A 57,671-nucleotide genomic window follows, 5' to 3' on the forward strand; every position below is an offset into this window, starting at 1 on the left:
TATTAACTTACTATCTCAAAATAAATTATTACTTAAATATTTACCAAAAAATACAGTTTTAACTCCACATCCTAAAGAGCTGGAAAGACTTGTTGGTACTTGGAAAAATGACTTTGAAAAACTTGAAAAAATCACAAAATTATCTCAAGATTATAATCTAATAATTGTATTAAAAGGAACGCACACAGTTGTAGTTAATGGGACATCAAAATACTTTAATTCAACTGGTAACCCTGCTTTGGCAACTGCAGGAAGTGGGGATGTTTTAACTGGGATAATTACAGGATTAATTGCTCAAGGTTACAAACCAGTTAATGCAGCTATTTTTGGAGTTTATTTACACGGTAAAACCGCTGATATAGCAATTCAAAATACAGCGCATGAAACTTTTACAGCATCTACAATTTTAGATTATTTACCGAAAGCAATTTTAGATTTATTTGAAGAAGAAGTTGAAAATCCTGAGGAATAATCTTAAACAAATATAAAGAGGTTGTATAAAATGTGAAATTTTATACAACCTCTTTATTATTAAAATATTTTTATCTTAAAGCCCTAACTCCTCAAATAATTCTCTAAGTTTTGGATTTGAAGGTCTATCAGCATCAGCATCTACAATATTTCCATTAGTATCTAATAAAATAAATCTTGGAATTGCATTTATTCCGTATTCAGTAATAAATTCAGATTCAAAATTATTATCTGCAAATAACTGAATTCCTTTTAAATCCATATCCTTCACCATAGTTCTCCAAGTTTCGTAAGCTTCTTGCTTATCTACAGATATACTAACAAACGCTATATTTTTATCATGAAAATCTTGTTCTAAAATCTTTAAGGCAGGAATTTCATCTTTACAAGGTTTACACCAGGTTGCCCAAATATCTAAGTAAACATATTTGCCCTTTAAATCTGATAATGAAGTCTTTCCTCCATTATAATTTTCATAATTATTAAAGACAGGAGATTGTTTTCCTTTTGCAAAACGCACTAAATTATCATGCATCTTTTCATAATTGGTTTCCAAATACTTAAAAAACATAGAATCGTTATTAGCATCCATTTCAACAATTAACGAATCTAAATTTGGAGCTTCTTCTTTATGTTTGTTAATTATAGCTTTTGCATTTAAAATTCTCTCATCGTAAGCAGGCTTATCTAACTCAAAATATGTTTTAGGGTTTGCATAATCACTCATAAAAAACAAGCGCTTATTTTCTAAAAAATTATTAGTTTCTGCTCCATTCCCTTCAAATTTTATTCCTTCATTAATTTTTTCACCTTTAAACTCTATAGTTAAATTATATCCATTTCTAAGAAAAACTGTTGCTCTATCATTTCCGTTTGAAATTAAATGTATTCCATCAGTAACTTTAAGAGTGTCAGAAAAACTTCCATCTTTATTTACAGTAATTTCTTTAGAAAAGCCATTACCTAAAATTTGTAATTTCTCAACAACTTCTGTTTTTAATTTCCCCTTAATGGTAACAAAATCATTAGATTCAGATTTACAAGAAACTATTATTAGGACTAAAAAAAGCCAAATTATTTTTTTCATTTGTTATTTAATTTTTTTATTAAATATTGTTTTCATCAAACATTTCAATTAATTTTTTTTCTGATGGTCTTGGAGCATTAGAACTAACAATATTTCCATTCGGATCAATTAAAATAAAACGTGGAATTCCTTTAATTAAATACCCTTTAACAAAATCAGATTCCCAATTTTTATCAGAAAACAATTGAATACCCTTTAATTCTTTTTCCGAAACCATTGCTTTCCATTTATCGTGATCTTTTTCAACATCTACTGAAATACTTACAAATTCAATATTTTTTCCATGGTATTTTGCTTCAACTTCTTTCAAAAATGGAATTTCAGCTTTACAAGGTCCACACCAAGTTGCCCAAACATCAACATAAACAAACTTCCCTTTTAAATCATCTAAAGAAGTAGTTCCTCCTTTAAAATTTTCATATCCTTCAAATTTTGGAGAAACCATACCTTTTGCTACAGTTTTTAACTTGTTATAGCTTTCAGTAATTTCTTTTTTATTTTCTTCATTTGTTGAAGCTGCCATAAATGCACTATAAAAATCTTCTAATTCATTAGTGTAAGTAATTCCATATTTGGAATTTACATATACCAATTTATTTTTAATAGTTTCATTTGTAATTTTAGCAGCTGTTTTAAGAAATGCAACATCTTCTGAAACAGACTCATTTTCAGCTAGTTTTGCAGCTTCTTTTTGGTAATGTGAATTCACTAAATTCTCATAAACTGATGAAGCCAAAAAATCTTCTTCATTATCATAAGTTATAGTTTCCAATTCATTTAAAAATCCTTCAGATACTTTAAAATCTTTCTTTTTAGCATAGTGCCCATGGTATAATTCATATTTATCAACCATACTTAGGTATGCATAATTAATATTTCTCTTTTCCTTTGCTTTAAAATCTTCTGAAACTCCTGAACTAGCATTCAATAACGCTTCAGATGAACTCTTAATTTCACTAATTTTAGTTTTATATGCATCTTCTTCTAATAAATAAATACCAATTCCTTCTCCCATTAATTCTGCTTCCTTTTTGCTTTTAGCGGCTAAATAGTTGTTTATTTCGGACCCTATACCAGAAAATGTTAGCGTATTCTCAAAATCATTTGCATCGTAATTAATTTCTATATTATCTCCCTTATTTAAATTAACAGAAGCTCTGTTTTTACCATCATAAATAATATATACACCTTCTTTAACAGTTAACGTATCAACAAAACTACCATCTTCTGCAACTTCAATAGTTTTTTTAATTGAACGATCTAAGCTATTAAATGTAAATTCACCAGCACTTATATTTGCTATTTTACCAGATAATATTGCATAGTCAATTGTAGTTTCTTGTTTACAAGATATTATTGTTAAAATGGCAATAAATAGTCCTATTTTTCTCATGATTTTAATTTATTTAAAATTTAATTTTTCAAAGATAAAACTAATTATTCAATTTATTTCCTATCATATTACTTTAACAAATTATTTGCATATATGAAATGGTTTATTCAATTTTACTATCCAAATAATATATATGAACAACATACATTATATAGATCAAAAAATATTAGATTTTGAAGTCTTAAACGATATAATTAATACGGATAAACAGTTAAAACTTTCCAAAATATCTATAGAGAATATAAATAACTGTCGCCTTTATTTAGACAAAAAAATTAAAAAAAATAATGATCCCATTTATGGTATAAATACAGGGTTTGGATCTTTATGTAATGTGAAAATTGATACTAATAATTTACGCGAATTACAAGAAAACTTAGTAATGAGCCACGCTTGCGGTACTGGTAGTGAAGTACCAAAAGAGATTGTTAAATTAATGCTTTTACTTAAAATTCAATCGTTAAGTTATGGACATTCAGGAGTGCAACTTGAAACGGTTGAGAGGTTAATTGAATTTTATAATAATAATATTATACCCGTTGTATTTACACAAGGTTCTCTTGGTGCATCTGGAGATTTAGCTCCTTTAGCACATTTATCTTTACCTCTAATTGGCGAAGGGGAAGTTTATTATAATAATGAAAAAATTTCAAGTTCAGAATTACTAAAAAAATTCAATTGGAAAAAAATTGAATTAAAATCTAAAGAAGGACTCGCTTTATTAAATGGAACTCAATTTATGAGTGCTTACGGAGTCCATTTAATTTTAAAATCGTATAAACTTTCTTATTTAGCAGATTTAATTGGAACACTTTCTTTAGAAGCATTTGATGGAAGAATTTCACCATTTAATGAATTAATTCATTTTATTAGACCTCATAATGGACAAATTAAAACTGCTGAAAGAATACAAGAATTTTTAGAAGAAAGTGAATTAATTTGCCAATATAAAGAACATGTTCAGGATCCATATTCATTTAGATGTATGCCACAGGTTCATGGTGCAAGTAAAGATGCTTTAGCATATTGTAAAAAAACCTTTTTAACAGAAATTAATTCTGTTACCGACAATCCAAATATTTTTATTGAAGCAGATAAAATTATTTCTGGAGGTAATTTTCACGGACAGCCTTTGGCTCTGGCATTCGATTTTTTAAGTATTGCAATGGCAGAATTGGGTAATATTTCTGAAAGAAGGACTTTTCAATTGGTTTCAGGGTTAAGAGGTTTACCTCCATTTTTAGTCAAAAATCCTGGTTTAAACAGTGGTTTTATGATTCCACAATACACAGCAGCAAGTATTGTTAGCCAAAATAAACAATTGGCAACTCCAGCTTCTGTAGATTCTATTGTATCCAGTAACGGACAAGAAGACCATGTAAGTATGGGTGCAAATGGTGCTACTAAAGCTAAACAAATTGTGGATAATATTGAAACTATTTTAGCAATTGAACTTTTAAATGCATCTCAAGCATTACATTTTAGAACTCCTTTAAAAACATCACCTTTTTTAGAATCGCTTTTAACAATGTATAGAAGTGAAGTTCCTTTTATTGAAAATGATAGAGTTTTAAGTTATGAAATTAATAAAACAGTTTCTTTTATAAGCACTTTAGATATTGATACTAAAGAATTATTTTAACTAAAAAAGAGGGGTTTAAACCCCTCTTTTTTAATTAAATTAACTCCTGAAATTTTATTTAGTTTTCCAAAAACTATTCGGTAATATTTTCCAAATCAAACATGAAAGCATAGGTTAAAGCGGTTCTTTTATATCGTTCAAAACGCCCTGAAGCTCCACCATGACCGGTATCCATATTACAATCCATAATTAATAAATTATCATCTGTTTTCAATTCTCTAAGTTTTGCAGTCCATTTTGCAGGTTCCCAATATTGTACCTGACTATCCCAGTATCCTGTTGTAACTAAAATATTTGGATAGTCCTTTGCTTCAACATTATCATAAGGAGAATATGATTTCATATAATCATAATATTCTTTATCCTTCGGATTTCCCCATTCATCAAATTCAAAAGTAGTTAACGGAATAGTTTCATCTAACATCGTTGAAACTACATCCACAAAAGGCACAGCAGCTACTACCCCATTCCATAATTCTGGTTTCATATTTAAAACGGCTCCCATTAATAACCCACCTGCACTTCCTCCGTATGCGTACATATGTTTACTACTTGTATAACCTTCTTTTACCAAAAATTCACCAACATTTATAAAGTCAGTAAATGTATTTTTCTTTTTTAATAATTTTCCGTCTTCATACCAATATCTTCCCATTTCCTGACCTCCTCTAATATGAGCAATTGCGTAAATAAATCCTCTATCTAACAAACTTAACCTTGTTGAACTAAAAGTTGGCTCAGAACTACTTCCATAAGAACCGTATGAATATAGTAATAATGGTGTATTTGCATTTTTTTCAATTCCTTTTTTATATACTAACGAAACAGGTATTTTTGTACCGTCATTTGCAGTTGCATATAAACGTTCTGAGATATAATTATTGGGAGAAAAATTTGGATCAATAACTTCTTCTTGCTTAAGAAGTTCTTGTTTTTTCGTTTCCATATTTATTTCAAAAGTGCTACTTGGTGTAGTTAATGATGAATAACGATATCGTAAAACATCAGTATTAAAATCTAAATTTGATGTTGGATTTGCTAAATAAGCTGGATCATTAAATTCGAGATAATATTCGTCTCCATCCCATTTTTTAATTCTAATTGCTGTTAATCCATTTATTCTTTCGGTAATTACTAAATGATTCTGAAAAATATCAAATCCTTCAAATAAAACAGCGTCTCTATGCGGAATAACATCTACCCAATTTTCTTTAGTTGTTTTTGAAATTGGCGTTTTTACTAATTTAAAATTCTTTGCATTTAAATTTGTTCGTATATAAAAATTATCGCCAAAATGATCCACATAATATAATAAACCCTTTTCTCTAGGCTGAATTATTGTCCAATTACCATTAGGATTGTCAGCATCTATATAACTATATTCTGTGGAAAGCGTGTGATAGCTGACCGTCATTATATACTTTTTAGATTTTGATTTAAAAACACCACAACTAAATGTATCATCTTTTTCTTCAAAAACTAATACATCTTCAGACTGATCAGTACCTAAAATATGTTTGTAAACTTTATCTGTTCTTAATGTAACAGGATCTTTTTTAGTATAAAAAACAGTTTTATTATCATTTGCCCAAATAGCTCCGCCGCTAGTATTAGAAAGAACATCTGACATTAATTTTCCTGTTTTTAAATTTTTAAAATAAATAGAATATCTACGTCTTGAAACTGTATCTATTCCATACGCTAATAACGAGTTATCAGGACTTACTGAACGCCCGCCAATTCCATAATATGAAAAACCTTTTGCCATTTCTGGGCCATTTAGTAAAACTTCTTCTACATCTTCATCTATTTTTTTTCTACAATAAAGTGCATAATCACCACCTTCTTCAAATCTTGAATAATAAGAATATCCATTATCATTTACAGGAACCGATTGATCATCTTTTTTAATTCTACCTACAATTTCGTTGTATAAATTTTCCTGAAAGGCTTCTGTATGTTTCATTGCATCTTTCAAATACGAATTCTCAGCATTTAAATAATTTAACACATCGCTTGTTTGATCATCAGGAGTTTCAGATTTTTTTTGCTCATCACTTAAGCGCATCCAAAAATAATTATCAACTCTTGTATCACCATGAATTGTTAAATCTTCAGGTATAATTTTAGCAACTGGTGCTTTTGCTTGAATTGTTACTGATTTTTCCTCATTGGATTTACACCCTGTTAAAAACAGTAAAACTGCTAAAAGAAAATATAATGTATTTTTCATAATTTATTATGGGTTGGTATGTTAATTAATTTTACTCTTTAACTAAAGTAATAAAAAATATTGAAGGATCTATTCATAATAAATTAAACTGTGTTTATAAAAAATAAAAAAGCGGAAGATTTAACTTCCGCTTTAATTCAAACAATTATAATGATATTTCCTTTTCTACTTATATCCCAAATCTTCTTTTACTATTCCAAGCTAAACTTTTTGTGTTTTTAAAATCAACCGTTGTTGATCTTCTTTTTGATTCTTGATTTTTTACTTTTTTGATAATTTTCATATCAGTATTTTTTTAGTTATTAGTTATGGTGCAAATATACGACAAGTAAAATATACAACAAGCTATATATTGCATATTTATCATTTTTTTAACCTTTTTTGAATTTATTATTGAAATTTAAACAGCGAAAACGTTTTATATTTATTTATTATGCAATTTATTGGTTATTAAAATAATAAATTAGCTATTTTTTTGAAGCATCTAATTTTATTTTACCTGATAAAATATCAAAATACATTTTAAAATCAGATAGTAAACTCCATAAAGGGTATTTAAAAGTTGCTGGTTTATTTTTTTCAAAATAGAAGTGACCAACCCAAGCAAAACCATAACCAGCAATTGGAACAAATATCCAAAGTATAGGTTTATTATGGTAAATTGCAGTTATTGCCAATGCAAAAACAAATGTTGTTCCAATAACATGCAACAATCTACAAGTTTTATTACTGTGTTGCTTTAAATAAAACGGATAAAACTCTTTAAAAGATTTAATTCTTTCTTCCATATTTTACTTTTAAAAATTTCAATTTACAAATAATTATCTATTTTAGTTTTACAATCTAAAATTACAATTTAATAAAATTCATAAAAAAATAGCAAAAATTGATTTCTGAAAAAGCTGTTTGATTTTTTTCAAACAGCTTTTTAAACCTTTGAGCTTTTAATTACTAATAAACCTTATAATTTAAACCAAACATTAAGTTTCCCTTTGGCATTGGAATTAAATTGGTTTCAGTATAATTAGCATTAAATATATTGTTTGCAGCTAAAGAAAGTTGCAAACTACTATTAATTACCGCTAAAAATTTTACATCTAATACATTATAACTTATTCCATCTGTTCTTTCAACATATCTGTATGATATATTCTGCCCAAATATTGAATTGAATTTTGAATCGAAACCTGCAGTAAATTGATGTTTTATACTGTTTAATGAATAACGTGTGTATTGCACATTGTTATCTCTAATATCGTCCTCAATAAAACTATATCCAATTTTTAAGGATTGATTGTAGTTTACTAAATTAAAAATATAATTAATTTCAGTCTCAATACCTTGAGATACTACTTCACTAAAGTTTCGTGTTTGCCATTTATCAGCTTCATTCTCCTTTGTCCAGTCAATTAAATCATCCGATTTTCTATTAAATAAGGCAATATCTAATTTAAATTTACCTGTATTGTATTTAAAACCTATTTCTTCAGACAAAGCAGATTCTGGTTGTAAATCCGGGTTTCCTAATGTTGTTGGCCCTACATAAAATAAATCAGTAAACGTTGGTACTCTATACGTATAACCTATATTTCCATACAATTTAAATTCATCAGAAATTCGGTATCCAACATCTAAACCAGGAAATGCTTTTGAGTCAAAATCTGAATAATGACTTATAGCCAAACCTGGTGTAATGTCAAGTTTTTCATTTAATAATTCGAATCTGTGCTCTAAAAATCCCGTTAAAACTGTTCTGTTATGATTTCCTAAATTGGTACTTACCAAAAATACACGAGCAAGATCAAGCCCAACTCCTGTTTTACCTAATTTTGAATTAAATACAACATTTGTTTCCATACCAACTTTGTTTGAAATGTGCATATTCCGGTAATAAGAAGGATTATTTCTAATAAATAAATACATATCCTGATTTCTTCTCCAATACATTCTTGGTTTAACCAAAATTTTATCTGAGCCATATTCAGTACCTAAAGCAACCAAGCTAGTCTGAGTTTCTTCATACTGATCAATATTAGAAGGACTTGCATAAAAACCGTTTGCACCAAATTTACGTTGTGTAAAAGACGTTGTTAAGTTGTAGTTTTTAAAATTTGACTTTAAAAATGTAGAAATATTTTCAAAATCTGTATTGTATCTATATCCATCAGACTCCTGATAATTTACTGAAGCCAAAATACCACCTTCATTAAATTTTTGACTTAAAGAAACTACCCCTTTAATATTGCTGTATGAACCATAATTTAATTGTGTATTTAGTGCATTTTCCACTACGTTTTTAGTAACAATATTAATTGCTCCAGAAAATGCATTTTGTCCGTAAATACGAGCAGCCGGCCCCTTAATTATTTCTATTCTTTCAATATTTTCTAATGAAATAATTGCATTCATATTATGATGTCCTGTTTGCACATCATCCATTTTAACTCCATCAATTAATACAAGCGATTGGTCAAAATTCCCACCTCTTATGTATAAATCAGACTGCATTCCGTCAGTTCCTCTTCTTCTAATATCAATACCTGATACGTTTTGAAGTAAATCTGCTAAATTACTTGCAGGATTTTTCAAAATGTCATCAGCTGTTAAAATGGTTATTGTTCTAGATGTTTTTGAAAAAGGAAGTGTAATTCTGTTAGATGAAATAGAGACTTCCTTTAACTTAATAGTATCCTTTTGTGCGTATATTGAAGCACAAGTAAATAATAAAACATATAATATTCTAATTGAAATTTTCATAAATATTGATTTAAAAACGCAGCAAAAGTAGTAACTTTCCGGACGATTTATACAGTCCAGTTTTAAAATGATAGATAGTCCGGTTAATACTCTTTTTAAACAGCTAATTAATTTAGATAAGTCTAAATCACAACCACTATATTTACAGGCCTCAGGACAAATTATAAATGCAATACAGCGCAGCTATTTAACCAAAGGAACTGTTTTACCAGGAACCCGTATATTAAGTCAATTATTAAAAGTTCATAGAAATACTGCTGTTGCAATCTACGAAGAGTTAGCCTCACAAGGTTGGGTTGAAATTATACCAAATAAAGGCACATTTGTTTTAGAACCAGAGCACAAAAAAGCAAAAATAAAAGCAACTTCTCAAAAAATAAATGAAGCATATACATATGCAAAAACAACAGGTTTCCCTTTTCAAAAGTCATTTCATTTAGCTTCAACTGTTCAGTTTACAAATGCTAAATATTCTATTAATGATGGCAAACCAGATTTACGCTTGCATCCTGTGCATCAATTCACAAGGTGGTACAGTGCTACAATGAAACGAAAAACGTTAATAAATAAATGGAACAGATCAGACAATTTTTCCAACTCTTTATTTCAAACTCAATTATGTAATTACTTAAATGCAACTCGAGGTTTTCATATTAGTCCAAATAATTTAATAAATACACGTAGTACGGAAATGAGTTTATACTTAGTATCTCAACTCTTAATAAAACAAAATGATGTTGTATTGGTTGGACATTTAAGTAACTATGCATCTAATATGATTTTTCAACAAACAGGTGCAAGTATAAAAACAATTCCAGCAGATAATAAAGGTATAGATATTGAATATATAAAAAAGCACTTTGTAAAAGGTAGTGTTAGATGTATCTATATATGCGCCCATAGAGATTATCCAACAGTAGTAACATTAAGTGCGGAACGTCGCTTAAAGTTACTGAAACTTGCTAAAGAGTATCAATTTGCTATTATTGAAGATGATTATGATTACGATTTTCAGTTTGAAGGTTCAGCAATGTTACCTATGGCAAGTTCAGATGCAAACGGTATGGTTATTTATCTAGGAAAACTGGGGCAATCCTTATTTCCAAGTTTTCAAACGGGATTTGTAATAGCTCCGGAAAATTTGATCTCGGAAGCTAAGAATTATTTAGAATTACTAGATAAACAAGGCGATTTAATACAAGAACAAATGCTATCAGAATTAATTAATGAAGGTGAAATTTACCGGCTTACAAAAAAGAATATTGTAATATATAAAAAAAGACGAGATGTTTTATGCAATCTTTTATCTAAATATTTTTTAGATATCGCACAATGGGAAATTCCTTCAGGAGGATTAGCCATTTGGTTGCAGTTTAATCCTAAAATATCGTTACTGAAACTAGCTAAAGAAGCCGAAAAAAACGATTTATTACTACCAAAAACAATTCTTTATCAGAATAAAAACACTTGTGCTATTCGTTTTGGTTTTGGGCATTTAAATGAAAAAGAAATAGAACCTGTTATTCAAAAATTAAAAAAGGCCTATGATGAAGTAATTCTAAAATAAAAAATCCCGAACATTTGTTCGGGATTTTTAAGTTTTTATGCTTCTCCAGTTGGTCCAAAATTCATTGGAATTGGAGGTTGTTCATAATCCTTAATTTCTCCATGACTTTTCTCAAACCTATTCACATTATCCGCTAAAGCTTTCACCAAACGTTTTGCGTGTTGAGGAGTTAAAATTATCCTTGATTTAACTTTAGCCTTTGGTTGCCCTGGCATAACGCTAACAAAATCAACTATAAACTCTGAAACTGAGTGGTTGATTATTGCTAAGTTAGAATAAGTTCCTTCCGCAATTTTATCATCCAATTCAATATTAATTTGCCCCTCTTTTTTAGGTTTTTGATCGCTCATAATTAAAAACTTGAATCCATTTCTTCTTTAGAACCAACAATAATATTATCGTAAATTCTCATACCTGTACCTGCAGGAATTCTTTTACCTACAATCACATTCTCTTTCAATCCTTCTAAATCATCAACTTTTCCACTTACAGCAGCTTCATTTAAAACTTTAGTAGTTTCCTGGAAGGATGCTGCAGAAATAAATGATTTAGTTTGTAAAGAGGCTCTTGTAATACCTTGTAATATTTGTTCAGCTGTAGCTGGATTTGCATCTCTAGCTTCAACTAAAGCTTTATCTTCTCTACGTAATACAGAATTTTCATCTCTTAACTGACGCGGTGTAACAATTTGACCTAATTTTAAAACTGTTGAATCTCCAGCATTTTCAATAACTTTCATTCCATAAATTTCGTCATTCTCTTCAATAAAGTCATTTTTATGCACTAATTGATTCTCTAAGAATAAGGTATCTCCAGAATCAATAATTTTAACTTTACGCATCATTTGTCGAACAACAACTTCAAAATGTTTATCGTTAATTTTTACACCTTGCAACCTATATACTTCTTGAATTTCATTTACTAAATACTCTTGAACTGCAGATGGCCCTTCAATATTTAATATATCATTTGGTGTAACGGCACCTTCAGAAAGTGGCATACCAGCTTTAATAAAGTCATTCTCCTGAACTAAGATTTGGTTAGAAAGTTTAATTAAATACTTTTTAACTTCACCTAATTTAGATTCTACTATTATTTCACGATTACCACGCTTAATTTTCCCAAAAGAAACAACACCATCAATTTCAGAAACAACAGCTGGATTAGAAGGATTACGTGCTTCAAACAATTCAGTAACACGTGGTAAACCTCCAGTAATATCTCCAGATCTTCCAGATTTACGAGGAATTTTTACAATAATCATTCCTGATTGTATTTTATCTCCATCTTCAACAATTAAATGGGCTCCAACTGGTAAATTGTAAGATCTGATAACATTATCGTTATCATCTTTCAATAATAAAGTTGGAATTGTTTTTTTGTTTTTAGATTCGATAATTACTTTCTCTTGGAAACCAGTTTGTTCATCAATTTCAACAAGATAATTTATACCTCTTTCAATACTTTCAAACTGAATAGTTCCTGCAAATTCTGAAACAATAACTCCATTAAATGGATCCCATTTACAAATAAGCTCACCTTTTTTAAGTTTCTGACCATCGGCAACATAAACAGTTGAACCATAAGGGATGTTATTAGTACTTAAAATTAATCCAGATTTTTCATCAATTACTTTAATTTCTGAAGTTCTAGAAATTACAATATCAATATCTGCACCATCGGAGTCTTTTCCTGCAACTGTTCTTAAATCATCAATTACTGCTTTACCAGCAAATTTAGTTGTTAACGTATTATTTTCAGAAATATTTCCTGCAACACCACCAACGTGGAATGTTCTTAATGTTAACTGTGTACCTGGCTCACCAATTGATTGTGCTGCCACAACACCAACTGCCTCACCAATTTGAACCATTTTATTTGTAGATAAACTACGTCCATAACATTGTGAGCAAATACCTTTTTTAGCTTCACATGTTAATGCAGAGCGTACTTCAACACTATCAACAGCAGAATTTTCTATCTTTTTAGCAATTTCGTGTGAAATTTCTTCACCTGAATGCACTAACAATTCTTCCGTAATTGGATCTATCACATCATGTAAACTTACACGACCTTCTATTCTTTCACTTAAAGTTTCAACAATTTCATCATTCTTTTTAAGTGGTTGAACATTTAATCCTCTTAAAGTTCCACAATCAACTTCATTAATAATTACATCTTGTGAAACATCAACCAAACGACGTGTTAAATATCCTGCATCGGCAGTTTTTAATGCCGTATCTGCTAAACCTTTACGAGCACCGTGTGTTGAGATAAAATACTCTAAAATTGATAAACCTTCTTTAAAGTTAGAAAGAATTGGATTTTCAATAATTTCACCACCACCTGCAGTAGATTTTTTAGGTTTTGCCATTAATCCACGCATACCTGTTAACTGACGAATTTGTTCTTTTGAACCCCTTGCACCAGAATCAAGCATCATAAATACAGAGTTAAATCCTTGTTGGTCTTCACGTAAACGTTTCATTGAAAGTTCTGTTAAACGGTTGTTTGTAGAACCCCAAATATCAATTACCTGATTGTAACGCTCTTTATTTGTTAACATACCCATATTATAGTTTACCATAATATTGTCAACTTGAGCATTTGCTTCGGCAATCATTGTATGTTTTTCTGGTGGAATAATAATATCACCTAAACTAAATGATAAACCTCCTTGAAAGGCAAATCTATACCCCATTCCTTTCATATCATCTAAGAATTTTCCAGTAGTTGGAACATCGGTTACTTTTAATATTTCACCAATAATATCTCTTAATGATTTTTTGTTTAAAACTTCATTTACATAACCAGCAGCTTCAGGAACAACTTCATTAAATAAAACTCTACCAACGGTAGTTTCTATAATTTGATTTACAAGTTTTCCTTCTTCATTAAAGTCTTTGGTTCTAACTTTAATACTCGCATTTAAGTCAACTGCCTTTTCATTAAAAGCAATAGTAACTTCTTCAGGAGAATAGAAAGTTAACCCTTCTCCTTTAATTGGGTGTTCAGGAGTAGACTTACGTTCTTTTGTCATATAATATAAACCAAGTACCATATCCTGAGATGGGACAGTTATTGGAGCTCCATTTGCTGGATTTAATATATTATGTGATGCTAACATTAATAACTGACACTCTAATATAGCCTCAGGTCCTAATGGTAAATGAACCGCCATTTGATCCCCATCAAAATCGGCGTTGAATGCCGTACATACTAATGGATGTAATTGAATTGCTTTTCCTTCAATTAATTTTGGCTGAAAAGCTTGGATTCCCAAACGGTGTAAAGTAGGGGCACGGTTTAACATTACAGGATGTCCTTTTAAAACATTCTCTAAGATATCCCATACAACTGGTTCCCTTTTATCAATAATTTTCTTTGCAGATTTTACTGTTTTTACAATACCTCTTTCTATTAATTTTCTAATAACAAAAGGTTTGTATAATTCAGCTGCCATATCCTTTGGCAATCCACATTCGTATAATTTTAATTCTGGGCCAACAACAATTACAGAACGTGCAGAATAGTCAACACGTTTACCTAATAAGTTTTGACGGAAACGTCCTTGTTTACCTTTTAATGAATCAGATAGCGATTTTAACGGTCTATTAGATTCTGTTTTTACTGCTGAAGATTTACGTGTGTTATCAAATAATGAGTCTACAGATTCCTGTAACATACGTTTTTCATTACGTAAAATAACTTCTGGAGCTTTAATTTCAACCAATCTTTTTAAACGATTGTTACGGATAATTACTCTTCTGTATAAATCATTTAAATCTGAAGTTGCAAATCTACCACCATCTAATGGAACTAATGGACGCAATTCTGGTGGAGTCACCGGAATTACTTTCATTATCATCCATTCTGGACGGTTTTCTCTATTTTTATTAGCATCTCTAAAAGATTCAACAACGTTTAATCTTTTTAATGCTTCTGTTTTACGTTGTTTAGATGTTTCAGTATTTGCTTTATGACGTAATTCATAAGATAATTCATCTAAATCAATACGATTAAATAAATCAATTAAACAAGCAGCACCCATTTTAGCAATAAACTTTTCAGGGTCATTATCATCTAAATATTGGTTTTCAACAGGGAATGATTCAAGAATATCTAAATACTCTTCTTCAGTTAAGAAATCCATTTTTTGCAATGGCTCTCCATCTGAATTCTTTGCCCCAGCTGGTTGTATTACTACATATCGCTCGTAGTAAATAATCATATCTAACTTTTTAGATGGTAACCCTAAAAGGTATCCCATTTTGTTAGGCAATGATTTAAAGTACCATATATGAGCAACAGGCACTACTAAATTAATATGACCTACTCTATCTCTACGAACTTTCTTTTCAGTAACTTCTACACCACATCGGTCACATACTATTCCTTTATATCTAATTCTCTTGTATTTACCACAAGCACATTCATAATCTTTTATAGGGCCAAAAATACGCTCACAAAACAATCCATCTCTTTCAGGTTTATGAGTTCGGTAATTTATAGTTTCTGGCTTTAATACTTCTCCGTTTGATTTCTCAAGAATTGCTTCTGGAGATGATAAACCAATTGAAATTTTATTAAATTTTTTTACAGTGTATTTATCGTTTTTTCTTGCCATGATAATATTGATGGATTCGAATTTTAAAAATGTAAAAATATGAATAGTTAGAAGGCAAAACCTTCTAACTATTTTTTGTTATTATTCCTCTAATCTAACGTCTAATCCAAGGCCTCTAAGCTCGTGCATTAATACATTAAATGATTCTGGTAATCCTGGCTCTGGCATAGCATCACCTTTAACAATAGCCTCATATGTCTTAGCTCTACCTAAAACATCATCAGATTTTACTGTTAAGATTTCGCGTAGCGTACTTGATGCTCCATAAGCTTCAAGTGCCCAAACCTCCATTTCACCAAAACGTTGACCTCCAAATTGTGCTTTACCTCCTAATGGTTGTTGCGTAATTAAAGAGTATGGTCCAATTGAACGTGCATGCATTTTATCATCAATCATATGACCTAACTTAATCATATAAATAACTCCAACTGTTGCTGGTTGATCAAAGCGTTGTCCTGTACCTCCATCATATAAATAAGTATGTCCATATTGAGGTACACCTGCATCAGAAGTAATCTGATTTATTTGATCGATAGTTGCACCATCAAAAATTGGTGTAGCATATTTAGTATCTAATTTTTGACCAGCCCATCCAAGAACTGTTTCATAAATTTGTCCAATATTCATACGTGAAGGCACACCTAATGGGTTTAATACAATATCAACTGGTGTTCCATCTTCCAAGAAAGGCATATCTTCTTGACGAACAATACGAGCAACAATACCTTTGTTACCGTGACGCCCTGCCATTTTATCCCCTACTTTTAACTTACGCTTTTTAGCAATGTAAATTTTTGCAAGTTTTAAAATTCCTGCTGGCAATTCATCTCCAACCGAAACCGTAAATTTCTCACGTCTTAAAGAACCTTGTAAATCATTTACTTTAATCTTGTAATTATGAATTAACTCATTTACAAGCATATTTATATGACTATCTGTAGTCCAAACTCCTTTTGTTAAATAAACAAAATCCGGAACTGCATTTAACATTTTTAATGTAAACTTTTTACCCTTTTGAAGTATTTCTTCACCTAAATCGTTTAAAACACCTTGAGATGTTTTACCACTAATTAAAGTAAATAATTTTTCAATAAGTACAGATCTTAAATCTTCAAGTTTTGCTGTATATTTACTCTCTAAGTTAGCAATACTTATTTTATCTTGTGCTCGCTTAGATTTATCTTTAACTGCACGTTCAAATAATTTTTTATCAATTACAACTCCTCTTAATGAAGGTGAAGCTTTTAATGATGCATCTTTAACATCTCCAGCTTTATCACCAAAAATTGCTCTTAATAATTTTTCTTCAGGTGTTGGGTCAGATTCTCCTTTAGGTGTAATTTTACCAATTAAAATATCTCCAGGTTTCACTTCAGCACCAATACGAATCATTCCATTTTCATCTAAATCTTTAGTAGCTTCTTCCGAAACATTTGGAATATCATTAGTCAACTCTTCAGCACCAAGTTTAGTATCTCTAACATCCATTGAATATTCATCAATATGGATGGAAGTAAAAATATCTTCTTTTACAACTTTTTCAGAAATTACAATTGCATCCTCAAAGTTATACCCTTTCCAAGGCATAAAGGCAACCTTCATATTTCTACCAAGAGCTAATTCTCCTTTTTGTGTTGCATATCCTTCGCAAAGTACCTGTCCCTCTTCAACTCTATCTCCCTTTTGAACAATTGGTTTTAAGTTTATAGAAGTTCCTTGGTTTGTTTTTCTAAATTTAATTAAATTGTAAGATTTACTATCTCCATCAAAACTTACCATACGATCTTCATCAGTCTTATCGTATTTAATTTCAATGGTATTAGCATCTACATATTCAACAACTCCTGCTCCTTCAGCATTCATTAAAATACGTGAATCTTTTGCAACTCTTCGCTCTAATCCAGTACCAACTATAGGTGATTCTGGTTTTAATAATGGAACTGCCTGACGCATCATGTTTGATCCCATCAATGCACGGTTCGCATCATCATGTTCTAAGAACGGTATTAACGATGCAGAAATTGATGCAATTTGGTTTGGAGCAACATCCATATAGTTAACATTTGTTGGCTCAACAACAGGATAATCAGCTTCCTCACGAACAATTACTTTATCTGCAATAAATCTACCAGCATCATCTAAAGGAAGGTTAGACTGTGCAAACTTCATTCCTTCTTCTTCTTCTGCACTTAAATATCTAGGTTCTTCAGTAATATTAACATTACCATCTATTACTTCTCGATATGGTGTTTCTATAAACCCTAAGTTATTCACTTTTGCAAAAACTGCTAAAGATGAAATTAAACCAATGTTTGGTCCCTCAGGAGTTTCAATAGGACATAAACGTCCATAATGTGTATAATGAACATCACGCACCTCAAATCCAGCTCTTTCTCTTGATAAACCTCCAGGTCCTAATGCTGATAATCTACGTTTGTGAGTAATCTCAGCTAAAGGATTTGTTTGATCCATAAATTGAGATAACTGATTTGTTCCAAAAAATGAATTAATTACAGATGATAAAGTTTTTGCATTAATTAAATCAATTGGTGTAAATACTTCATTATCACGAACATTCATACGCTCACGAATAGTACGAGCCATCCTAGATAAACCAACACCAAATTGACTTGCTAATTGCTCACCAACTGTACGCACACGACGGTTAGATAAGTGGTCAATATCATCAACTTCAGCTTTAGAATTTACTAATTTTATCAAGTTTTTGATAATAGTAATAATATCTACTTTAGTTAAAACTTTTTGATTAATGTCTTCATTTAATCCAAGTTTTTTATTCATTCTATAACGTCCTACTTCACCTAAGTTATAACGTTGTTCTGAGAAGAATAATTTATCAATAATACCTTTCGCAGTTTCAAAATCTGGCGGTTCAGCATTACGTAATTGTCTATAAATATGTTCAACAGCTTCTTTTTCAGAGTTTGTTGGATCTTTTTGCAATGTATTGTGAATAATAGCATAATCGGCCATTTCATTATCTTCTTTATGAAGTAAAATGGTTTTAGTTCCTGATTCAACTATTTCTTCAATTTGTTCTTTTTCTAAAATTGTATCTCTATCCAACACAATTTCATTTCTTTCAATAGAAACAACTTCACCAGTATCTTCATCAACAAAGTCCTCAAACCAAGTTTTTAATACACGTGCAGCTAATTTTCTACCTAATACTTTTTTAAGTCCACTTTTAGAAACTTTTACTTCTTCTGCAAGGTCAAAAATTTCAAGAATGTCTTTATCTCTTTCGTAACCAATTGCTCTAAACAATGTTGTTACAGGTAATTTTTTCTTTCTATCAATATAAGCATACATTACTTGATTGATATCTGTTGCAAACTCTATCCAAGAACCTTTAAAAGGAATTACTCTTGCTGAATATAATTTTGTTCCGTTTGCGTGGAATGACTGTCCAAAGAATACTCCTGGAGAACGGTGTAATTGTGAAACTACAACTCTTTCTGCTCCATTAATAACGAAAGTACCACTATTAGTCATATATGGAATTGTACCAAGATAAACATCTTGTACAATAGTTTCGAAATCTTCGTGTTCAGGATCTGTACAGTACAGTTTTAAACGTGCTTTTAATGGCACACAATATGTTAAACCTCTTTCAATACATTCTTGAATTGAATATCTTGGAGGGTCTACAAAGTAGTCTATAAACTCTAACACAAATTGGTTACGAGTATCTGTAATTGGGAAGTTATCAAGGAAGGTTTTGTACAACCCTTCGGTACTTCGTTCGTCAGCTTTAGTTTTTAATTGGAAAAAATCTTGAAACGATTTAACCTGAATATCTAAAAAATCTGGATATTCAGTTACCAATTTAGCTGATGCAAAGTTTATTCTTTCGGTGAAATTTTTTGATGCCAATGGACAAAAACTTTAAGTTAAAAAACTATTAAAAATATAAGAACGAATATATACGCAAAATGGTTTAGGTCTTAGGGTAACCCCAGACCTAAACCTTAAATTGTTTTAGCTGTTGAATGCTTATTTAAGCTCAACCTCTGCTCCAGCCTCTTCTAATGAAGCTTTTAATGCTTCAGCTTCGTCTTTAGAAACACCTTCTTTTACAGGTGCTGGTGCGCTATCAACTACACCTTTAGCTTCTTTTAATCCTAAACCAGTTAATTCTTTAACCAATTTTACAACTGCTAATTTAGAACCTCCTGCTGCTTTTAAAATTACGTCAAACTCAGTTTGAGCTTCTTCTGCTGCTTCTCCACCTGCTGCTGGACCTGCAACTGCAACTGCTGCTGCAGCTGGCTCAATACCGTATTCATCTTTTAAAATATTAGCTAACTCATTTACTTCTTTCACTGTTAAGTTAACAAGTTGTTCTGCGAAATCTTTCAAATCTGCCATTTCTCTTTGTTTAATTTTTATTATTTAGTTTATTAGTGCGCTTATTCTTTTTCTGATAATGTTGTAAGAATTCCTGATAATTTATTACCTCCAGATTGTAATGCTGAAATAACATTTTTAGCTGGTGATTGTAATAAAGTAATAATATCTCCAATAAGCTCTTCTTTAGATTTAATATTTACTAAAGCATCAAGTTGATCATCACCAACATAAATAGCTTCTTCAATATAAGCTCCTTTTAAAACAGGCTTCTTAGATTTTTTACGAAATTCTTTAATTAATTTTGCTGGAGCATTACCTGTTTCTGAAATCATTAAAGAAGTATTTCCTTTCAATGATTCTGGTAAATCTCCAAAATCTTTATCAGATTTAGCCATTGCTTTTGAAAGCAATGTATTTTTAACAACTGCAAGTTTAATATTTGCTTTAAAACATGCTCTACGTAAGTTAGATGTATCCAAGGCGTTTAAACCTGAAATATCTGCTAAATAGATTATGTTACTTTCAGTTAACTTAGTTGTTAAAGCCTCTATTACTTGTGATTTTTCTTCTCTCGTCATAATTTCTAAGTTTTAACTATTAACTGATTTAGTATCAATACTAACACTTGGACTCATTGTACTTGATAAGTAAATACTTTTAACATATGTACCTTTTGCTGCTGTAGGCTTTAATTTAATTAAAGTTTGAATTAATTCTCCTGCATTTTCAGCAATTTTATCGGCTGTAAATGAAGCCTTACCAATAGCTGCATGTACAATACCTGTTTTATCAACTTTAAAGTCAATTTTACCAGCTTTAACCTCTGTTACAGCTTTTGCAACATCCATAGTTACTGTACCTGTTTTTGGGTTTGGCATTAAACCTCTAGGTCCTAATATACGACCTAATGGACCTAATTTACCCATAACGCTAGGCATAGTAATAATTACATCTACATCAGTCCAACCATCTTTAATTTTTTGAAGGTATTCATCTAAACCAACATAATCAGCACCTGCTTCTTTAGCGTCTGCTTCTTTATCTGGAGTAACCAATGCTAAAACTTTAACATCTTTTCCAGTTCCATGTGGTAATGTAACTACCCCTCTAACCATTTGATTAGCTTTACGAGGATCTACTCCTAATCTAACAGCTAAGTCAATAGATGCATCAAAATTCACATTAGTAATTTCCTTTACTAAGGCAGAAGCATCTTTCAATGAATAAGATTGAGTATTATCAATCTTAGCTTGAGCTTCTTTTTGCTTTTTAGCTAATTTTGCCATTTTTTAACTGTTTTATTGTTTTACAGGAGCTTCTCCCTTTACTCTAATTCCCATCGAACGCGCAGTACCTGCCATCATTAACATTGCTGATTCAACTGTAAATGCGTTTAAATCTACCATTTTATCTTCAGCAATAGTTCTTAATTGATCCCAAGTTACTGTAGCTACTTTACTACGATTAGGTTCTGAAGAACCTTTTTTCACTTTAGCTGCTTCAAGTATTTGAATAGCTGCTGGTGGAGTTTTTACAACAAAATCAAAAGATTTATCTTTGTATACAGTAATTGCAACAGGTAAAACTTTTCCTTGCTTATCTTGAGTTCTAGCATTAAACTGCTTACAGAACTCCATAATATTAACCCCGGCAGCACCCAAAGCAGGTCCAACTGGTGGTGACGGATTTGCCGCACCTCCACGAACTTGTAATTTTACTACTTTACTAACTTCTTTTGCCATTTTTTAATCTTAAATTAGATTTTACATAATTTTTGGAAGCAATATGTAACATCATATTATTTTAACGTAACAGTTATGAAATTTTTTCAACCTGCATATAACTTAATTCTAACGGTGTTTTTCTACCGAAAATTTTCACCATAACCTCAAGCTTACGTTTTTCTTCATTTATTTTTTCAATAGTACCATCAAAACCATTAAATGGACCATCAATAACTTTTACTGTTTCACCAATTACATAAGGTATTGTAAAATTATCGTTTTGAACAGATAATTCATCAACCTTACCAAGCATTCGGTTAATTTCAGATTTTCTCATTGGTACAGGATCTCCTCCTTTAACTTCACCTAAAAATCCAATAACTCCAGTAATTGATTTAATTATGTGTGGAAGCTCACCACTTAAGTTAGCCTCAATCATAACATAACCCGGAAAATAAACACGTTCTTTATGTATTTTTTTTCCATTACGTACTTGAATTACTTTTTCTGTAGGTACAATTACTCTATCAACATAATCAGTCATCCCTAAACGAGCAATTTCATTTTCAATATAAGTTTTCACTTTATTTTCTTGCCCACCTATAGCTCTAACTACATACCATTTTTTTACAGAATCAGCCATACTAACTTTTACTAATTAAAATAATTTAAAATACTCAGTTAAACCAGTTTGGAAGAATTTATCTACAAGAAATACTGCCAATGCAAATAAAACTGTAAATATCGCAACAACTACTGTTGATTTTTGAGCTTCAACCCAAGAAATCCATGAAACTTTATTACGTAACTCTTCAAATGAGTCTTTTATATATTTAACTAAATTCATTTCTTTAAATTTTGCACGGGTGGAGAGGCTCGAACTCCCGACACCTGGTTTTGGAGACCAGTGCTCTACCAACTGAGCTACACCCGTAAATATAAGGTGCTCCTCTAATTAGAAGCACCTTTATTTATATATTTTGGTGTATTTACTAGTCTAACATTTCTGTTACCTGACCTGCACCTACTGTTCTACCACCTTCACGAATTGCAAAACGTAAACCAACGTTTAACGCAATAGCTTGATGTAATTCAACATTAATTGTTAAGTTATCACCTGGCATAACCATTTCAACTCCATCAGGTAAATTAATAGTACCTGTAACATCTGTTGTTCTTACATAGAACTGTGGACGGTAGTTATTATGGAATGGTGTGTGACGACCACCTTCTTCTTTTTTAAGGATATATACCTCAGCTTTAAATTTAGCGTGTGGAGTTACTGAACCTGGTTTACAGATTACCATACCTCTTTTAATATCTTCTTTTGCAATACCTCTTAATAAAATACCTACGTTATCTCCAGCTTCACCTCTATCTAATATCTTACGGAACATTTCAACTCCAGTAATAGTAGAAGTTAATTTTTCAGCACCCATACCAATAATATCAACAGCATCACCTGTATTAGCTACACCAGTTTCAATACGACCTGTTGCAACAGTTCCACGACCTGTAATTGAGAATACATCTTCAATTGGCATTAAGAAATCTTTATCAACATCACGCTTAGGTAACTCAATCCAAGTATCAACAGCATCCATTAATTCCATAATTTTCTCCATCCATTTTGGATCTTTGTTCAATCCTCCTAATGCAGAACCTTGAATAACAGGAGTGTTATCACCATCATATTCGTAGAATGATAATAAATCTCTAATTTCCATCTCTACTAATTCTAATAGTTCTTCATCATCAACCATATCCACTTTATTCATGAATACAACTAATCTAGGAATACCTACCTGACGACCTAATAAGATATGCTCTCTAGTTTGAGGCATTGGTCCATCTGTTGCAGCAACAACTATGATTGCACCATCCATTTGAGCAGCACCAGTTACCATGTTTTTTACGTAATCCGCGTGACCTGGACAGTCAACGTGAGCGTAGTGACGATTAGCAGTTTGATACTCTACGTGAGCAGTATTAATTGTAATACCTCTCTCTTTCTCCTCAGGAGCGTTATCAATCTGATCAAAGTCTTTAATTTCAGAAAGTCCTTTCTCTGCTAATACAACAGTAATAGCAGCTGTTAAGGTTGTTTTACCGTGATCAACGTGTCCAATAGTACCAATGTTTAAATGCGGTTTTGAACGATCGAAAGTTTCTTTAGCCATAATTATTAATTTTTAAATCTTAGTTATATATAGTGTTAAATTCAATTCATTTATTGAGCCAATGACGGGAATTGAACCCGTGACCTCTTCCTTACCAAGGAAACGCTCTACCCCTGAGCTACACCGGCCAAAAAAATAGAGCGAGAGACCGGGCTCGAACCGGCGACAGTCAGCTTGGAAGGCTGAAGCTCTACCAACTGAGCTACTCTCGCAATAATTTTTTCCAAATCATCATTGGGTATTATTATTAATTCCAATTTTTTGTGGTGAGAGGAGGATTCGAACCTCCGAAGCTTGCGCAGCAGATTTACAGTCTGCCCTCGTTGGCCACTTGAGTATCTCACCGTTATTATTATTTTTTCAAAGACCTGAGCCGATGGAGGGACTCGAACCCACGACCTGCTGATTACAAATCAGCTGCTCTAGCCAGCTGAGCTACATCGGCATTTTACTCCATAAAAGAAGCCCGTTATTTCTAACGGACTGCAAATGTATTAAAGTTTTAATTTTAAACAAAACTTTTTTAAACTATTTTTAATAAATTATTTAGCTCTAACTTTTTCTTTTTTTTGCGTAAGCTTTCTTTTTAAAGAATCTACTGCTAACATAGCACCTTCCTCAAAAGTTTTGCATTGCTTTTTTACCACAAAATCACTCCCGGGAATGTTTAATTTTATATCAACTGTCTTATTTTCTTTTTCTCTTGTTTGCTGTACTTTTAAAAACACTTCAGAATCAACTATTTTATCATAATATTTTTCTAAACCATTTACTTTTTTTTCAATAAATTCAATAAGACCTTTGTCCGCATTAAAATTAACAGATTGTACGTATACTTTCATAAAATTATTTTTTTTGGCTCCTTGGGTGAGCTTGATTATACACTTCTTTTAATTTACCCAAACTACTATGGGTATAAACTTGTGTTGACGCTAAACTAGAATGCCCAAGCAATTCTTTAACTGAGTTTAAATCAGCACCCTCATTAAGTAAATGTGTAGCAAAAGAATGCCTAATTACATGTGGACTCTTTTTAACTTTCGATGACACACTACTAAAATAATTATTTATTACTCGATACACAAGTGTATCATAGATTTTTTTACCTTTTTTTGTAAGAAACAAATTAGTTTCTTTAGTTTGAATTTCTTCTCTAAACTTAAGATAATTTTTCAATGAGTTTTGCACTGTTTTTATTAACGGAATATAGCGCTCTTTATTTCTCTTTCCTAAAACTTTAACAGTTTCATTATTAAAATCAATATTTTCAATTTTAATTTGAATTAACTCGCTTCTTCGGATTCCAGTAGAATAAAATAATTCCACAATTAATTTATTACGAACTGCTTCAAAATCAGCCACCTCATCTTTCAAACTAAGAACATCTTTTATTTCCTTTTCCGAAAAAGGGACTTGTACTTTTTTTGAAACTTTTAAAACTTGATGCTTTACTAACGGACTTACTTCTATTTGTTTTGTTTTTTGAAGAAACTTATAAAATGATTTTAAGGAGGATATTTTTCTGTTTATTGTTCTGTTGGATACTTTCAAATTAACCAGCTCAACAATCCAACTTCTAATTTGAGAATAATTAATTTGTATTAAATCCTCACTTTCATATTCTGATAAACAAAAAGATTTAAAATCAGTCAAATCTTTTTTATAAGCTATAATGGTATGCTTTGAATATTTTTTTTCAATTAAAAGATAACTTAAAAAGGAATTTACAGGCATAAAAAAACCGTTAGAAAACAAACATACAAATTGTAAATTGTTTTTACTAACGGTTTTTATTTTTTGGTTAAAAATTAACCTTGCTCTTCTGTAGTTCTTAATCTTTGAACATATTGAGCTTTTATGTTTTGCGCACGTTTAACAACCGATGGTTTATTGAATTGCTTACGATTACGTAAATTTTTCATTGTTTTTGTACGATCAAATTTTCTTTTATAACGTTTTAACGCTCTATCGATATTTTCTCCGTCTTTAACTGGTATGATTAACATATTTTAGCACCTCCTTTCAAGTCGTTCTCTTTTAAATTTTGGATTGCAAAGATACAAACATTTTAAATACAGACAATATAAATTATATAATTTATTTAAGTTAATGGTTTATATTCTTTTTTGTCAATCACAATTTTAGAAATAATCTCCCTTAAAATTTCAGAAGTCCCTCCACCAATTGGACCTAATCGGCTATCTCTAAACAACCTTGCCATTGGATAATCTTCCATATAACCATAACCTCCTAAAAGTTGCAAACATTCATAAATGACTTCATCTGCAATTTTAGTAGACATTAATTTAGACATGCTAGCTTCTTTTACCACATATTGCCCTTTATCTAACCTATTAATAATTGAATAATTAAATTCTTTACACATTTCAATTTCACTTGCCATATCTGCTACTTTATGACGCAAGGCCTGAAATTTATTAATAGTTTTTCCAAAAGCTTTTCTTTCAGACATATATTGAAGGGCATATTCTAAAGCAAATTCCGCCCTAGCATGAGCATTTACCCCCATTATAACTCGCTCTAATGCAAAATGCTGCATAATATACGGAAACCCTTTACCTTCATCTCCCATTAAATTTCCAGCGGGAATTATAACATTATCAAAAGCAATTTCAGCTGTATCTGAAGCCTTCCATCCTAATTTTTCTAAGTTAGTTGCAGATATTCCGGGAGTTTCACGATCAACTACAAAAATACTCATTCCTTTATTTCCTAATTCGGGTGCTGTTTTAGCTGCAACCACTAAATAATCGGAATAAACTCCATTTGTAATAAATGTTTTTGAACCATTCAACACATAAGTATCACCTTTTTTTGTAGCAATAGTTCTCATTCCTGCAACGTCAGATCCTCCAAATGGTTCAGATATACACAAACAGCCTACTTTTTCACCATTTATACTTGGTACTAAGTATTTTTCTTTAATGGCTTTACTTCCTTCTTTTTCCAGATGTGTCATTGCTAAATAGGTATGCGCCCACATTGCAGCTGCAAATCCTCCAGAATTAACTTTTTGCATTTCTTCTAAAAAAATGACAGTGTAAAAAAGATCTAAATTTAGCCCTCCAAATTCTTCTGGATAATTCAATCCAAAATATCCCATTTCACCAAATTTCTTAAATATATTTTTATCTACGAAACCATCTTTTTCCCATTTATCTATAAATGGAACTACTTCTTTTTGTAAAAAATCTCGAAAACTTTGTCGAAATGCCTTGTGCTCTTCAGTAAAATACATACTATTCATTCCAGGCTAACTGTTATTGTTTATTGAAAATTTATTCAGCCACCAAATATAAGGTTATTCTCTCGAATTTTTCTATTGGAAAACCATCTATTTTTTTCAATTCTTCTATAGATTGAATTTCAGCTACTTCATCTCTATAATTAAATATTTTCTTGGTAAGTTCATAATCTAAATAAACTATTGACAGCACCTCTTTAAAAGTTGCCTCATTTATATTTATTTTCTTAATTGTAGGTACTTTAATAACTTTGAAATGTTTTAAAATTTCATCAGCAATTTCCTTATCTAAATAATAAACTTCATAAAGTTGTGAATCAGCTGAAAAACCTTGTAGTTTATCTCTATAATTAAGAATTCTTTTTGCTGTTTTTTCACCTACTCCTTTTATAAAGATTAAATCATTTGCTTTAATAAAATTTAGATCTTTTATTTCAACAGGGTGTTTCTTTTGGTTTTTAGAAATATTTTTAGGCTTCCTATTTTTTGAAGTAACCCAATCTGGAAATTTGAAATTTGGACTAATTAAATCCAATAAACTATCGTTTACTTTTGTAATATTTTGAAATTCTTCTTTTGAATTTACAAAATTACCTTTTGCTCTAAATTTCAACAACCTATCAATTTCATCAACTGACATTCCAAGTTGATACCCTTTAAAATCTGTAATATAATTTGGATTGAATGGAAACTTTTTTGGCTTACTATTTTCTAATTCAACCATTTTTAAAGAATCCATCTCTTTTTGAAAAAGGGCTATTTCATTTTGATATATTGTATTTATATCTTTTGATGAAAAATCAACAAAAAAGAAAACAATTTGTAGTAAAACAATAATTAAAAGCAAAAAGAAAATCCCATTTCGTTGCCGTTTATTGTAACTGAAATGGGATTTAAATATGTTCATTAATATTTTTATTTAATAAATGTTAACTTTATTTGAAGTGCTTTTAAATATTTAACCAACTCTTTTCTAACAATTGGGAATAAAAATAACAATCCAATCATATTTGGAAATACCAATGCCAAAATCATCGCATCTGAAAAATCAAACACAGCTTTCATAGATGCCGCTGCACCTATCACAATGAAAGCAATAAATAATAATTTATAAGTAATGTCTGCAAGTTTACTTCTTCCAAATAAAAATTTCCAAGACTGTAATCCATAATAAGACCAAGAAATCATTGTTGAAATTGCAAATAACACAACTGCCAATGTTAATACATAAGGAAACCAAGGAATTACAGCTTCAAAAGCCATAGAGGTTAAATTAACACCTCCAACTGCAACACCATCAATTATTACACTTCCTGATCCATCACCACCATAAACAAATAAGCCGTCACTATTGTAAAAAATAATAACTAAGGCTGTCATTGTACAAATTACTACTGTATCAATAAATGGTTCTAATAAAGAAACAATACCTTCAGAAGCAGGGTATCTGGTTTTTACAGCCGAGTGTGCAATTGCTGCAGAACCTGCTCCTGCTTCATTAGAAAAGACGGCACGTCTAAAACCTGTTATTAATACTCCAAAGAAACCTCCTAACCCAGCACTTGGACTAAAAGCTTCTCTAATAATTAGGGCAATAGCATCATCAATATAACTCCAGTGAGCAACCATAACTATTAGGCAGGCAATTATATAAATTACAGCCATAAATGGCACAATTTTTTCTGTTACTGAAGCAATCCTTTTAATCCCTCCAATAATTACAAAACCTACAATTATTGCTATTCCAACACCAATTAAAGTTCCTGTATAACCTCCTTGCATTCCCATCATTACTGCCAATTGCTCAGCCGCTTGATTAGATTGTACAGCGTTTCCTCCACCAAATGAGGCGCCGACACATAAAATTGCAAAAAGAACAGCTAAAACTTTACCGAATTTTTTAAATCCTCTTTCAGCCATACCTTTTGAAAGGTAATACATTGGTCCGCCATAAACGGTTCCATCTTCACCAACATCTCTATATTTTACACCTAATGTACATTCTACAAACTTTGTAGACATACTTAATAAACCAGCAACAATCATCCAAAATGTGGCTCCAGGACCGCCAATTGAAATTGCTAAAGCAACACCAGCAATATTCCCTAAACCTACTGTACCAGAAACCGCGGTAGCCAAAGCTTGAAAATGACTAACTTCACCTTCTTTACTTTCATCTCTAATTGTATCAACTAAATCCCCATCTACAATGTTTAATTCTGCTTTTTCTACTCCATGACCTTCAACTTCGTCATATTTACCACGTACAACATTTATTGCCAGTCCAAACCTTCTCAGGTTAATTAAGCGGAAATAAATTGTAAAAAATATAGCACCTATAACTAATAAAAAAACTACTAAAGGAACTCCTGTACCCGGAACAATCCAAAAAACAATTCCCTCCCATTTAGCTGTAATTGGTTCAAACCAATCATTAATTCTTTCATCTAATCCTTTTTTTGCTGATTCTTGTCCAAATGTTATAATTGGAACAATTAATACTAATAATAAAAGAAGTTTATTCTTCATAATTTGTTGGTTAATTTTAAAAGTGGTTGCAATATGGCAAAAAAATGATGTTACTACAAGTTTTTAACAGTTAAAAAGAAAATCTATTATTAATCTAAATAATAATGTAAGAATTAGTCAAACAATTTTAAAAGATTTCTCTGAGTTTTAAAATCTGTTCTTTGTTTCCTAATACAATTAAATGAGTGTTTTTTTCGAGTTTAGTTTCAGAGTCTGGATTAATAATATACTCATTATCTTTTGTTTTAAACCCAATTACATTACAGCCTGTTTTTTTACGTAAATCCAAATCTAATATCGTTTTTAACATGTATTCAGAAGGCAGTTCATCTACTGAAATTTCTTCTAAATTAGCTTCAACATCCCCTGCAATAGTCAGTCTATCAACAAATTCCACTAAATCTGGCGTAACAACCAAAGAAGCCATATGGGCTCCTCCTAATTTATCGGGCATTATCACATTTGTAGCTCCAGCAAATTTTAACTTTCCGTAAGAGGATTCATTTGAAGCCCTACTTATTATGGTAAAATCTTTATTAAATTGACGTGCAGATAAAACCACAAATAAATTATCGGCATCCGAAGGTAAAGCTGTAATTAAACTTTTAGCTTTATCAAGCCCTAATTTTGCTAAATCTTCATCATTAGTTGCATCTCCATCAATAAACAAAATATTGTCTTTTTCCAATTCAGCAATTTCATCCATTCTTTTTTCAATTACTACACAAGGCTGATTAAATTGAATTAATTTAGCAACAGCTTGTTTCCCATTTCTACCATAGCCACAAACTACGGTATGGTTTCTTAATTTATCGATTTTTTGTTGCACTTTTTTTCTTTTTAAAATTTTGAAAAAACTTCCGTTTGCAAAATATTCTGTTAAAGCTTTTACAGAATAAGCGTATGTTGTTATACTTAAAAATATTAAAAAAATTGTAAATAACTTTTCGTTTTGATTTAACTTATGAAGCGTGCCAAAACCAACTGTTGACATTGTAATTACAGTCATATACAATGCGTCAATAAATGTTTCTTCCGACACATACATAAATCCACCAACTCCTATAACCATTACTAATGTAAGTAATAAAAAGGCAAAATATAATTTAGACTTTATTACCATAAATTATAAATCAAAAACTGAACTTCTTTTTGTATATATTAAATCTTTTAAACGTAATAAAAAAGCCAACGTTAAGTATATTCCAAATGAAAATCCTAAAGTTACAAACGAAATATAAATAAAAAATAAACGCACATTTGATACGTTCATTCCTAATCGATCAGCAAATCTAGATGAAACTGCAAAACCGTGTTTTTCAAAAAAATGTCTTATGTTATCAATCCACTTCAAAAGCTAAATATTTTAACGCAATATACTAATTTTCAAAATAAGATATAACCGATTATCTAATTTATAGTTTCATTTTTTTAACTTTGCAACTTTCCAAAAAATACAATGGCTAAAGACGAAGAATATATTGAAGTATTAGGTGCACGTGTTCATAATTTAAAAAATATTGACGTACGTATTCCAAGAGAAAAACTAGTTGTAATTACTGGTTTAAGCGGTAGTGGTAAATCTTCTTTAGCTTTTGATACAATTTATGCTGAAGGACAAAGACGCTATATTGAGACTTTTTCGGCATATGCCAGGCAGTTTTTAGGTGGATTGGAAAGACCTGATGTTGATAAAATTGATGGACTGTCTCCTGTAATTTCAATAGAGCAAAAAACCACAAATAAAAGTCCGCGCTCTACGGTTGGAACTATTACTGAAATTTACGATTTTTTACGATTACTATTTGCCAGAGCTGCTGATGCTTATTCATACAATACCAACAAAAAAATGGTAAGCTATAGCGATGATCAAATAAAAGAATTGATTTTAAAGGAATTCGATGAAAAAAAAATAGCAATATTAGCTCCTGTAATAAAATCTAGAAAAGGACATTATAGAGAACTTTTTGAACAAATTGCCAAACAAGGTTTTGTAAAAGTACGTGTGGACGGCGAAATTAAAGATATTGAAAAGGGAATGCGCCTTGACCGGTACAAAATGCATGATATTGAAATTGTTATTGACCGTTTATTGATAAACAAATCTTCTGAAAAAAGGTTAGAAGAAACCATTACAACTGCATTATACTCAGGTGAAAATGTGCTAATGGTTTTAGAACACAACACAAATATTCCACGCTATTTTAGTCGTGAATTAATGTGCCCAGAAACTGGAATTTCATATCCAAATCCTGAACCAAATACATTTTCATTTAATTCTCCTAAAGGAGCTTGTTCAACTTGTAATGGTCTTGGGAGAATTCAAAAAGTAAATATTCAAAAAATAATTCCTAATAATTCAATATCTATAAAAAAAGGCGGAATTGCTCCAATTGGAGAACAAAAAAGCAGTTGGATCTTTAAACAATTGCAATTAATTGCTGAACGATACAATTTTCAGTTAACGGATCCTATTTCTAAAATTCCAAAAGAAGCTTTAGAAATTATTTTAAACGGTGGAAAAGAAAAGTTTGAAATTGCTTCTAAAACAATGGGAATTACCAGAAATTATGAAATTGATTTTGAGGGAATTATTAACTTTATTGAAAACCAATACAAAGCTAGTGATTCAACTTCAATAAAACGTTGGGCTAAAGAATTTATGGATGAAATGGATTGCGAAACTTGTAACGCAAATCGTCTAAAAAAAGAAGCACTCTATTTCAAAATAAATAAAAAAAATATTTCAGAATTAGCACAACTCGATATTTCAGAACTTGCAAATTGGTTTTCAAAAATTGAAGAAAAACTAACTAAAAAACAACTAAAAATTGCTTCAGAAATATTAAAGGAAATAAGAACCCGCATTCAATTTTTACTAGATGTTGGATTAGATTATTTAACCCTCGACCGAAGTTCCAAATCGCTTTCAGGTGGTGAAGCACAACGGATTAGATTGGCCACCCAAATTGGCTCACAATTAGTAGGTGTATTATATATTTTAGATGAACCAAGCATAGGATTACACCAAAGAGATAATGAAAAACTTATAAAATCACTTATAAATTTAAGAGATGTTGGTAATTCGGTAATTGTAGTTGAACATGATAAAGATATGATTGAACATGCCGATTTTGTACTAGATATTGGTCCGGGTGCTGGTGTACATGGTGGAGAAATTGTAAGTGAGGGATCTTTTAAGGAACTGAAACAACACAATACCTTAACAGCAGATTATTTAAATGGCAAAAAAGAAATTTTAATTCCTAAAAAAAGAAGAAAAGGGAATGGTAAAAAAATTACCTTAACAGGTGCCACTGGAAATAATCTAAAAAACATTACCGTAGATTTTCCTTTAGGTAAATTAATTTGTGTTACCGGTGTATCTGGAAGTGGAAAATCTACTTTAATAAATGAAACATTGTACCCAATTTTAAATCAGCATATTTATAGAGGCGTTAAAAAACCGATGCCTTATAAAACAATAAAAGGATTAGAAAATATTGATAAAGTTATTGATATCGATCAATCACCAATTGGTAGAACTCCTCGCTCGAACCCAGCAACATATACGGGTGTTTTTAGTGAAATAAGAAATTTATATGCAAAAACTAGTGAAGCATCCATTAGAGGCTATAAACCCGGAAGGTTTTCATTTAATGTAAAAGGTGGAAGGTGTGAAACTTGTCAAGGTGGTGGTGTTAGAGTAATTGAAATGAACTTTTTACCAGATGTAAATGTTGAATGTGAAACTTGCCAAGGAAAACGCTTTAACAGAGAAACACTAGAAATTAGATATAAAGGAAAATCTATTTCAGATGTGTTAAACATGACCATTGAAGAAGCTGTTGTATTTTTTGAAAACATTCCAAAAATTTATCGAAAACTTAAAACAATAAACAATGTTGGTTTAGGCTACATAACATTAGGTCAACAATCCACAACCCTTTCTGGTGGTGAAGCACAACGTATAAAATTAGCTGCAGAATTATCTAAAAGAGATACCGGAAACACTTTTTACATTTTAGATGAACCTACTACAGGGCTTCATTTTGAAGATATTCGTGTACTTATGGAAGTGCTAAATAAATTAACAAATAAAGGAAATACTATACTTGTTATTGAGCATAATATGGATGTAATAAAATTAGCAGATCACGTTATTGATATAGGTATGGAAGGTGGAAAAAATGGAGGTGAATTAATTTGTTTTGGCACCCCAGAAGAAATTTCATCTGATAAAAAAAGTTATACGGCCAAATTCTTAAAAAAAGAATTACATTAGTCGCCAAACTTTTTTAAAAACGTAAAATTTAATTATTTAAAAAAGATATTTAGAAATATGACTCCTAACGAAGACAGAAAAATAAGGGAAAAATTTCAACAAAAAACTTGGAACGAAATTAAAACTAACGACTCCTGGGCTATTTTTAAAATTATGGCTGAGTTTGTTGAAGGATTTGAGCGTTTAAGTAAAATTGGACCTTGTGTAAGTATTTTTGGTTCAGCAAGAACTAAAGAAGACCAAGCCTATTATAAATTAGCCGAAAACATAGCATATGAATTAACTAAAAGCGGCTACGGTGTTGTAACTGGTGGTGGACCTGGAATTATGGAAGCTGGTAACAGAGGTGCTAATCGTGGCAAAGGAACTTCTGTAGGATTAAATATAGAGTTGCCTTTTGAACAACATGACAATCCATATATTGATTCTGATAAAAGCCTTGATTTCGATTACTTTTTTGTACGTAAAGTAATGTTTGTAAAATATTCACAAGGATTTGTTGTAATGCCTGGTGGGTTTGGAACAATGGATGAATTGTTTGAAGCAATTACTCTAATTCAAACTAAAAAAATAGGGAAATTCCCAATTATTTTAGTGGGTACAAAATTTTGGTCTGGTTTATTTGACTGGATAAAGAATACTTTATTAGAAGAAGGTAATATTAGCCCAAAAGATTTAGACTTAATATCACTAGTAGATACAGAAGACGAAGTATTAGAAGTAATTGATACCTTCTACAAAAAATACAGCTTAAGCCCTAATTTCTAAATTAAATTACCCTTGAAAAAGTATTCATTTTTTCTTATTTTACTTTTGTGTGTTTGTTTTAACCAAATTTTTGCTCAAACAAATAACATAAAAATTTATGCTGCTTTAAATACAGAAACAAATGAAATTAAAATTCAACAGGAAATTTATTTTTATAATAAATCGGACAGTATTTTAAATGAAGTTTATTTTCACAATTGGCCAAATGCATATAAGGATAAACAAACTCCATTAGCAAATCGTTTTATTGAAAATTACTCAAAAACATTCCATTTTGCAAGTGAAAAACAAAGAGGTCACACCAAAATAAATGGAATTTCTGTTGATTTTGATACCGCAAATTTTGAAATTACCGAAGAAAATCCAGATTTTTTAAAAGTTAATTTAAATCAACCCTTAAAACCAAAAGATTCTGTAAAAATCTCTGCAACATATTTGGTTAAAATTCCAAAAGACAAATTTACCAGTTATGGAGAAAATAATGAAATTTATAATTTACGATATTGGTATTTAACACCTGCCATTTTTGATACAGAATGGAAACTTTATAACAACTTAGATTTAGACGACCTATATATTGATTATACAGATTACACTATAAGCTTCAAAGTACCTAAGGACTATAATTTGAATACCAATTTAACTGCTTTCTCTTTTGTAAAAGATTCCATTAAAAGTTACGGTTTAACAGGCAAAAAAAGATTTGATGTTGAATTAAACATTACAAAATTAAACGACTTTACTGAATATACATTTGATGACAAAATTATAAGTACAAATATTATTTCAGATAATTTGGATAATGATATAAAATCAAGCATTTTAAGGCGTGAATTTTATTTTATACAAAAATTTTTAGGTAAATATCCACATGATAAAATTCTATTAAATCAAATTGAGTATGATAAAAATCCTGTATACGGTTTTAATCAATTACCATCATTTTTAGCGGCATATAACAATGCTTTTGAATGGGATATAAAACTTTTTAAAGTACTTTCAAAAAAATATATTGATGAAATTTTTCTTTTCAACAAAAGAGAAGATTATTGGTTAGCAAATGGGCTACATACCTATTTAATGCTTAAATATGTAGAAAAATATTATCCTGAAGTTAAAGCTATTGGAAATATTTCTAAACTTTGGGGAATTAGAAATTTTAGCATTTCAAAATTAAATTTTAATGATAAGTACCATTTTGTATATCAATTTGCTGCAAGAAAAAATCTTGATCAGGCTTTAACAACTCAGGCGGATTCATTATCTAATTTTAATAGAAAAATTGCTAATAATTATAAAGCAGGATTAGGATTAAAATATTTGGAAAATTATTTAGATGATTGTTCAATACCTTCAAATATTTTTAAATTTTCCTATGCAAACTCTGGGAAAAAAGTAAAAAGTGATCAATTTTTAGATTTATTAAAATCAGAAACTAAAAAAGATTTATCTTGGTTTGAAAAGGATTATTTAACCACAAATAAAAAAATTGATTATACAATTAAGAATATTATCAAAAAAAGTGATTCGGTACAAATTAGTATTGAAAACAAAAGAAATTTTACAGCTCCAATTCAACTATATGGCATAAAAGACAAAGAAATAAAGTTTAAAAAATGGCTTACAGGAATAGATTCTATAACAACAATTACAATTCCTCAAAGTGGATTCGATAAACTTTCATTAAATTATGAGTCGCAATTGCCTGAGTATAACTTAAGAAATAATTGGAAAGATCTTGATAACAAAATTTTTAACAGACCACTTCAATTAAAATTTTTTAAAGATATTGAAGACACCTATTACAACCAACTATTTTACACACCAGTTTACCGATTTAACTATTATGATGGATTGGTTTTAGGAATGGCATTCTCTAATAAAACGTTATTATCTAAAAATATTAACTATAAAATAACCCCTTCATATAGTACAAAAAGTAATACCCTATCTGGTTCAGCTTCATTTCAATACGAATACCTTCCAGAAAACAAAAAAATAAACAGGTTTGCAGTTGGGATTTCTGGCAGTAATTATCATTATGCCCCAGGCTTATCTTATACCGCCATTAACCCATTTGCATTACTACAATTTAATAGAAAAAGTTTAAGAGATGTTAGTAGTAAAGCACTATTTACTTCTTTCACATTAGTTGACAGAGAAAAGTCTCCAACCCAAACCCAACATGTTGAAACTAATAAATACAATGTTTTTAATTTGGCTTATGGATATTCTAAACCAGCTATTTTAGATGACGTAAGATTATCAACAGCACTGCAAGTTTCAAATAAATTTAGTAAACTCTCATTTACAGCTCAATACAGAAAATTAACTGATGCAAACCGACAGTTTGATTTTAGGTTTTTTGCTGGTGCATTTTTAAACAATAACACCGAAACAGACTACTTTAGTTTTGCTTTGGACAGACCAACAGATTACTTATTTCAATATGACTATTTTGGACGCTCTGAAACCTCAGGTATTTTCAGCCAACAAATTATTATAAATGAAGGTGGGTTTAAATCCAAATTACCTGTTTCGTATGCAAACCAATGGTTATCTACATTTAATGCTAGCGTTGGAATTTGGAGGTGGTTTGAAGTTTATAATGATGTTGGATTTGTGAAAAACAAAAATCAAAGTGTTTATTTTGCTTATGAAAACGGTATAAGACTTAACTTTATTCAAGATATTTTAGAAGTTTATTTTCCTTTTTATTCAAATTTAGGTTGGGAAGTTACTGCACCTCAATACAGTTCAAAAATACGGTTTGTATTGGTTATAAAGCCTAAACGTATTTACAACTTTGTAAAAAGAGGTTTTTATTAAAATAAATATATTTTTACTTTAATTAAATTATATTCAACAACTCCTTACTATTTTTTAATTTTGTTAAACATTTCTCAAATCATTTAAGCCATTTTTAAATATCACTTAAAAATAGTACCTTTGCAAAACTAAAAAAACTCAAAAGTATGCAGCTAGAATCATCTTCAACAAGCAAAGAGCAACTTTCATTTCTACAGTTTAAAAAGGAAGTTTTACACGATTACAAAATTGCTGTAATAAGTAGAGAATGCAGTTTGCTTGGCAGAAGAGAAGTATTAACTGGCAAAGCAAAGTTTGGTATTTTTGGTGATGGAAAAGAAGTTCCTCAGTTAGCAATGGCAAAGGCCTTTAAAAAAGGTGATTTTAGATCTGGTTATTACAGGGATCAAACTTTTATGATGGCTATAGGAGAATTAACTCCTCAACAATTTTTTGCCGGTTTATATGCACATCCAAGTTTAAAAGACGATCCAATGTCTGGTGGACGCCAAATGGGAGGTCATTTTTTAACACACAGTTTAGATGAAAATGGGGACTTTAAAAACTTATCCGAGCAATACAATTCAACTAGTGATATTTCACCTACAGCTGGACAAATGCCACGTATGTTAGGTGTGGCTTATGCATCAAAACTATTTAGAAATGTTCCGGAGGTTAAAAATCCAAAATTTTCAAATAACGGAAACGAAATTTCTTGGGGAACAATTGGTAATGCAAGTACTTCAGAAGGCATATTTTTTGAAACTATAAACGCTGCAGGAGTTTTACAAGTACCAATTATAATTAGTGTTTGGGATGATGATTATGGAATCTCAGTACCTGCTAAATTTCAAACTACAAAAGAAAATATTTCAGAAATTCTAAAAGGATTTCAAAGAGATGAAAACGCAGAAGGTTATGAAATTTTTGTAGTTAAAGGTTGGGATTATCCTCAGCTTATAGAAGTTTATAACAAAGCTTCAAAAATAGCTAGAGAGGAACATGTACCTATATTAATTCATGTAAAAGATTTAACACAACCTCAGGGCCATTCTACTTCAGGATCACATGAGCGGTATAAATCTAAAGAACGATTAGTTTGGGAAAAACAACATGATTGTATAGCTAAAATGCGAGATTGGATTTTTGAATTTGAACTACAAGATGAAAATAATAATATCTTAAAATTTGTTGATTCAGAGTCTGAACTTATTCAAATTGAAAAAGATGCCAAAAAACTAGTTTCACAAGCTAAAAGAGAAGCTTGGAATGCTTTTTTAACTCCAATAAAAGAACAAAAAAACAGGTTATTAAGCATTTTAGAAAAACTTGCAGATAAAAGTAATAACAAAGTTTTTATTAATAAACTGAATGCTGAACTTTCAAACATTTCAGAACCATCAAGAAAAGACCTTTTATCAACAGCCCGAAAAGTTATAGTATATGTTCGTAACGAAAATTCAATTGAGAAAACACAACTTCAAAATTGGATAACTAACTATTTAAATTCTGAACAACCAAAATTCAGTTCGCACTTATATAGTCAAACAAACAAAAAAGTTTCTCATGTAAAAGAAATTTTACCAACTTATAATGATAATGCAGAATTAGTTGACGGTAGAATAATAATTAAAGATAATTTTGATACCATTTTTTCAAAAAATAATAATGTATTTATTTTTGGTGAAGATTCTGGAAATATAGGAGATGTAAATCAAGGCTTAGTAGGACTTCAGGAAAAATATGGTAAATTAAGAGTTTCAGATACAGGAATTAGAGAAGCTACAATAGTTGGCCAAGGTATAGGAATGGCATTAAGAGGTTTACGCCCAATTGCCGAAATTCAATATTTAGATTATTTATTATATGCTTTGCAAATATTAAGTGATGACTTAGCATCGCTTCATTACAGAACAGTTGGAACCCAAAAAGCCCCATTAATAATAAGAACAAGAGGACATAGATTAGAAGGTATTTGGCATTCCGGATCACCTATGGGAGCTATTGTTCATTTGTTACGTGGAATAAATATTTTAGTTCCAAGAAATATGACAAAAGCAGCTGGCTTTTATAATACACTTTTAGAATGTGATGAACCAGCACTTATTGTTGAAAATTTAAATGGTTATCGTTTAAAAGAAAAACTTCCTACTAATTTAGGTGAATTTAAAACCCCTATTGGTGTAGTTGAAACTATTAAGGAAGGTAAAGATATTACAGTTGTTTCTTATGGCGCTACATTAAAAATTGTTGAAGATGTTGTAAAAGATCTGAATCAGGTTGATATTGATATTGAAATTATTGATGCGCAAAGTTTACTTCCTTTTGATGTTAACCAAGATGTTGTTAAGAGTGTTCAAAAAACAAACAGACTTATAATTATTGATGAAGATGTACCTGGAGGAGCTTCTGCATATTTACTGAATGAAATTTTAGAAAAGCAAAATGCTTACCAATACTTAGATAGTAAACCTATAACTTTAACTGCAAAACCACATAGACCTGCATATGGCACAGATGGTGATTATTTTTCAAAACCAAATGCCGAAGATATTTTTGAAACTATTTATAATTTAATGCAAGAGGTGAATCCGTTAAAGTATAAAAAATTATACTAGGTAACATTTATTACAATCATACAAAACTTCAATAAAAACACCTTCTTAGGTGTTTTTTTTATTTAAAAAGATAAAAATAATATGACAATTATCATTAAATTGATATATATCATACTTTTTACAATAAAATACCCATAACTTTGAGAATAATAGAATTAGAAGTTAATTATCACTCAAAATATTATTAAAATGGCAAAAGTTAAAGGAGCAATTGTAGTTGACACCGAAGCGTGTAAAGGTTGCGAAGTTTGCATACCTGTTTGTCCTGAAGATGTAATTAGTATGACTTCAAAAGTAAATAGAAAAGGCTACCACTATGCTTTTATGCATAATCCTGAAGCTTGCACTGGCTGTACTAACTGTGCAATTGTTTGTCCAGATAGGGCAATATCTGTTTATCGTGTAAAAGTTACAGCATAACAAAAAAATCAACAAATATGTCAGAATTAAAATTAATGAAGGGAAACGAGGCATTGGCTGAAGCTGCTATTAGAGCAGGAGTTGATGCTTATTTTGGTTACCCTATTACACCACAATCAGAAGTTATTGAATATTTAATGACTGAACGTCCTGAACAAAGAACAGGTATGGTTGTGCTTCAAGCTGAAAGTGAGATTGCAGCTATTAATATGGTGTATGGAGCCGCAAGTACTGGTAAAAAAGTAATGACTTCTTCATCTAGCCCTGGAATTTCATTAAAATTAGAAGGTATTTCTTATTTAGCAGGCGCAGAATTACCTGCAGTTATAGTTAATGTTGTTAGAGGTGGCCCTGGGTTAGGAACAATTCAACCTTCCCAAGCCGATTATTTTCAATCCGTAAAAGGCGGAGGTCATGGAGATTATAAATTATACGTATTAGCACCTGCTTCAGTGCAAGAAATGTCTGACTTTGTAGAAAACGCTTTCGATATTGCCTTTAAATATCGTGCTCCGGTTTTAATTCTTTCAGACGGACTAATTGGTCAAATGATGGAAAAAGTAAATTTAAAAGGCCAACAAAAACGTTTAACAGATGAAGAAGTAATAAAAAGACATGATAGTTGGGCTGTTACCGGTAAAACTAACAGAGAAAGAAATATTATTACATCGCTAGATTTACAATCAGAAAAAATGGAGGCCAGAGTTCGTAGGTTAATGAAAAAATACGAACAAATGGAAAAAGAAGATTTGCGTTACGAAGAATTTCAAACTGAAGATGCAGAATATTTATTTGTAGCCTATGGATCAAGTGCAAGAATTGCCCAAAAAGCAGTACAATTAGCAAGAGCAAAGGGAATAAAAGCTGGTTTATTAAGACCAATTACATTGTTCCCGTATCCAAAAAAAGTTTTATTTGACTTAGCCGATCAGGTAAAAGGAATTTTAAGTGTTGAATTAAATGCAGGGCAAATGGTAGAAGATGTACGCCTTTCAGTTGAACACAAAGTTCCTGTAGAACATTTTGGAAGAACTGGAGGTATTATTCACACTCCTGAAGAAGTATTAGAAGCTTTAGAACAAAAAATTATAAACTAATGAACGTATTAGACATTATAAAACCCGAAAATCAAGTATTTTGTAAATCAAAATTAATGACAGATGCTACGCTGTCCTATTGCCCGGGTTGTGGACATGGTACCGCACACAATTTAACCATGGAAGTTGTTGATGAAATGGGAATTTCTGAAAATACCATTGGAGTTGCTCCGGTTGGTTGTTCAGTTTTGGCTTATGATTTTATGAATATTGATATTACACAAGCTGCTCATGGAAGGGCTCCTGCAGTTGCAACTGCTATTGCAAGAACTTGGCCAGAAAAATATGTATTCACCTATCAAGGTGATGGGGATTTGGCAGCTATTGGAACAGCAGAAACTATTCATGCATGTAACAGAGGTGAAAATATTGTAATAATTTTTGTAAATAATGGAATTTATGGAATGACTGGTGGCCAAATGGCACCAACTACTTTAGAAGGAATGCGTTCATCTACTTCTCCTTATGGTAGAGAAATAAAATCTATGGGCTCACCATTAAAAATGACTGAATTAGTAGCAAATTTACCTGGTGTTTACTATGTAACACGTCAATCAGTTCACACCCATAAACATGCAAGAAAGGCAAAAAAAGCAATTAAAAAAGCATTTGAAAACACAAGATTAAAAAAAGGATTGTCTTTTGTTGAAATTGTATCTAACTGTAATTCTGGTTGGAAAATGACTCCAAACGAGTCTAATATTTGGATGGAAGAAAACATGTTTCCTTACTTTCCTTTAGGTGATATTAAAGTAAACGGGATTTTAAAATAATTAATTATGACAGAAGAAATTATTATTGCAGGTTTTGGTGGACAAGGTGTACTTTCAATGGGTAAAATATTAGCTTATTCTGGAATTATGCACGATCAAGAAGTAAGTTGGATGCCTTCTTATGGACCAGAAATGCGAGGAGGTACAGCAAATGTAACTGTTATTTTAAGTGATGACAGGATTAGCTCTCCATATTTAAAAGTTTTTGATACTGCCATTATTTTGAATCAACAAAGTATGGATAAATTTGAAAAAAGTGTAAAACCTGGAGGTGTATTATTATATGAACCAAATGGAATTTCGCAGCATCCTACAAGAACAGATATTCATATTTACCAAATTGAAGGAAATAAAATTGCAACTGAAATGGGCAATAAAAAAATATTTAATATGGTTATAATGGGTGCATTCTTAAAAATTAAACCTATTGTAGAATTAGAAAATGTAATTGAAGGTTTAAAAAAATCATTACCTGAACGATATCATCATTTAATACCATTAAATGAGGAAGCTATAACTAAAGGAATGAATAATGTAAAAACTTATTTAAAAGAAAAACAAGTACTTTAAAACAATAAAGACTAAACATTTTTAAAATCGGTTATTTTGTAATATCTTTTGCTACAAAATAACCGATTTTTTATGGCGTCAATTTTAGTTACAGGAGGGAGTGGTTTAATTGGTAGTTACTTATGTAATTTATTAAAATCTAAAGGACATCAGGTTTCAATTTTAAGTAGAAACAAAACTTCTGAACCAACTATTTTTTACTGGGATATTAATAAAAACTATATAGATTCTGAAGCAATAACTTCAGCTGAATATATTATTCATTTAGCAGGCGCAGGAATTGCTGACAAAAGATGGACTAAAGCAAGAAAAAAAGTTCTAATAGATAGCCGAGTTAAATCAACAAATCTTTTATTTAATAAAGTTAAAGAGTTAAATCCCAATTTAAAAGGATTTATTTCAGCTTCAGGAATTGGTTATTATGGAGCAATTACCAGCCAAAATATTTATTCTGAAACGGATAAACCAGGAAATGATTTTTTAAGTAAAATATGTATCCTTTGGGAAAAAGCAATTCTTAAGTTTAACTCTTTAAATATAAGAACAGTAGTTATAAGAACTGGTGTTGTATTTTCAAAAGAAGGTGGAGCTTTAGAAAAAATATCTAAACCAATTAAATTAGGTTTTGGTGCAGCTTTAGGAAATGGAGAACAATATATTCCTTGGATTACTACCGAAGACTTATGTAATATATATTTAGAAGCAATTGATAATAAATATATTAAGGGAATTTATAACGCAGTTTCTCCAGAACACATAACCAATAAAACACTAACATTAACCATAGCTAAAAAATTCAAGAAACATTTATGGCTTCCTAATGTACCTTCATTTATTCTAAAAATTATGTTAGGCGAATTAGCTATTATTTTACTTGAAGGAAGTAGAGTTTCTTCTAAAAAAATAAGAAGTACAGGTTTTAAATTCAAATCCCCTACATTAAAAGATGCTTTGAATAATCTAAACCATTAAACATCTATTACTCCAATTCAAGTTTTATTTATTGAACATGTTTTTATAATTTTAGTGAAACTACAAAAATCAAGAAATATGAAAAAATTAAAAAAAGAGGATATTCCACAAGAAATTTTTGATTTATACGATGATTACGCACACAACAAACTTGAAAGAAGGAAATTTTTAGAAAAATTATCATTATATGCCATTGGAGGAATTACAGTACCTTCTTTACTTAGTTTTATTTCCCCAAATTATATTGATACTATTTTAGTAAAACCAAATGACCCTAGGCTGGATTCAAAATATATCACTTACAAATCACCTAAAGGAGGCGGAGAAATTAAAGGTCTCTTTTCAATTCCTTCAAAACCAAAAGGAAAATTACCCGGAATTATTGTTGTTCATGAAAATAGAGGATTAAATCCCTATATTGAAGATGTTGGACGAAGAGCTGCCGTTGATGGCTTTATTACATTGGCGCCTGATGCGCTTTCACCTTTGGGAGGCTATCCTGGAAATGATGATGATGGGAGGACATTACAAAAAAAGCGTGATAGGTTTGAAATGCTTGAAGATTTTATTGCAGCCTATCAATATTTAATAACCCATAAAAATTGTAATGGAAAAGTTGGTGTTGTTGGTTTTTGCTTTGGAGGTTGGATAGCAAACATGATGGCCGTTAAAATCCCTACACTGCCTGCTGCAGTCCCTTTTTACGGTGGTCAGCCTTCAGACGAAGATGCCGCTAAAATAAAAACTCCATTATTGTTACAATATGCAGAATTAGATAATAGGGTAAATGAAGGTTGGCCTGCTTTTGAAACAATTCTTAAAAATAATTCCATTGAATATCAAGCATATTTTTATAAAAATGTAAATCATGGGTTTCATAATAACACAACACCGAGGTATGATGAAAAAGCAGCGACATTGGCCTGGGAAAGAACAATTAATTTCTTTAAAAAGAATCTTTAAAGCAGAAAAATAAGTTTAACTAAAAAGTAAAACCTTTTTAGTTTTTTAATTACCCATTAACAAATAACAAAGAATCTTTTAAAAAGACTCTTTATTCTTATTTTTAAAAGGTCTTATTATTAAACGCGTTTCCCTGTCAAATCGAATATAGTTATATACCCAGTTAAAAAATACTACAGCTTTATTTCTAAAACCAATTAAAGAAAATAAGTGAACAAACATCCATACAAACCAAGCAAAAACACCCTGAAAACGGATCTTTTTTAAATCTACCACGGCTTTATTTCTTCCAATTGTAGCCATTGAACCTCTGTTTTTATAAACAAAAGGTTTCATTGGTTTATCTTCCAGTTGAGCAATAATATTTTCAGCTAAATGTTTTCCTTGCTGTAAGGCAGGCTGTGCCATCATTGGAAGCCCAAAAGGATATTTTTCAGATTTCAAACCAGCAACATCCCCAATAGCAAAGATATTTTTATTTTCATTAACTTGGTTAAACTCATTTACTTTAAACCTACAAGGTCTCTCTAAAATACATTCAGCTTTCAAACCATTTATAGTTGCCCCTTTTACTCCTGCGGCCCAAATTAAAGTCCCTGCTTTAAATTGATCTTCACCATTGGTTTTTACATTCGTTCCATCATAATCTAATACTCGAAGATTCTTCCAAATATTTACCCCTAGCTTTATTAAAAAATCTTCAGCTTTTTCAGAAGCCTTTTCACTCATTCCTGTCAGCAATCTATTTGAACTTTGAATTACATTAATTTGCATTGTTCTAATATCTAAATCAGGATAATCTTTAGGTAAAATACCTTTTTTCATTTCAGCTAAAGCACCTGCTAATTCAACACCTGTTGGTCCTCCACCAACAATTACAAAATTCATTAATGCCTTTCGCCTTTCTAAATCCGTTTCTAATAAGGCCTCCTCAAAATTTTCTAAAATTAAGCTTCTAATATTTAAAGATTGTGGAACAGATTTCATTTCCATACCATATTTTTGAATGTTTTTGTTTCCAAAAAAATTGGTTTCTGAACCAGTTGCAATTACCAAATAATCGTAATCTAATTCACCTATAGTAGTTTCAATTTTATTGTTTTCTGGAACAATTTTAAGAACTTTTGTTAAACGAAAAAAATAATTTTCTAAATCATTAATCGTTTTTCTCAAAGGAAAAGCTATACTATCAGGCTCTAAACCTCCAGTTGCAACTTGGTACAACAAGGGCTGAAATGTATGATAATTATGCTTGTCTAATAAAACAACTTGAAGTTCTAAATTCTTTAATCCTTTAGCAACAGCCAATCCTGCAAATCCTCCTCCAATAATTACAACTCTAGGAAAACTAGTTTGAGGTATATTCATATTTTTTATTTAGTAGTATGTAAAATTAGGGCTTTTCAAACAAACTCTTTTTTAAATTTAATTTTAATTCTTGTAAAGTTTTATTTGAATTAATTAGCTTTTTAATTAAATCACTTCTCAAAACATTAATATCTTCATTGTAATATTTCGCCCATTTATAATTTTTAAATAGTGATTTTATTTCTTTTTGTCTCTTAAAAGCAAATTCCAAACTCATTAAATATTTTGAATCATTATCACTTTTATTTTCTTTTAAAATTTTTGAAATCCCTTTTTCGATATCTACCTTCAGATAAAAAACTTTTTCAACAGAATTTAATTTGAAAAAATCTTCCCAATTTGCATAACCAACATAGTAATTTTGATTTTTATAATCTTCAATTTCTTCAATGCTCCACCTGCAGTTGGCTACCCTGCCCCAATGATTTGAATAACGATAAACACCTTCTTTTGTATAGTAATATAAACTTCCAGATTTGCTTTTATAATGAGCAGATTTTTCTTTAAAAAAATCTTTTTGAATCATTTTAAATTCGCAGTAAGTTCGCTTATGAAAGCTTAATTTATTATAGTTACTCAAAGCTTGTTTGATTTAACATTTTATCAAAAAAAAAAAATTAATTAACTAGCTTAGAAACTATCTCCTTTACTGGTAAAATTTCTTTTGTAAACTCTATACTTGGTCCTGCCACCCAAACCGTTTTATAAGTTGCCTTTTTTGCTGCTTTTTCAGTTGCCTTCATTCCTATTGAAAAACGAATCATTTTAACCCATTTTTTTAATTTTTTATTTTTATTTAAAATCCGTTCTATCCAAGTTTGTCTAGTGCCAATTTTTTGCACATAAGGTGTATTAATAACTGTGCAAGGGGTTCCAGAAATACGCTCAGTTATTATAATATCTTTTGCTCCGTAATCCACGCACGCTTGCTTATATTCTGCTGTTACACCAGCTTCTATGGAAGCAATAAAAGGGCTACCAACAGAAACACCAATTGCTCCATAACTTAATATTTTATCAATATCAGACTTACATCCTACTCCACCTGCAGAAATCACCGGAATATTACAATTTGAAACTAATTCGGTTATTAATTCCTTTGGACTGCTACCTCCTCTATGACCGCCAGCCAAATTATTTACAGCTATAATTGCGTCTGCTCCAAGACTTTCAACTTTTTTAGCGAATTTTAAATCTGTTACATCACAAAATACTTTAATATTATTTTTATGTGCTTGTTTAATAGTTTCTTCTGGACTCCCCAAAGATGTAATTATAAAATCAACCCCTTCTTCACAAATTACACGTAACTGTTCATTATACTTTACATTAGATTTATTTACAATTAAATTAAAACCAAACGATCCCCCCTCAACTTTCTCGGCTTTTAATTCTTTTATTGCTGCTCTTAACGCCTCTAAAGTTCTATAATTTAAAGCTGGTATACAACCTGCAATACCACTTTTCATTGCCTCTATTACCATTTCAGTATTAGATACTAAAAACATTGGTGCCTGAATAATTGGGTACTTAATATTTAAAAGTTGGTTTAATTTTGCTAATCTCATTTGTTTTTTGATTTTTTCAAATATAGTAAATAGTATGCGTGCATAATAAATTATTTAAAAACAAAAAAGGCTTTCAATATTGAAAGCCTTTTTATATTGTTTTAAAAAAAATTAATCTTCTTTTACTTCTTCAAAGTCCACATCTTCTACATTATCGCCTTCACTTTTAGGTTGTGTTTCTCCTGCATCTCCAGCTGGAGCACCTTGAGCTTGACCTTCTTGTTGTGCCTTGTACATTTCTTCACTTGCAACTTTCCAAGCTTCATTAATCTTTTCCATTGCAGCATCAATTTGAGCAATATCTTTAGATTCGTGTGCTTTTTTAAGTTCAGTAAGTGCTGCTTCAATTGGATCTTTTTTATCAGCTGATAATTTATCACCAAATTCTTTTAATTGTTTTTCAGTTTGAAAAATCATAGAGTCTGCTCCATTGATTTTTTCTGCAACTTCTTTAGCATTTTTATCTGCATCCGCATTTGCTTCAGCATCAGCTTTCATTTTTTTGATTTCTTCATCAGTTAAACCTGAAGAAGCTTCAATTCTAATATCCTGTGTTTTATTAGTAGCTTTATCTGTAGCTGTTACGTGAATAATACCATTAGCATCAATATCAAAAGTTACTTCAATTTGTGGAGTTCCTCTTTGTGCTGGTGGAATACCATCTAAATGAAAACGACCAATAGTTTTATTATCTGCAGCCATTGCACGTTCACCTTGTAATACGTGAATTTCTACTGATGGCTGGTTATCTGCAGCTGTTGAGAACACTTGTGACTTTTTAGTTGGAATTGTAGTGTTTGCTTCAATTAACTTCGTCATTACATTACCCATAGTTTCAATACCTAAAGATAGTGGTGTAACATCTAACAACAATACATCTTTTACATCTCCTGTTAAAACTCCACCTTGAATAGCTGCTCCAATTGCAACAACCTCATCCGGATTTACACCTTTTGAAGGAGCTTTTCCAAAGAATTTTTCAACAGCTTCTTGAACTGCTGGAATACGAGTTGAACCTCCTACTAAAATAATTTCATCAATATCACCAGTTGTTAAACCAGCTCCTTTTAATGCTGTTCTACAAGGTTCAATAGTTCTTTTTACCAAATCATCAATTAATTGCTCAAATTTAGCTTTTGTTAAACTACGCACTAAGTGTTTCGGTCCTGATGCAGTAGCGGTAACATAAGGTAAATTAATTTCAGTTGTAGCTGATGAAGATAATTCAATTTTCGCTTTTTCTGCAGCTTCTTTTAAACGTTGTAAAGCCATAGGGTCTTTACGTAAATCCATATTTTCTTCAGCTTTAAACTCTTCAGCTAACCAATCAATAATTTTTTGATCAACATCATCACCTCCTAAGTGTGTATCTCCATCTGTAGATAATACTTCAAAAACACCATCTCCTAACTCTAAAATAGAAACATCATGTGTTCCTCCACCAAAGTCAAAAACAACTATTTTTTTATCTTCACCTTTTTTATCCATTCCATAAGCTAATGCTGCTGCAGTAGGTTCATTAATAATTCTACTCACCTTTAAACCTGCAATTTCACCAGCTTCTTTAGTTGCCTGACGTTGTGCATCGTTAAAATATGCTGGAACCGTTACAACTGCTTCGCTAATTTCAGTACCTAAATAATCTTCAGCAGTTTTTTTCATTTTTTGAAGAATCATTGCTGAAATTTCTTGTGGAGTATATAATCTTCCATCAATATCAACACGCGGTGTATCATTATCTCCTTTAACCACTTTATAAGGTACACGTTCTGCTTCCATTTTAGACTCAGAATATTTGTTACCCATAAAACGTTTTATTGAATAAATGGTTTTTAATGGATTTGTAACCGCTTGTCTTTTTGCTGGGTCTCCAACTTTACGTTCCCCACCTTCAATAAATGCAACTATTGATGGTGTAGTTCTTTTCCCTTCTGCATTAGGAATTACAACTGGTTCATTCCCTTCCATTACAGAAACACAAGAGTTGGTTGTTCCTAAATCTATTCCTATAATTTTACTCATAATTATATATTTATATTATTTTTAATTTTTTTAAACTTACAGTTACATTTAGACAATGATTATGCCATTACAATTTTTATGTCAAGTTGTCATAATTTGAATTTTCCAAAAGATAAAACTGTCATTATTTAAAAGCTTTATTATTAATTTTAGTAAAATGCGAAACGTATTTTTCAAAAACATATATTTACAAACTATAAATAAACGAAACTTATTAAATGGAGTGTATTTCTATTTTTGATATGCTAAAAATTGGTATTGGTCCTTCAAGTTCTCATACATTAGGTCCTTGGCGTGCCGCTGAAAGATGGATAAATCATTTAAAAAAAGAACACCTTTTTAATAAAATTACGTCTGTTAAAGTTGACTTATATGGATCATTATCTTTAACCGGAAAAGGACATGCTACAGATTTGGCTATACTTTTAGGTTTATCAGGTGCCGATCCTGAATACATTGTAACCGAAGACATTTCAACAATAATTACCAAAATAAAGAATGAAAAAACTCTAAATTTCAGCAATACTTTTATTATAAATTTCAATCCAATCACTGATATTATTTTTAATAAAGAGTTTTTACCATTTCACGCAAATGCAATAAAATTTACTGGGTTTAACAATAAGAATGAAATTTCTACAGATACCTATTATTCAATTGGAGGTGGTTTTGTTGTTAGAGAAGAATTAATACATGCCAAAGAAAATATTGAAATTCATAAAACTTTTCCATACCCAATTCAAAAAGCAAAAGAACTTGAATTTTTTTGTAATGAAACCAAGTTAAAAATATCAGAAATTGTTTTAGAAAATGAAAAATCATTAAGAACTGAAGCTGAAATTGATTTTGAAATTAAAAGAATTTGGGATACAATGCTTGAATGTATGTATATTGGATGTCATACAGAAGGTACTTTGCCTGGTGGATTAAATGTAAGACGACGGGCTTTTGATATTCACCAAAAATTAAAAGTAGATACAATTTACAACTCCCCTGAAGAATGGTTGATTTCAATACGAAATACCGAAGTTAAATTTCGTCAAATTTTAAAATGGGTTAGTTGTTTTGCTTTAAGTGTTAATGAAGTTAATGCTTCACTTGGAAGAGTGGTAACAGCTCCAACAAACGGGAGTGCTGGCGTTATACCTGCAGTTTTAATGTATTATTTGGTTATTGAAAACCATGAAGCCAATTTTAACCACATTAAACAATTTTTATTAGTTGCCAGTGAAATTGGAAGTTTATTTAAAAAAGGTGCTACAATATCGGCTGCAATGGGTGGTTGTCAGGCAGAAATTGGAGTTTCATCGGCAATGGCAGCCGGTGCTTTAACTGAATTACTTGGCGGAACACCTGAGCAAGTTTTAATGGCTAGTGAAATTGCCATGGAACATCATTTAGGATTAACTTGTGATCCTATTGGCGGATTAGTACAAATACCTTGTATTGAACGCAATGCAATGGGAGCTATTAAGGCAATTAATGCAGCTGAACTAGCCTTAGAATCCGATAGTAATAACGCTAAAGTTCCATTAGACAAAGTAATTTCTAGCATGTGGGAAACTGCTAAAGATATGAATTCTAAATACAAGGAAACCTCTGAGGGCGGTTTGGCAGTGGGTGTAAACCTATCAGATTGTTAAAATAAATTTATTTTTTATGAAGAATATTTTTTATATTTGGGAAAAGGAATATTAACATTAATAAAAAAAAATCGTTATTCATGAGTAAATTCGATGAAAAAATAGCACTTTATCAAGGTGAAATGAAAAAATTAGGTATCAAGTTTGATGCTGATTTATTATCAAAAGTTACTAAAGGTTTAGGTCCTTCAATCTATAAACAAGATGCTGAAACAGTTTCAGGGTCAGATGCTAAAGAATTAGGTACTGTAAAAAACAATTTTTTAATTAAAAAATTAGGCCTTTCTGATGGACCAAAATTAGATGCCGCTATAGAAAAAGCTGTTGAAACTATGGGTAAATCTAACAGAAATAAGTACAGAGCAATTTTCTACTACTTACTAGTTAAGGAATTTGGAAAAGAGTCTATATATTAATGAATAAAAACATTTATAATAAAACCGCTTTTTGCGGTTTTTTTTTTAATCATTTTTAAATTCTGCAGTATAACACTATAAATTATAACAAAATAACGATTTCGTAAATTAAGATATTTGTCATATTTCAATAATTTTAAAATTAGTATTTTTGTTTTAGTTAAAATGAATTAATAAACAATAATAAAAATATGAAAGTAACAGTAGTAGGGGCTGGCGCGGTAGGCGCAAGTTGCGCAGAGTACATAGCAATAAAAAATTTCGCATCAGAAGTAACGTTAATTGACATTAAAGAAGGTTTTGCTGAAGGTAAAGCCATGGATTTAATGCAATGTGCATCGTTAAATGGTTTTGACACCAAAATTACAGGTGTAACTAATGATTACTCTAAAACAGCTGGTAGTGATGTAGCTGTTATAACAAGTGGTATTCCAAGAAAACCAGGAATGACTCGTGAAGAATTAATTGGAATTAATGCAGGTATTGTAAAATCTGTTTCAGAAAATTTAATAAAATACTCACCAAATGTAATTATTATTGTGGTTAGTAATCCAATGGATACTATGGCTTATTTAGCGCACAAAGCAACTGGATTACCTAAAAATAGAATTATTGGAATGGGTGGAGCTTTAGATAGTGCTCGTTTTAAATTCCGCTTGGCTGAAGCATTAGGATGTCCTGCATCTGATGTTGATGGAATGGTAATTGGTGGACATAGTGATACTGGAATGGTTCCTCTAATTGGAAAAGCTGCAAGAAATAGTGTAAAAGTTTCTGAATTTTTATCAGAAGAAAGAATGCAACAAGTTGTTGAAGACACTAAAGTTGGTGGCGCTACATTAACTAAATTATTAGGTACTAGTGCATGGTATGCTCCTGGAGCTGCAGTTTCTGCAATGGTACAAGCAATTGCTTTAGATTCTCAAAAAATGTTCCCTTGTTCTGCTTTATTAGAAGGTGAATTTGGATTAAATGATATTTCAATAGGTGTACCATGTATTATTGGTAAAAACGGAATTGAAAAAATTGTTGAAATTGAATTATCTGATGCAGAAATTGCAAAAATTAAAGAAAGTGCTGAAGGTGTTAAAAAAACAAATGCTTTGTTAGACTAATTTCTTTTTAAATAAAATTTTAAAACTCTTCAAAAATTCCTTTTTTGAAGAGTTTTTTTTATCAATTTTTTTAAGACAATCCTGAAATTACTCCATTATTATCTATTGTCATATTTTCTGAAGCTGGAACACCTGGAAGTCCAGGCATACGCATCATTTGACCTAAAATTGGGATTATAAACTTTGCTCCTGCAGCAATTTCAATTTCACGCACCGTAACAACAAAATTCTCAGGTCTTCCAACAAGTGATTCATTATCTGAAAAAGATTTTTGTGTTTTTGCCATACAAATTGCAAAATCATTAAAACCAAGTCTGTCAATTCTGGCTAAATTTAATTTAGCTTTTTTATCAAAATCAACTTCAATAGCCCCATATATTTCCTTGGCTATTGTTTCTATTTTCTCTTTTACTGGCGTTTTCCAATTATATATAGGCTTAAAATGTGATTTGTTAGATTCTACAACTTCAACAACAGCCTTAGCCAACTCTTTGGTTCCTTCACCTCCTTTAGCCCAACCATCTGAAACAACAGCATTAACTCCTAACTCAGCACATTTTTCAATTATATAGTTTATTTCTTTATAAGAATCGTTTGAAAATGTATTAATTGCAACTACTGGCTCAATATTAAATTTTCTAATATTTTCTATATGCTTTTCTAAATTGCAAAAACCTGCTTTTACAAATGCTAAATTTGGAGTATTAAATTCATCTTTTTTAGCACCACCATGATGACGCAACGCTCTAATAGTCGCTACCAAAACAACAGCTTTAGGGCTTAATCCTGCTGCAACACATTTTATATTTAAAAATTTCTCCGCCCCTAAATCTGCACCAAATCCAGCTTCGGTAATTACATAATTAGATAAAGATAATCCCATTTTTGTGGCTATAATTGTATTTGTTCCTTGTGCAATATTTGCAAAAGGGCCCCCATGAATTATCGCTGGATTTTCTTCTAACGTTTGTACCAAGTTTGGTTTTATTGCGTATTTCAATAAAATTGCCATGGCATTTTCGGCCTTTAAATCACGTGCAAAAATTGGTTTTTTATCAAATGTAAAACCTATAAAAATATCACCTAAACGCTTTTTTAAGTCTTCGAAATCTGTTGCCATACATAAAATGGCCATTACTTCAGAAGCTGGTGTAATGTTAAAACCATCTTCTCTAGGAATTCCATTAGCAGTACCTCCCAAACCAATAACGATACTCCTTAAAGCTCTGTCATTCATATCAATAACTCGCTTCCAAAGAATGGTTCTTGGATCTAAATTTAAATTACAGCAGTTACTTTGCAAATTATTATCAATTAAAGCAGACAATAAATTATTTGCCTTTTCTACAGCATTAAAATCACCTGTGAAATGTAAATTAATATCTTCCATAGGCACAACTTGTGAATATCCACCACCGGCAGCACCACCTTTAATACCAAAAACAGGACCTAATGAAGGTTCTCTTAAAACAACTGTTGCTTGTTTTCCAATCTTATTTAATCCTTCAGTTAGCCCAATAGAAACTGTAGTTTTTCCTTCACCAGCTGGTGTTGGAGTAATTGCAGTAACTAAAATTAAGTTATTTTTCTTTATTTTATCTTCGTCAATTAGAGTTAAAGGTAATTTAGCTTTATACTTACCAAACATCTCAATTGTATCTTCTTCAATTCCTAACTTTGCTGCAATTTCTTTAATATGTATTAATTCTTTCTCTTGTGCAATTTCAATATCTGTTAAATGCTTCATTTTTTATTAAATTTTACTAAACAAATATATAAAATTCAGAATTCAGAATAGCTGTAATTTCATATGTGGTAATTTAAAGGTATAAAAAGCTAAAAAAGTATTGTCAGTCTCTTTTTGAAATTATATATTTGCACGTTTATTACAAATGAATTTTATATCAAATTAATTTAAAATGCAAAATAAAGGACTTATAAAGTTATTCGCTATTCTATTTGGATTAGTAAGTTTATACCAATTATCATTTACTTGGTTTACAAATGGTGTTGAAGATAAAGCAAAAACCTATGCTGAATCTAAATCTGATGAAGGTAAAGAAATTGCAAGATTAGAAAGAGTTTATTTAGACTCCGTTGCAAACAAACCAGTTATTGACTTGGGTTTTGCTAAATTTAGCTATAATGACATAAAAGATAAAGAACTTAATTTAGGATTAGACCTTAAAGGTGGTATTAATGCTATTTTACAAGTATCTGTTAAAGATATTTTGATTGGATTATCTAACGAATCAAAAAATCCAGTATTTAATGAAGCATTAGCAAAAGCTACCGAAGCACAAAGAAGTAGTGATAGAAGATTTTTAGATTTATTTTTTGATGCATTTGAAGAAACTAGTGCCGGAACTGTTAAATTAAGTGATCCTAGTATTTTTGGGAACAAATCTTTAAGAGAAAAAATAAACTTTAAACTTACCGATGAAGAAGTATTGCCAATTATTGAAGCTGAAGTTACAGGTTCGGTTAACACTGCTTTTGAAGTTTTAAGAAGTCGTATTGATAAATTTGGGGTTACACAACCAAACATTCAGCGTATTGGTAACTCTGGGCGTATTTTAATTGAGCTTCCAGGAGCAAAAGACATTGATCGTGTAAAAAAATTACTTCAAAGTACGGCAGAATTACAATTTTGGGAAGTATATTCTAACCAAGAAACTGCTAATTTCTTTTTCCAAGCAAATTCTGTAGTAGAAAACTTATTAAAAGTTGAAACTGAAGTTGATACTACTTCAACTAAAGATAATTTAGAAGATTTATTAGGTGAAGTTTCTGATTCCTTAGCTACAAAACCAACAAATAATTTATTTTCAGTATTCTCACCAAGTATTCCTCAAAATCAAAATCAGATTTCATCTGTAATAGGAACTGCCAAGGTTGCCGATACTTCTAAAGTAAATTCTTACCTAGCAATGAAAGAAGTTAGAGGATTACTTTCTAACGAAATGAAATATGCAAAATTTTTATGGGATGCTAAACCATTTACAAATACAGTTGCTTCAACAGGAGAAAATGTTGAGTTAATTTATTTATATGGTATAAAATCTAACCGTGAAGATATTGCTCCAATTGAAGGTGATGTTATTGATGATGCGAGTCAGGAATACGGACAAACAGGAAAGCCTGAAGTTAGTATGACAATGAATGCTAGTGGTTCTAGATTATGGGGTAAAATGACTACTGAAAATGTCGGTCAATTTGTTGCTGTAGTTTTAGATGATTACGTATATACCGCACCTTCTGTAAACACACCTATTACAACTGGAAGAACTTCAATTTCTGGTGGTAGTATGACTGTTGAAGAGGCACAAGATATTGCCAACGTTCTAAAAGCAGGTAAATTACCAGCTGCTGCACATATTATTCAATCTGAAGTTGTTGGACCTTCTTTAGGGCAAAAAGCAATTGATAGCAGTATGAGTTCTTTTGCTTTAGCATTACTTTTAGTGTTACTTTGGATGGTTTTTTACTACGGAAAAGCAGGTGGTTTTGCTGATGTTGCTCTTTTAGTTAACTTATTATTTATATTCGGAATTTTAACTGCATTTGGTGCTGTACTTACATTACCAGGAATTGCAGGTATTATTTTAACAATAGGTATGTCGGTTGATGCCAACGTAATTATTTTTGAAAGAATAAAAGAAGAACTAAATAAAGGTAAAGGTTTAAAAGCTTCTATTGAACACGGATTTAGTTTTAAGGGAGCTTTATCAGCTATTATAGATGCTAACATTACAACAATGTTAACAGGTGTAATTTTATATGTATTTGGTACAGGACCCGTAAAAGGATTTGCTTATACGTTAATGGTAGGTATTGTTACTTCGTTATTTACAGCAATCTTTATCACGCGTTTATTAATAGATTGGTACGCTGGAAAAGGAAAACTATTCACATTCAATACAAATATTACTAAAAACTGGTTTAAAAGAATTGATATTGAATTCTTAAAGAAAAGAAAAATTGCATATGTAATTTCAGGTTTGGTAATAATTATTGGTTTAGGATCTTTATTTACTAATGGTTTAAACTATGGAGTTGATTTTGTTGGAGGTAGATCTTATGTGGTTAAATTTGAAAATCCAACAAGTGCTACTGAAGTTGCCAATACGTTAAAAGATGCTTTTGGAAGTGCTCCAGAAGTAAAAACGTATGGTGAAGCTAGTCAATTAAAAATTACAACAAAATATAAAATTGAAGAAGAAGGAAATCATATTGATGATGAAGTTCAAGATTTATTATACACAGGTTTAACAAGCTATTTACCAGAAGGTTTATCAATGGATGAATTTAAACCTGGTTTTGATGGAACTAAAACAGCCGGAATAATGAGTTCAATTAAAGTTGAACCAACAATTGCAGATGATATTAAAACAGCTGCAGGTTGGGCAATTATAG

General features: G+C 30.6%; 45 protein-coding genes and 5 tRNA genes (2 of these 50 cut by a window edge). 17 read left to right on the forward strand and 33 right to left on the reverse strand.

The window, feature by feature from the left end; translation table 11 throughout:
- Nucleotides 1-472, forward strand: the final stretch of a protein-coding gene (locus tag BX611_RS00335) for an NAD(P)H-hydrate dehydratase (RefSeq protein ID WP_115877509.1). The gene continues 1,055 nt to the left of window position 1, outside the view; only the last 472 of its 1,527 coding nucleotides appear in the window; its start codon lies beyond the left edge, outside the window; it ends in the stop codon at nt 470-472.
- 75 nt (nt 473-547) lie between these two features.
- On the opposite strand, the gene BX611_RS00340 is transcribed toward BX611_RS00335, so the two are convergent.
- Both BX611_RS00340 and BX611_RS00345 read right to left on the reverse strand, forming a co-directional pair.
- The gene (locus BX611_RS00340; protein ID WP_115877510.1) at nt 548-1,558 is read right to left on the reverse strand and encodes a TlpA family protein disulfide reductase; all 1,011 of its coding nucleotides are present in this window, start codon (nt 1,556-1,558) and stop codon (nt 548-550) included.
- Nucleotides 1,559-1,577: 19 nt separating this feature from the next.
- The gene (locus BX611_RS00345; RefSeq protein ID WP_115877511.1) at nt 1,578-2,951 is read right to left on the reverse strand and encodes a TlpA family protein disulfide reductase; all 1,374 of its coding nucleotides are present in this window, start codon (nt 2,949-2,951) and stop codon (nt 1,578-1,580) included.
- 133 nt (nt 2,952-3,084) lie between these two features.
- On the opposite strand from BX611_RS00345, the gene hutH reads away from it, so the two are divergent.
- Nucleotides 3,085-4,593 carry a histidine ammonia-lyase gene (gene hutH / locus BX611_RS00350; RefSeq protein WP_115877512.1) on the forward strand — a complete coding sequence of 503 codons (1,509 nt, stop codon included), beginning with the start codon at nt 3,085-3,087 and terminating at the stop codon, nt 4,591-4,593.
- 73 nt (nt 4,594-4,666) lie between these two features.
- On the opposite strand, the gene BX611_RS00355 is transcribed toward hutH, so the two are convergent.
- The 3 genes from BX611_RS00355 to BX611_RS00365 all read right to left on the reverse strand — a co-directional run bounded on the left by BX611_RS00355 (nt 4,667) and on the right by BX611_RS00365 (nt 9,583).
- The gene (locus BX611_RS00355) at nt 4,667-6,826 is read right to left on the reverse strand and encodes a S9 family peptidase (protein ID WP_115877513.1); all 2,160 of its coding nucleotides are present in this window, start codon (nt 6,824-6,826) and stop codon (nt 4,667-4,669) included.
- A 467-nt stretch (nt 6,827-7,293) separates the two neighbouring features.
- Nucleotides 7,294-7,614: a DUF962 domain-containing protein gene (locus tag BX611_RS00360; protein ID WP_115877514.1), complete on the reverse strand. Its 321-nt coding sequence runs from the start codon at nt 7,612-7,614 to the stop codon at nt 7,294-7,296.
- A 163-nt stretch (nt 7,615-7,777) separates the two neighbouring features.
- A complete protein-coding gene (locus tag BX611_RS00365; RefSeq protein WP_115877515.1) occupies nt 7,778-9,583 on the reverse strand; it encodes a TonB-dependent receptor plug domain-containing protein in 1,806 nt (601 codons plus the stop codon).
- A gap of 67 nt (nt 9,584-9,650) precedes the next feature.
- Here BX611_RS00365 and BX611_RS00370 point away from each other — a divergent pair, with 67 nt between their 5' ends.
- Nucleotides 9,651-11,150, forward strand: coding sequence for an aminotransferase-like domain-containing protein (locus tag BX611_RS00370; RefSeq protein WP_115877516.1), 1,500 nt, complete (start codon nt 9,651-9,653; stop codon nt 11,148-11,150).
- 35 nt (nt 11,151-11,185) lie between these two features.
- Here the strand turns inward: BX611_RS00370 and BX611_RS00375 are convergent, their stop codons facing one another.
- The 23 genes from BX611_RS00375 to BX611_RS00485 form a co-directional block, all read right to left on the reverse strand.
- Nucleotides 11,186-11,500, reverse strand: a complete 315-nt coding sequence (locus BX611_RS00375) for a DUF3467 domain-containing protein (RefSeq protein WP_115877517.1) — start codon at nt 11,498-11,500, stop codon at nt 11,186-11,188.
- 2 nt (nt 11,501-11,502) lie between these two features.
- The gene (gene rpoC, locus BX611_RS00380) at nt 11,503-15,777 is read right to left on the reverse strand and encodes a DNA-directed RNA polymerase subunit beta' (RefSeq protein ID WP_115877518.1); all 4,275 of its coding nucleotides are present in this window, start codon (nt 15,775-15,777) and stop codon (nt 11,503-11,505) included.
- A gap of 81 nt (nt 15,778-15,858) precedes the next feature.
- Entirely contained in the window at nt 15,859-19,674 is a 3,816-nt protein-coding gene (gene rpoB / locus BX611_RS00385) for a DNA-directed RNA polymerase subunit beta (RefSeq protein WP_115877519.1), read from the reverse strand.
- Between the two features lie 120 nt (nt 19,675-19,794).
- Nucleotides 19,795-20,169, reverse strand: coding sequence for a 50S ribosomal protein L7/L12 (gene rplL / locus BX611_RS00390; RefSeq protein ID WP_115877520.1), 375 nt, complete (start codon nt 20,167-20,169; stop codon nt 19,795-19,797).
- Between the two features lie 41 nt (nt 20,170-20,210).
- A complete protein-coding gene (gene rplJ / locus BX611_RS00395) occupies nt 20,211-20,729 on the reverse strand; it encodes a 50S ribosomal protein L10 (protein WP_115877521.1) in 519 nt (172 codons plus the stop codon).
- A gap of 12 nt (nt 20,730-20,741) precedes the next feature.
- Nucleotides 20,742-21,437 (reverse strand): 50S ribosomal protein L1, encoded by a 696-nt coding sequence (gene rplA, locus BX611_RS00400; protein WP_115877522.1) that lies wholly within the window; start codon nt 21,435-21,437, stop codon nt 20,742-20,744.
- A 12-nt stretch (nt 21,438-21,449) separates the two neighbouring features.
- The gene (gene rplK / locus BX611_RS00405; RefSeq protein ID WP_115877523.1) at nt 21,450-21,893 is read right to left on the reverse strand and encodes a 50S ribosomal protein L11; all 444 of its coding nucleotides are present in this window, start codon (nt 21,891-21,893) and stop codon (nt 21,450-21,452) included.
- Nucleotides 21,894-21,966: 73 nt separating this feature from the next.
- Nucleotides 21,967-22,518, reverse strand: coding sequence for a transcription termination/antitermination protein NusG (gene nusG, locus BX611_RS00410; protein WP_115877524.1), 552 nt, complete (start codon nt 22,516-22,518; stop codon nt 21,967-21,969).
- 15 nt (nt 22,519-22,533) lie between these two features.
- Nucleotides 22,534-22,722 carry a preprotein translocase subunit SecE gene (gene secE, locus BX611_RS00415; RefSeq protein ID WP_115877525.1) on the reverse strand — a complete coding sequence of 63 codons (189 nt, stop codon included), beginning with the start codon at nt 22,720-22,722 and terminating at the stop codon, nt 22,534-22,536.
- A 14-nt stretch (nt 22,723-22,736) separates the two neighbouring features.
- A tRNA-Trp gene (locus tag BX611_RS00420) sits at nt 22,737-22,809 on the reverse strand.
- A 58-nt stretch (nt 22,810-22,867) separates the two neighbouring features.
- Complete coding sequence (tuf, locus tag BX611_RS00425) at nt 22,868-24,055, reverse strand: elongation factor Tu (RefSeq protein ID WP_115877526.1); 1,188 nt, start codon at nt 24,053-24,055, stop codon at nt 22,868-22,870.
- A 56-nt stretch (nt 24,056-24,111) separates the two neighbouring features.
- Nucleotides 24,112-24,183, reverse strand: a tRNA-Thr gene (locus BX611_RS00430).
- Nucleotides 24,184-24,194: 11 nt separating this feature from the next.
- Nucleotides 24,195-24,267, reverse strand: a tRNA-Gly gene (locus BX611_RS00435).
- Between the two features lie 52 nt (nt 24,268-24,319).
- Nucleotides 24,320-24,400 (reverse strand) — tRNA-Tyr (locus tag BX611_RS00440).
- Between the two features lie 26 nt (nt 24,401-24,426).
- A tRNA-Thr gene (locus tag BX611_RS00445) sits at nt 24,427-24,500 on the reverse strand.
- Nucleotides 24,501-24,597: 97 nt separating this feature from the next.
- Entirely contained in the window at nt 24,598-24,897 is a 300-nt protein-coding gene (gene hpf, locus BX611_RS00450; protein ID WP_115877527.1) for a ribosome hibernation-promoting factor, HPF/YfiA family, read from the reverse strand.
- Between the two features lie 4 nt (nt 24,898-24,901).
- Complete coding sequence (locus BX611_RS00455; protein ID WP_115877528.1) at nt 24,902-25,789, reverse strand: tyrosine-type recombinase/integrase; 888 nt, start codon at nt 25,787-25,789, stop codon at nt 24,902-24,904.
- Nucleotides 25,790-25,863: 74 nt separating this feature from the next.
- Nucleotides 25,864-26,061 carry a 30S ribosomal protein S21 gene (gene rpsU, locus BX611_RS00460; protein WP_115877529.1) on the reverse strand — a complete coding sequence of 66 codons (198 nt, stop codon included), beginning with the start codon at nt 26,059-26,061 and terminating at the stop codon, nt 25,864-25,866.
- Nucleotides 26,062-26,156: 95 nt separating this feature from the next.
- Nucleotides 26,157-27,323, reverse strand: a complete 1,167-nt coding sequence (locus BX611_RS00465; protein WP_115877530.1) for an acyl-CoA dehydrogenase family protein — start codon at nt 27,321-27,323, stop codon at nt 26,157-26,159.
- A 31-nt stretch (nt 27,324-27,354) separates the two neighbouring features.
- On the reverse strand, nt 27,355-28,227 hold the full coding sequence (locus BX611_RS00470) for a ComEA family DNA-binding protein (RefSeq protein ID WP_115877531.1): 873 nt from the start codon (nt 28,225-28,227) through the stop codon (nt 27,355-27,357).
- Nucleotides 28,228-28,235: 8 nt separating this feature from the next.
- Nucleotides 28,236-29,849, reverse strand: a complete 1,614-nt coding sequence (locus tag BX611_RS00475; RefSeq protein ID WP_115877532.1) for an alanine/glycine:cation symporter family protein — start codon at nt 29,847-29,849, stop codon at nt 28,236-28,238.
- Nucleotides 29,850-29,976: 127 nt separating this feature from the next.
- Nucleotides 29,977-30,972 carry a potassium channel family protein gene (locus BX611_RS00480; protein WP_115877533.1) on the reverse strand — a complete coding sequence of 332 codons (996 nt, stop codon included), beginning with the start codon at nt 30,970-30,972 and terminating at the stop codon, nt 29,977-29,979.
- Nucleotides 30,973-30,975: 3 nt separating this feature from the next.
- The gene (locus BX611_RS00485; protein WP_115877534.1) at nt 30,976-31,203 is read right to left on the reverse strand and encodes a PspC domain-containing protein; all 228 of its coding nucleotides are present in this window, start codon (nt 31,201-31,203) and stop codon (nt 30,976-30,978) included.
- A 105-nt stretch (nt 31,204-31,308) separates the two neighbouring features.
- Here BX611_RS00485 and uvrA point away from each other — a divergent pair, with 105 nt between their 5' ends.
- The 10 genes from uvrA (at nt 31,309) to BX611_RS00535 (ending at nt 45,123) form a co-directional block, all read left to right on the forward strand.
- On the forward strand, nt 31,309-34,134 hold the full coding sequence (gene uvrA / locus BX611_RS00490) for an excinuclease ABC subunit UvrA (RefSeq protein WP_115877535.1): 2,826 nt from the start codon (nt 31,309-31,311) through the stop codon (nt 34,132-34,134).
- 57 nt (nt 34,135-34,191) lie between these two features.
- On the forward strand, nt 34,192-34,902 hold the full coding sequence (locus BX611_RS00495; protein WP_115877536.1) for an LOG family protein: 711 nt from the start codon (nt 34,192-34,194) through the stop codon (nt 34,900-34,902).
- A gap of 12 nt (nt 34,903-34,914) precedes the next feature.
- Nucleotides 34,915-37,731 carry a M1 family metallopeptidase gene (locus BX611_RS00500; RefSeq protein ID WP_147296385.1) on the forward strand — a complete coding sequence of 939 codons (2,817 nt, stop codon included), beginning with the start codon at nt 34,915-34,917 and terminating at the stop codon, nt 37,729-37,731.
- A 146-nt stretch (nt 37,732-37,877) separates the two neighbouring features.
- On the forward strand, nt 37,878-40,328 hold the full coding sequence (locus BX611_RS00505; RefSeq protein ID WP_115877538.1) for an alpha-ketoacid dehydrogenase subunit alpha/beta: 2,451 nt from the start codon (nt 37,878-37,880) through the stop codon (nt 40,326-40,328).
- A 189-nt stretch (nt 40,329-40,517) separates the two neighbouring features.
- Nucleotides 40,518-40,748, forward strand: coding sequence for a 4Fe-4S dicluster domain-containing protein (locus BX611_RS00510; RefSeq protein WP_115877539.1), 231 nt, complete (start codon nt 40,518-40,520; stop codon nt 40,746-40,748).
- A gap of 17 nt (nt 40,749-40,765) precedes the next feature.
- Entirely contained in the window at nt 40,766-41,845 is a 1,080-nt protein-coding gene (locus tag BX611_RS00515) for a 3-methyl-2-oxobutanoate dehydrogenase subunit VorB (protein ID WP_115877540.1), read from the forward strand.
- On the forward strand, nt 41,845-42,618 hold the full coding sequence (locus tag BX611_RS00520; protein WP_115877541.1) for a thiamine pyrophosphate-dependent enzyme: 774 nt from the start codon (nt 41,845-41,847) through the stop codon (nt 42,616-42,618). The genes BX611_RS00515 and BX611_RS00520 overlap by 1 nt, the downstream gene beginning before the upstream one ends.
- A gap of 6 nt (nt 42,619-42,624) precedes the next feature.
- The gene (locus tag BX611_RS00525; protein ID WP_115877542.1) at nt 42,625-43,188 is read left to right on the forward strand and encodes a 2-oxoacid:acceptor oxidoreductase family protein; all 564 of its coding nucleotides are present in this window, start codon (nt 42,625-42,627) and stop codon (nt 43,186-43,188) included.
- 72 nt (nt 43,189-43,260) lie between these two features.
- Nucleotides 43,261-44,160 (forward strand): TIGR01777 family oxidoreductase, encoded by a 900-nt coding sequence (locus BX611_RS00530; RefSeq protein ID WP_115877543.1) that lies wholly within the window; start codon nt 43,261-43,263, stop codon nt 44,158-44,160.
- Nucleotides 44,161-44,238: 78 nt separating this feature from the next.
- On the forward strand, nt 44,239-45,123 hold the full coding sequence (locus BX611_RS00535; RefSeq protein WP_115877544.1) for a dienelactone hydrolase family protein: 885 nt from the start codon (nt 44,239-44,241) through the stop codon (nt 45,121-45,123).
- A gap of 78 nt (nt 45,124-45,201) precedes the next feature.
- Here the strand turns inward: BX611_RS00535 and BX611_RS00540 are convergent, their stop codons facing one another.
- From BX611_RS00540 to dnaK, 4 genes are all read right to left on the reverse strand, one after another.
- Nucleotides 45,202-46,491, reverse strand: a complete 1,290-nt coding sequence (locus BX611_RS00540; RefSeq protein ID WP_115877545.1) for an NAD(P)/FAD-dependent oxidoreductase — start codon at nt 46,489-46,491, stop codon at nt 45,202-45,204.
- Nucleotides 46,492-46,516: 25 nt separating this feature from the next.
- Nucleotides 46,517-47,017, reverse strand: a complete 501-nt coding sequence (locus BX611_RS00545) for a hypothetical protein (RefSeq protein WP_115877546.1) — start codon at nt 47,015-47,017, stop codon at nt 46,517-46,519.
- A gap of 91 nt (nt 47,018-47,108) precedes the next feature.
- On the reverse strand, nt 47,109-48,059 hold the full coding sequence (locus tag BX611_RS00550; protein ID WP_115877547.1) for an NAD(P)H-dependent flavin oxidoreductase: 951 nt from the start codon (nt 48,057-48,059) through the stop codon (nt 47,109-47,111).
- Between the two features lie 111 nt (nt 48,060-48,170).
- Nucleotides 48,171-50,081, reverse strand: a complete 1,911-nt coding sequence (dnaK, locus tag BX611_RS00555) for a molecular chaperone DnaK (RefSeq protein ID WP_115877548.1) — start codon at nt 50,079-50,081, stop codon at nt 48,171-48,173.
- Between the two features lie 218 nt (nt 50,082-50,299).
- Here dnaK and BX611_RS00560 point away from each other — a divergent pair, with 218 nt between their 5' ends.
- The 3 genes from BX611_RS00560 (at nt 50,300) to BX611_RS00570 (ending at nt 53,255) form a co-directional block, all read left to right on the forward strand.
- Nucleotides 50,300-51,724 carry an L-serine ammonia-lyase gene (locus tag BX611_RS00560; RefSeq protein WP_115877549.1) on the forward strand — a complete coding sequence of 475 codons (1,425 nt, stop codon included), beginning with the start codon at nt 50,300-50,302 and terminating at the stop codon, nt 51,722-51,724.
- 80 nt (nt 51,725-51,804) lie between these two features.
- Nucleotides 51,805-52,140 (forward strand): DUF2853 family protein, encoded by a 336-nt coding sequence (locus BX611_RS00565; protein ID WP_115877550.1) that lies wholly within the window; start codon nt 51,805-51,807, stop codon nt 52,138-52,140.
- Nucleotides 52,141-52,331: 191 nt separating this feature from the next.
- A complete protein-coding gene (locus BX611_RS00570) occupies nt 52,332-53,255 on the forward strand; it encodes a malate dehydrogenase (protein ID WP_115877551.1) in 924 nt (307 codons plus the stop codon).
- Nucleotides 53,256-53,325: 70 nt separating this feature from the next.
- Here BX611_RS00570 and BX611_RS00575 read toward each other — a convergent pair whose 3' ends face one another.
- Nucleotides 53,326-55,002 carry a formate--tetrahydrofolate ligase gene (locus BX611_RS00575; protein WP_115877552.1) on the reverse strand — a complete coding sequence of 559 codons (1,677 nt, stop codon included), beginning with the start codon at nt 55,000-55,002 and terminating at the stop codon, nt 53,326-53,328.
- Nucleotides 55,003-55,174: 172 nt separating this feature from the next.
- On the opposite strand from BX611_RS00575, the gene secDF reads away from it, so the two are divergent.
- Nucleotides 55,175-57,671, forward strand: partial view of a protein translocase subunit SecDF gene (secDF, locus tag BX611_RS00580; RefSeq protein ID WP_115877553.1) — the 5' portion only. Its footprint extends 494 nt past the window's final position; the window shows 2,497 of its 2,991 coding nt (coding positions 1-2,497); it begins with the start codon at nt 55,175-55,177; its stop codon lies beyond the right edge, outside the window.

This window comes from Lutibacter oceani, from assembly GCF_003384935.1.
Classification (GTDB): Bacteria; Bacteroidota; Bacteroidia; order Flavobacteriales; family Flavobacteriaceae; genus Lutibacter; species Lutibacter oceani.

What these genes read in the sequence shown, in the direction of transcription:
- rpoC (WP_115877518.1), bottom strand. Translation starts at nt 15,777, where the DNA reads ATGGCAAGAAAAAACGATAAATACACTGTAAAAAAATTTAATAAAATT.
- BX611_RS00355 (WP_115877513.1), bottom strand. Translation starts at nt 6,826, where the DNA reads ATGAAAAATACATTATATTTTCTTTTAGCAGTTTTACTGTTTTTAACA.
- rplA (WP_115877522.1), bottom strand. Translation starts at nt 21,437, where the DNA reads ATGGCAAAATTAGCTAAAAAGCAAAAAGAAGCTCAAGCTAAGATTGAT.
- BX611_RS00480 (WP_115877533.1), bottom strand. Translation starts at nt 30,972, where the DNA reads ATGGTAATAAAGTCTAAATTATATTTTGCCTTTTTATTACTTACATTA.
- BX611_RS00495 (WP_115877536.1), top strand. Translation starts at nt 34,192, where the DNA reads ATGACTCCTAACGAAGACAGAAAAATAAGGGAAAAATTTCAACAAAAA.
- BX611_RS00575 (WP_115877552.1), bottom strand. Translation starts at nt 55,002, where the DNA reads ATGAAGCATTTAACAGATATTGAAATTGCACAAGAGAAAGAATTAATA.
- BX611_RS00570 (WP_115877551.1), top strand. Translation starts at nt 52,332, where the DNA reads ATGAAAGTAACAGTAGTAGGGGCTGGCGCGGTAGGCGCAAGTTGCGCA.
- BX611_RS00525 (WP_115877542.1), top strand. Translation starts at nt 42,625, where the DNA reads ATGACAGAAGAAATTATTATTGCAGGTTTTGGTGGACAAGGTGTACTT.
- BX611_RS00530 (WP_115877543.1), top strand. Translation starts at nt 43,261, where the DNA reads ATGGCGTCAATTTTAGTTACAGGAGGGAGTGGTTTAATTGGTAGTTAC.
- BX611_RS00475 (WP_115877532.1), bottom strand. Translation starts at nt 29,849, where the DNA reads ATGAAGAATAAACTTCTTTTATTATTAGTATTAATTGTTCCAATTATA.
- BX611_RS00345 (WP_115877511.1), bottom strand. Translation starts at nt 2,951, where the DNA reads ATGAGAAAAATAGGACTATTTATTGCCATTTTAACAATAATATCTTGT.
- uvrA (WP_115877535.1), top strand. Translation starts at nt 31,309, where the DNA reads ATGGCTAAAGACGAAGAATATATTGAAGTATTAGGTGCACGTGTTCAT.
- BX611_RS00560 (WP_115877549.1), top strand. Translation starts at nt 50,300, where the DNA reads ATGGAGTGTATTTCTATTTTTGATATGCTAAAAATTGGTATTGGTCCT.
- BX611_RS00505 (WP_115877538.1), top strand. Translation starts at nt 37,878, where the DNA reads ATGCAGCTAGAATCATCTTCAACAAGCAAAGAGCAACTTTCATTTCTA.
- tuf (WP_115877526.1), bottom strand. Translation starts at nt 24,055, where the DNA reads ATGGCTAAAGAAACTTTCGATCGTTCAAAACCGCATTTAAACATTGGT.
- rpsU (WP_115877529.1), bottom strand. Translation starts at nt 26,061, where the DNA reads ATGTTAATCATACCAGTTAAAGACGGAGAAAATATCGATAGAGCGTTA.
- hpf (WP_115877527.1), bottom strand. Translation starts at nt 24,897, where the DNA reads ATGAAAGTATACGTACAATCTGTTAATTTTAATGCGGACAAAGGTCTT.
- BX611_RS00370 (WP_115877516.1), top strand. Translation starts at nt 9,651, where the DNA reads ATGATAGATAGTCCGGTTAATACTCTTTTTAAACAGCTAATTAATTTA.
- BX611_RS00375 (WP_115877517.1), bottom strand. Translation starts at nt 11,500, where the DNA reads ATGAGCGATCAAAAACCTAAAAAAGAGGGGCAAATTAATATTGAATTG.
- BX611_RS00520 (WP_115877541.1), top strand. Translation starts at nt 41,845, where the DNA reads ATGAACGTATTAGACATTATAAAACCCGAAAATCAAGTATTTTGTAAA.
- BX611_RS00465 (WP_115877530.1), bottom strand. Translation starts at nt 27,323, where the DNA reads ATGAATAGTATGTATTTTACTGAAGAGCACAAGGCATTTCGACAAAGT.
- BX611_RS00455 (WP_115877528.1), bottom strand. Translation starts at nt 25,789, where the DNA reads ATGCCTGTAAATTCCTTTTTAAGTTATCTTTTAATTGAAAAAAAATAT.
- BX611_RS00545 (WP_115877546.1), bottom strand. Translation starts at nt 47,017, where the DNA reads ATGATTCAAAAAGATTTTTTTAAAGAAAAATCTGCTCATTATAAAAGC.
- BX611_RS00515 (WP_115877540.1), top strand. Translation starts at nt 40,766, where the DNA reads ATGTCAGAATTAAAATTAATGAAGGGAAACGAGGCATTGGCTGAAGCT.
- BX611_RS00365 (WP_115877515.1), bottom strand. Translation starts at nt 9,583, where the DNA reads ATGAAAATTTCAATTAGAATATTATATGTTTTATTATTTACTTGTGCT.
- rplK (WP_115877523.1), bottom strand. Translation starts at nt 21,893, where the DNA reads ATGGCAAAAGAAGTTAGTAAAGTAGTAAAATTACAAGTTCGTGGAGGT.
- BX611_RS00540 (WP_115877545.1), bottom strand. Translation starts at nt 46,491, where the DNA reads ATGAATATACCTCAAACTAGTTTTCCTAGAGTTGTAATTATTGGAGGA.
- nusG (WP_115877524.1), bottom strand. Translation starts at nt 22,518, where the DNA reads ATGGCTGATTCTGTAAAAAAATGGTATGTAGTTAGAGCTATAGGTGGG.
- BX611_RS00470 (WP_115877531.1), bottom strand. Translation starts at nt 28,227, where the DNA reads ATGAACATATTTAAATCCCATTTCAGTTACAATAAACGGCAACGAAAT.
- BX611_RS00360 (WP_115877514.1), bottom strand. Translation starts at nt 7,614, where the DNA reads ATGGAAGAAAGAATTAAATCTTTTAAAGAGTTTTATCCGTTTTATTTA.
- dnaK (WP_115877548.1), bottom strand. Translation starts at nt 50,081, where the DNA reads ATGAGTAAAATTATAGGAATAGATTTAGGAACAACCAACTCTTGTGTT.
- rplL (WP_115877520.1), bottom strand. Translation starts at nt 20,169, where the DNA reads ATGGCAGATTTGAAAGATTTCGCAGAACAACTTGTTAACTTAACAGTG.
- secE (WP_115877525.1), bottom strand. Translation starts at nt 22,722, where the DNA reads ATGAATTTAGTTAAATATATAAAAGACTCATTTGAAGAGTTACGTAAT.
- BX611_RS00535 (WP_115877544.1), top strand. Translation starts at nt 44,239, where the DNA reads ATGAAAAAATTAAAAAAAGAGGATATTCCACAAGAAATTTTTGATTTA.
- BX611_RS00565 (WP_115877550.1), top strand. Translation starts at nt 51,805, where the DNA reads ATGAGTAAATTCGATGAAAAAATAGCACTTTATCAAGGTGAAATGAAA.
- hutH (WP_115877512.1), top strand. Translation starts at nt 3,085, where the DNA reads ATGAACAACATACATTATATAGATCAAAAAATATTAGATTTTGAAGTC.
- BX611_RS00550 (WP_115877547.1), bottom strand. Translation starts at nt 48,059, where the DNA reads ATGAGATTAGCAAAATTAAACCAACTTTTAAATATTAAGTACCCAATT.
- rplJ (WP_115877521.1), bottom strand. Translation starts at nt 20,729, where the DNA reads ATGACGAGAGAAGAAAAATCACAAGTAATAGAGGCTTTAACAACTAAG.
- BX611_RS00510 (WP_115877539.1), top strand. Translation starts at nt 40,518, where the DNA reads ATGGCAAAAGTTAAAGGAGCAATTGTAGTTGACACCGAAGCGTGTAAA.
- BX611_RS00340 (WP_115877510.1), bottom strand. Translation starts at nt 1,558, where the DNA reads ATGAAAAAAATAATTTGGCTTTTTTTAGTCCTAATAATAGTTTCTTGT.